The sequence below is a fragment of the Dyadobacter sp. HNCC25DJ184 genome (genome assembly GCF_056895215.1).
The window spans coordinates 57,672-115,342 of record NZ_JBXHAQ010000008.1; the positions used below are offsets into that span (position 1 = coordinate 57,672).

The window sequence follows — 57,671 nt, forward strand, 5'->3', positions numbered from 1 at the left end:
TTACCTACTTTCAATTCATTAATGATCCGCTCTGTGATCATCTCCGAAATATGAAGGCGTATATCCGGATATTTTTTGATAAAAGGCTGAACAAAATGAGGTAGCAGATATGGCGCGATAGTAGGAATGACACCGATACGCAACTCGCCCGACAAATCCCCGTTATAATGCCGCGCGATTTCATTCATCTTGCCCGCTTCCTTCAATATCACCTTGGCCTGATCAATGATTTGTCTGCCAATTCCGGTAGGTACGATCGGCTGCTTGGTACGATCAAATATCTTTATACCCAGCTCTTCCTCCAACTTCCTGATCATCATCGACAAAGTGGGTTGGGTAACATTACAATGTTCGGCGGCCTGAACAAAATGCCGGTGGTTATCAACGGCCACGATATATTCCAGTTGCTGGATATTCATTTCTTTTTTATAGATATACTTTATGCAAAGGTAAAAACTATAAGTGTTAATTATAAGCCGATTGCTTTCGGAGACGTAATTTTTGGCTTGAAGTGTAGTGATTTGTTAGTAATATTTTGTCAGAAAATGGTTGGGGACGCCCAGTCGGGGACGCCTAGTCGGGGGCGCCCAGTCATTAGTTGTTTATTGAGTTACAAAAGCGCAATATGCAAAGGAAGGTCTTTGTTCATCCTCAATCTTCACGTCTTCGTGGCAAAAAAATCAGCAAGTAGGTGTTGATAAAAATATTTAACAAAAAATTCGGCGAAATTTAGGGTAAGTGTTATTTCAGTTGTCATATACACGAAACAGGCAGTCATTAAAGTATAAAATAGCTATGAATATAGCCGATTCGCAGGTCCACGATATCAGCAAGGGCAGGGAAAAGGACTTTGAAATGGTGTTTAAAGCTCATTTCAAGGGTTTGCAAGCCTATGCGGCGACGATAGTCCGGGACGTTGTTATGGCGGAAGAAATGGTACAAAATGTATTTGTGCGTCTTTGGGAAAAAAGCGAGCAAATTGAGATCAGGGAGAGTGTGAGCGGATATTTGTATCGATCGGTATACCATGAGTGCCTGAATTATTTGAAACATTTGAAGGTGAGGGAAGCATATGAATCATATGCCGTGTACAGTATGGAAACAACAAGTAGTAGCAATGGAGCCCAGCATACGGAGCACAAGGAGTTGCAGCAGCGTTTGGAGGTGGCGTTGAATGAGCTGCCCGAAAAGTGCAGAACGATTTTTCAAATGAGTCGTTTTGAGGAACTCAAATATCAGGAAATAGCGGATCGGCTGAGTATTCCAGTCAAAATGGTTGAAAATCAGATGGGCAAAGCGTTGAAGTTGCTGAGGGTTCAACTTATTGATTATTTGCCAATTACGCTCATTTTATTTCTCATTCATTAACAACGAAGATCATGGCAACAGAACCTAGCATACATATAGATGGTCTTTTGGTGAAATTAATTTTGCAGGAGGCGACGGCAGACGAGAAGGTACAGGTAAACCAGTGGCTGTCAGAAAGTGAAGAGAATGTGAGGTATTTTTCCCATTTCAAACTGATCTGGGCAGAAAGCAAAAAACTGGAAGCAAAAAGCACAGTAGATGAAGAACTGGCCTGGCAGCGTTTTAAAAACCGCACCAATGAAACTAAAGAAGAGCCCAAAATAATCGAGTTTCGCCCTGCATGGTGGCAACGAACCTCCGGAATTGCGGCGATGGTTATTATGGCATTGGGAATTGGCTGGCTTATTTATTTGAATATGAATAGGTTTTCGGGAACAGGGCAGCGCCTGGTTCGTGCGGATAATCAGACTGTTTCGGATACGTTGCCCGACGGCTCGGTCGTGGTCCTAAACAAACATTCGTCTATATCATATAATGATCCATTCACGGCTGGTGACGAGCGGCATATTACGTTGACCGGCGAAGCGTTTTTTACCGTCACACCGGATAAAAAGAAGCCGTTCGTGATATCAGTGAAAGATGTGACAGTGAAGGTGGTAGGGACATCTTTCAATATCAAAGACAGCAAAACGGCAACGGAGGTGGTCGTGGAAACCGGAATCGTTGAAGTTTCAAAAAAGGCGGAAAGCGTGCGTCTTCATCCACAACAAAAAGTCAATGTGACTACACAAAGCGTTGAATTACAGCCTGAGAAGGTTCGTAATGGTTTTTATTCCTACTATCGAACCGGAAAACTGGTATGTCAGGATACACCACTGCCGGACCTGGTATCGACTTTAAATGACTATTACCATGCTGATATCGTCATTGAGAGCGATGAGGTTCGTAAACTCATGATCAATACCACATTTGATCAACAAACTTTACCAGAAATCTTGTCCGTTATTAGCAAAACATTCGACATCGCCATTCAACATAAAGGTGATCAGATCATTTTAAAATAGTGGTTATTTTTGTCGAATGATCCAATTTTACAACGCGTGCACAAGACTGATCGTTTTGGTGGTGGCTCTGCTGGCGACCACCAAAACCTATGGGCAAAGCTTTTTGAACAAGACAGTTTCCGTTTCAGCAAACCAGCAGACGATCGCCCAGGTGCTCAACACGGTCAGTGCTCAAGGCGGCTTCTACTTTTCTTACAGCAGCACAATTCTTCCGGGCGACAGCGTCGTCAGCATAGCGTACAGGGCCATTACCGTTCGGAATGTTTTGGACAAATTGCTGGGCGATGGATATCAATATAAAGAAACAGGAGCTTATCTTATTATTCAGCGGAAATCTCAGGAGAAATACCTGATTGTCAGTGGGTATATCTCGGATCAAGAAACCGGAGCTCCTGCGGATTTTGTGAGTGTATATTCCAAAACAAAGCTCGTTTCCGACCTCACCAATGAAAATGGATTTTTCAAATTGAAGTTTAAGGACGGAAGTTTTCCGCTTTCCATTTCAGTGAGTAAGGTGGGATATGCCGATACTACGGTCATCGTAAACGCTGCGTCAGAGCTTCGTATTAGCATGATTTTAAAACCTGTGGAACTGGATCCGGTCTGGGTAAGGTATTCAGAAGCAGAGCGTACCTGGCTGGGTCGTTTGTTTGTTTCCGATAAGTTAAGATTACAAAGCCGCAACATCGGGAAGTTTTTTGTCTCTCTTCCGTATCAGGCATCACTGACGCCTGGATTGAGTACCCACGGCATGATGAATTCTCAAATTGAAAATAAAATATCACTTAACCTGATCGGTGGATATAGCGGCGGCGTCAACGGCGTCGAACTTGCGGGTATGTTTAATATCACTAAACGAAGCATGCGATATGTGCAGGTGGCGGGTTGGTTTAATGTTACTTCCGGGGATGTTCGAGGTGTGCAGGCAGCAGGGATTTACAATCACGTCCTTGATTCACTTCAGGGTGTGCAAGTTGCTGGTACTGCGAATCTGCTTCTGAAAAACATGCATGGCGCACAAATTGGGGGCATCCTCAATATTGCCGGTGGAAGTATCGATGGCGTTCAGGTTGCGGGCGCGGCCAATGTTGCGAAAGGGCGGGGAAGGGGTGCGCAGATCTCCGGCATATTCAACCATATCGACAGTTCATTCAACGGAGTTCAGGTCGCAGCCGCCGTGAATAGCACTTTTAGTACAGTACACGGTGCGCAAATATCCAGTCTTTTTAATACAGCCCGTAAAACAGAAGGTCTGCAACTGAGCTTTTTTAACTATACCCGAAAACTGAAAGGGGCACAAATCGGTCTCATTAACTACGCAGACAGCTCGTCCGGTGTCAGTATTGGTATTATCAATATTGTGAAACATGGCACATCCAATATCTCGCTATATGCCAATGAAATTGCACCATTCAATTTGGCATGGAAAATGGGAAATCGAAAGATGTATACAATGATCATGGGTGGTGTTGGGATAAGCAGCGGCAATAAAGTATATACTCTTGGGTTAGGGATTGGGAAAGAATTTAAAATGAGCAAGTTGCTTGGATTGCAGGCAGAAATTTCATCTCAAAGTATTATTCAGAATTCGTGGGAAAACCCCGGAGGATTGGTACGAAGCCAAATGTCGCTGGCCTTCTGGTTGAGTGAAAGGGTTTCCTTATATGTTGGTCCGGCTTTTTCCATATACTATAATGAAAATGCGGAGGTCGTACCCGGATACAAAACATTTCCACCGGGCTATTTGAATGCAGTTCCAATCGGCGACAAAGCGACGGGATGGATTGGTGCGCAGGCTGGGTTAAGCTGGCGGTATGGTCGGAAGTAAGGTTCTAACGTACAGGCCGTTGCAAGACTTACCAGGTTTTGAAAACCCGGTAAGTCTTGTCTATTATTCTGGTATATGATCAGACTTAGCGCCCCATCGCGAAACCCATCGCGTCTATTGCGTTTAAAACCTCTTTAAAAATAATTTCCAACAAAATTTAGGGTAAACGTCGGGTCAGGTGTCGATATATCGCACACAGCAAATGAGCGATACGACCGAAGGCCTGCGGTCATGACTTGGAAAATGAGCTGTTGTGCTTCCATTATTCAGCATCATTTAAAGTATAAGATCATGAGCCATAATTTTAAAATAATCAGCACAATCGTTTTTCTGATGATATCACTTTCTGGCCTTGCGCAGGAAACCAGAAAAACGCATATCGGATTTGTATATCCGGTCAGCACGAACGGACTTGACGCACCCAAAATATCAAATGACTTTTCCCTGCATTTAATCGGAGGTGTTTCCAGATCTGAAAAAGGCTTTGCGATGGCAGGTATTGGTAATTTGACTGAGGCGAGTCATGGGGTAATGATCGCCGGAGTTTCTAATGTCGTCAAAGATACGGCGGAGGGCTTTCATCTGGCAGGTTTGGTGAATGTTACAGGAAAAGATTCCAAAGCGGTCGAAGTGGCTGGACTAGCTAATATTTCAGGAGGTAATTCTATCACACAGATATCAGGTCTGAGCAGTGTGGCTAAAGGTGAAGTAAAAGGCATCCAGCTTTCGGGCTTTAGCAATTATGCACAGGATGCGAAAACGCAGATTGCGGGATTTAGCAGTACGGCAAAAGGACAAGTGAAAGGCGTTCAGCTTTCCGGATTTGTGAACTATGCGAACGAAGTCAATACCCAGGTTGCGGGATTTATAAATGTTGCAAAAAAAGTTAAAGGCGTGCAGATTGCCGGATTTATCAATATTGCCGACAGCAGCGACTATCCGATTGGCCTCGTCAATATCATAAGGAATGGTGAAAAGAGCTTTTCTGTAAGCGTTGATGAAACCGTGACGACTATGGCCACTTTTCGCTCCGGTGGTAAAAAGTTATATGGAATAGTGGGCGGCGGCTATAATCTCAAATTTGCGGACGAGGCGATTTATGGTTTTGAGGCTGGTTTCGGGATGAATATTCGTGTCAGTCAGCGTTTCAAAATAACACCGGAACTGGTCTCGCAAAATCTGTTTCAATCTGGAGATAGCGACTATTTCAAATCCTCTGTTCGGGCGCTGGCCGTGTTTCAATTTTCAAAACACTTCGCAATCTTCGGCGGGCCGACTTTCAACTATGTAAACTATCCAAAGAGTGAAACGAATGCCTTTATGAACGATTTTCTTTGGGAAAATACGAGATCAAATGGCGATTTTGAGGGGTTGTATTTGGGCGTAAACGGCGGAATCAGATTAATATTGTAGGTGGAAACAAGAAGTATACCTTTGTAAAATATTATGCTTTCGTGGTATGGTTATATATGACGGCTGGTTTTGTGGCGTTTTGGGGCAATAAGTTTAGTTACTTCCCCAAACCACACAATCACCGCTCAAAAGCTAAGATGCTCACAGTAAGTGCTATATCTCTTTTGGTAAGCAATGGTTTCAGTTTTGCCCGTATCCGGTCAGTACCTGTTCCATTTATTAACTTAAAAATTAAATTATGAGAAAACTGGCGTTTATAGGAGCAATACTTTTTGCAACTGCCATGGGATGTAGCGACGATGATGACGACAGCACAATACCAGCGATTCCACAGCCTGAATTGAAAGTGACCACTACTCTAAATGGTGGTAATGAAGTTCCGTTGAATGCATCAACCGCTACCGGAGATGTAGAGGGAACTCTTGATCAGGAAAAACGGATTCTAAAATTAAACATTACTTACAGTGATTCTGCCGCAGCTGACACCACAGTAAGCGATTCACTTAAACCGTTTATTCCGACCGCCTGGCATATTCACAAAGCACCAGCAGACAGCGCGGGAGCTGTTGTAATTGATTTGGGATCGACATTTACTTCCCCATTCGTATTTACCGATACATTGACAGCTGAACAGATGACAGATTTGAAAAATGGCAAATACTATCTGAATATCCACACGGCTAACCATCCGATGGGAGAGATCAGAGGCCAATTGAAAGCTGAAGAGGCGAATTAAATGGATTGAAAACCATATAAGTTAAATCAAAAATAGCTGCTCGAAAGGCAGCTATTTTTGATTTGGTATGCTAAGTGTTTGCAAAATCCCCAAGGATCATTTTAGATTTCAAACTTGCTCCAGGATGTTTGTAAGCCTACGACCGCCGAAAGCTGAGGGCCGTTAGCCACCTTAAAATAGCGTTTTCGCTTTTTCAAGCGCGGAATCCAAGCCGGAAGCATCCGAACCGCCCGCGGTTGCAAAGAAAGGCTGGCCACCGCCACCACCTTTGATCTCCCTGGCCAGTTCTTTCACAATTTTTCCTGCATTCAGATTTGCGTCTCCAACCAGGTGTTCAGCAATATATACCGACAGTTGTGGTTTTCCATTAATTTCCGTTCCAAAAACTGCGATCAGATTTTCAACCTGATCTTTTAATTCATATGAAAGTTGTTTCAACGAATCTACAGACGGAACTTCGACTTTTTCGACCAATAAATTGAAAGACTGATATTTCTTCACCTTATCAAGCAAAGCAGTTTTTATACCCTGCACTTTTTCATTTTCCAGTGAGGCAACTTTCTTTTGAAGAAGCGCTCTTTCTTCCAACAACGCTTCAAGCGATTTGACGATATCAGACGGGCTTTTCAGTAATTCTTTTACTTTACTCAGCGTGTCTTCCTGGCTTCTCATTAATTCCAGCGCCCGCTCGCCAGTCACTGCTTCCACACGGCGAACACCGGCTGACACCGAGCCTTCTGAAATAAATTTGAATATCCCGATTTTGCCTGTAGAGTCAATATGGGTTCCGCCGCAAAGCTCAAACGAGAACTTCGGGTCGAATATGATCAGACGAACGAAATCGCCGTATTTTTCACCGAAAGTAGCCGTTGCCCCTGCGTCAAGTGCCTGCTGGATAGGTACGTTACGTCGTTCATCAAGTTTGATATTCTCTCGGATTTTCTCATTAACGATGTCCTCAATTTTGAGCAATTCTTCATCCGTCACTTTCGCGAAGTGAGAAAAGTCAAATCTCAAGACTTCATCATTCAGATAAGAGCCTTTCTGGCCGATATGGTTACCCAAAACCTCTCGCATCGACGACAACATCAAGTGGGTAGCGGAGTGGTTTGCCTTTATTTTCTCTCTTCTCTCAATATTGATTTTCGCCTTAACGATACCGGCAGAAGTCAACGCCTCGTCCAGATTTTTATCTTCAGATATATGTACAAAAAGATCGTTTTCCTTTTTTGTGTCAACGATATTAACCTTGATCAATTGGCCATCTTTATCCCACTCCAAAGTTCCGGTATCGCCAACCTGTCCGCCCATTTCGGCGTAGAAAGGAGTTTTATCAAGCACAATATGATATTGCTCGCCTGTTTTGGTTTTTACTTTTCTGAACTTGGTAATATGGCTATGCGTTTCCTCAAAATCATATCCCAAAAACTCCACGCCATCCGACTCACGAATTTCGATCCAGTCTGTCGCTTCTTTGGCGGCATCCTGGCGGGAACGTTTTTTCTGCTCAGCCAATGCATCCTGAAAACCCACCTCATCTATCTCGAGGCCTTTCTCACGTGCGATCAGGGCTGTAAGGTCAACAGGGAACCCGAAGGTATCGCTCAATTCAAAAACTTCATTGCCAGCAATGACGTGTATTTCGCTCGCTTTCAGGTTGTTGGTAATATTGTCCAATCTCTTCAAGCCGGATTCTAGCGTGCGAAGGAAACTGCGTTCTTCTTCCAATATCACTTTCGTAACAAACTCTTCCTGAGCTTTCAATTCCGTGAAAACGTCCTTGAACTGTTCAGCCAACACTGGTACCAGTTTATGGAAAAATGGCTCTTGTAAGCCAAGATACGAATATCCGTAACGAACCGCACGACGCAAAATCCTGCGGATTACATATCCCGCTTTCACATTTGATGGGAGCTGCCCGTCGGTTATAGCAAAAGCAACGGCACGGATATGGTCAGAAATCACCCGCATCGCTATGTCCGCATATGTTTCTGACCCGTAGGCTTTACCTGAAAATTGTTCTAAAACCTGAATGGTATTCTGAAATACGTCGGTGTCGTAGTTGGATGTTTTATTCTGAACAGCCATACAAAGCCTCTCAAAGCCCATCCCGGTATCGACGTGCGTCGCAGGGAGCGGTATTAAAGAGCTGTCTGCTTTACGCTCAAACTGCATAAATACAAGATTCCAGATTTCGACAACCTGAGGGTGGTCGTTATTTACCAGACTTTTTCCAGATATTAAATCGACCTCAGATTGAGGACGAAGATCGACGTGGATTTCGGAACAGGGCCCGCATGGACCCGTGTCGCCCATTTCCCAGAAATTGTCTTTTTTATTGCCTAATATGATCCGGTCTTCTCCCACGATAGGTTTCCACAGATCCCAGGCTTCTTGGTCGAAAGGTACGTTGTCTTTGCTATCTCCCTCAAAAACAGACACATATAGTCTGTCTTTTGGGAGTTTATATACTTCTGTCAGTAACTCCCAAGCCCATGTAATCGCTTCTTTTTTGAAATAATCACCAAATGACCAGTTGCCGAGCATTTCGAACATGGTATGGTGGTAAGTATCAAAACCAACATCTTCAAGGTCATTGTGCTTGCCCGAAACTCGAAGGCATTTTTGAGTATCCGCAATACGTTTTGAAGGCGGTGTTCCATTTCCAAGGAAGAAGTCCTTAAACTGCGCCATCCCTGAGTTGTTAAACATCAGCGTTGGGTCGTTTTTTGCTACTAGTGGAGCAGATGGAACAATAAGGTGCTCTTTGCTTTTGAAAAATTCCAGAAATGCCTGACGTATTTGATGCGAAGTCATAAAAATATATGCGATTTTAATTCAGCGACCGGAAAAACTCCGTTTGATATCCTATCTAAAATTCCGGCAAAGGTAGGGAAAAAAAGGGGAAAGGTGGAAGGGGAAATAGGGAGGAATGGAGGAGGGGTTAAAGGTTAAAGGAACCGCGCTCCGACGTGACTGGAACCTATTTACAATCGGTTCCCCATGTTTCTGCGTTTGCAACGCAACTTTTTAGGGAGTTATTCTACAAAAATAGGACTATACATTGAATCTTGTTGCGTATATTATGATTATTCCTTGTTTCTGGTGGTTTTTTGTCAACTTTGCCTACTGATATTTATTTTAATTCTGAATATTTCATATTAAGAGTATAATCAATAGCTGCCTTTCTTTTTTTAGAAATTCAGAAACATTAACAAACCATTCATTTTGAGATTAAACAGAGTCCACTCGAAGTGAATTGCACCAATTAAATTGACCATTTAAAATGTTATTGATGAAACCCTATTCCGAGTTTTCGGCTGAGGAGCTAGCAATGGAAAAGTTGTTTATAAGATGGGTTCGATTTCCGGAAGACCCTTCGATGAGCAACTATTGGGAAGGGTTGATAGCCGAAAATCCTTTTATGAAGGAAACCGTACAAACAGCCAAAGAGCTTGTTAAACAGGCATCTGACTGGAAACTTGAGTCGATTTCGGGACAGGAAGCCAACTCTCTTTGGGAACGAATTCGTAATTCTTTGGATATCATCACCGACAAAGAAGCCAATAAGTCTGGCGGTGGACTTTTGTCCATGAAAGCGTCCAAAAATGCACTTCTTATCGGGCTCGTTTCCCTCGGGCTAATCTTAATTCTCTTCTATCTTTCTTTGGTGAGGTAGTTCTACATTCCCTTTTTTAACAAGATACCTCCATTTTCTCAGCATGAAGCTCTGAGCGAACTAGTGCTTGAATATGCTCTTCCCATTTATATGCATCCTCGCACTAGCAAATGGAGTTGCCTAACACTTCCGTGACAGTGATGTTGTCTTGTTGATTTATTGGAATAATTCAATTTTATCTACTATCCAGCTTATTGCAGAATCTCGATAAAGTGTCGAATATATTGATATATTTCAAAAAAATATTTGATACCGGCAATAATGGCAACGTTCCCGATAACGATTGCACAAATAAAAAACACGATTTTCTTCCATTTTTGTTGCCGAATTTCTATTCTCACCACATCATTGTCCATTGTACTATACACACAAAAAATAGAATAATATGTTTTGTGCAATAGTTCTGCATTTCGGTCGGCAGCGCGGATAGTCCACCCTCAGATCAGCGTCAATTTTTCACCCATTTTTTCGATAACTGTTTTAGTATGAAGAGCAACGGGATTGTGAGGAAGCAGAACAGGATATTTTTGATATTTGACAATTTTTATAAAAAAATAAATTATTCAAATAGGGGTGAATGAAAACAATGTCGTCAAATAAGCACCGTATCTTTTAAATTAAACCAATCCATAAAATGAAAAGAACCTTTACCAATGTAAGGATGATTTTATGTGGCGGAACGATCGTAGGCCTCCTGGGCCTCCAGACGTTCACGCATGCTTCTCCTCACTTGAAAACTTTAACAGCAAATGTGTCTTCAGTAGGCATCGACAAATCGGTGTCTGGTCAGGTAATTTCATCTGAAGATAATACGGGTATCCCTGGTGTGTCGGTAGTGTTGAAAGGATCCAGAACAGGTACAAATACCGACGTTGATGGTAAGTTCAAGATTGAAGTAACGGATGACAACTCGGTGCTGGTATTCTCGGCGGTGGGCTTTGTAACGCAAGAAATCGTGGTTGGGAATAAAAGTAGTGTTTCAGTCACTTTGGTAGCAGACCTTAAAACTTTGACTGAGATAGTAGTGGTGGGTTATGGAACTCAAAAGAAGAGTCAGGTAACTGGTGCAATTTCTTCGGTAAGTTCCAAAGAAATCAACGAAATGCCGCTTACAAACCTTGGTCAGGCGCTGCAAGGACGTGCTGCCGGAGTAGATGTTACCCAATCGGGTTCAAAACCAGGTACTGCTCCAAAAATCCTGATTCGGGGTCGCAGGTCATTTAACGCAGGTAACGATCCGCTTTATGTAGTTGACGGAATTCCACTTTCCGCTGGTTATGAGGATCTTAACCCAAGTGATATTCAATCAATGGAGGTTTTGAAGGATGCAACTGCGACTGCAATTTATGGAGCGAGAGGTGCGAACGGGGTTGTTATTGTTTCGACAAAAAGAGGTGCGATAAAAGGAAAAACTACGGTAAGTTATGATGCTTATGTGGGAGTTTCCAAGCCACTCGATAAAATTGAGCTATTTAATGGACCGGAATTCGCTGAGTTTGTCAGAGAATCATATCGTGCTACAGGAGGATATACCGACGCAAATGGCAATCCGGTTGCATCAGGCGTGATAGATCCGGTAGCAGATAAAAAAGTGGCGGTGTTAGGTGGTGACCCGAATGTTGCAAAAGGAATTGCTAACGGAACGAGTACTGACTGGCAGGATCTGATCCTGAAAAATGGAGTAATGCAAAACCATTCCATAGGTGTTCAGGGCGGAAATGAGAGAACTCAGTTCTATATTTCAGGTGGTTTTTTCCGTGATAAGGGTATCGTTGAGGGACTTGATTTTACAAGAACTTCGCTTCGTGCAAACATCGATCACAGCGTAAACTCCTGGTTCAAAGTTGGTTTGGCTTCCTATTCGATGTATAGCATCAGAAACGGAGAGAACCTTAATACCTATGGTTTTACAATTCAACAAAATCCGCTTGCCGTGCCATACGATGAAAATGGCAAGATGATCTTCTCACCTACCAATGATGCACTACTGACCAACCCGTTGGCGGAAATTGTGCCCGGTGCACAAGTCGACAACCTGAAAAGATATCGGATATTCAATAGTCTTTACGCAGAATTTAAAATCATCGATGGTTTAAAATACCGTGTTAATTTCGGTCCTGACTTCACAATTTCCAGATATGGACGCTTCATCGGCTCTCAAACAAACGCACGGAAAGGTGGTGATGCGCAGGCTACTGCTGGTAACAACATTACCTTTAACTGGACGCTGGAAAACGTAGTAACCTATAACAAAACCTTTGGTGGAAAGCACAACTTGGGTGTTACTTTACTTCACTCCATTCAACGCGACAATTCTGAGACCTACATCACCAATACACAAGGGGTACCCGCTGAATCAATGCAGTTCTATAACCTCGGTGCATCTTCTACAATCCTTGGAGTTGGAAGTAACTTGTCGCAGTGGACGATCAACTCGTACATGGCTCGTGTGAACTATGACTTCAATGATAAATATCTGGTTACCTTGACGTTACGTCGCGATGGATCAAGCCGGTTCGGTGAAAATTCTAAATATGGTAATTTCCCGGGAGTAGCTGTGGGCTGGAATTTGAGCAACGAATCATTCATGAGAGGAATTTCCTGGTTAGATCTTTTGAAAGTTAGAGCGGGCTGGGGTAAAGTGGGTAACCAAGGGGTTGCTCCATACCAAACTCAGGGTTTGTTGGGCAGAACTGCCTATGCATGGGGAGCAGTTGGAGCGTACGGATATCGTCCAAACACAATTGGAAACCCGGATTTGAGATGGGAATCTTCAGCTACATCCAATATCGGTCTAGACTTCTCTTTCTGGAGAGGAAGACTTCAGGGATCACTTGAATTCTACCAGACAAATACCACAGATTTGCTATTGTCAGATCAGTTGCCAGGTTCTACAGGATTTAACGCTGTGACCAGAAACGTGGGGGAAACTCGTAACCGCGGTATTGAGTTAAGTTTCTCAACCATTAACATAAACAGAGAATCTAGCTTTAAATGGTCAACAGACTTTACTTTTACCAAAAACACCGAAGCCATTCTTTCCCTATATAATGGAAAAGTGGATGACGTAGGTAACGGCTGGTTTATCGGTCACCCGTTGAGTACCGTGTTTAATTACCGCAAGGATGGTATCTGGCAGGCAAATGAAGCGGATGCTGCAAAATCCTATGCAAGTGAGGTAGGGCAGATTAAGATCAGAGATCTCAATAACGATGGTATTATTAATGCGGATGACCGTGAAATTATTGGATCTGATGTTCCGAAATTCAATGCGGGTATAACGAACAGGTTCTCCTTCAAAGGGTTTGACTTGTCATTCTTTTTCTTCGCTCGTGTTGGAAACTTGATTCGTAGTGAATTCCACAATAGCAACAACGCACTTGCCGGTCGTTATCAGCAAATTAAAGTGGATTACTGGACACCAAACAACCCTACCAATGAGTTTCCTCGCCCGAAAAGCAACCAGGAATTCCCTGTATATGGTAGCACGCTTACTTACTACGATGGAACGTTCGTGAAACTGCGTAATATCAACTTCGGATATTCATTCAATGAAAAAGTAGCGAAGAAATTGGGTATGGAACAGTTCAGGTTATATACCAGCATCCAGCAGCCGGTAATTTGGTCGAAATACAGATCCAAATACAACGGAATTGACCCTGAAACTACTGGTTTGGCAGCGGGTGGAACAGGTGTGACGCCTGCGACAACGGTAATTACTTTTGGTTTGAACGCCAAATTTTAATAGAGATTATTAAACAAACAGACGGTTAAACCTGAAGTATATACATAAGAAATCATGAGATTAAAAAAGACAATAATGATCATGGGTATGACGGCGCTCCTGTTGGGTGGGCAGTCATGTAAGGATATTTTGGATGAGGAGATTGTATCTGGGATCGGCAACGACTACATGAACACTCCAAAAGGGTTCGAGGATGCAGTGCGTGCTGCATATTCATCTCTTCGGTTTTATTACGGAACCCAGCAAGGGCTGACTATGAGCGAATTTGGTACTGACATTTACGCGACCGGTGCCGATGGCGGATATAAAGGTTTCCATTTTTATGACGGTCAGTTGAACCCGACGGTAGACTACCTTGCCACAACCTGGGACGAACTCTACAAAGGGATCAATACCTGCAACGCGGTAATAGACAGAGTTGCAAACGTAACCGGTGTTGCAGATAATATTAAAGCGTTGCGAATCGCGGAAGTGAAATTTCTGAGAGCTCATTTCTATTATATCCTGCATCAGCAATATGGTGGTGTAGACCTTCGCTTGACGGAAACTGTGTTGCCAACAAAGGAGACAAAAAGAGCAACCGATTCCGAGATGTATACCCAGATAATTGCTGATTTGAACGATGCAATTGCCGGGCTTGAAGCAAAAGCGCAGTCTACCGACTATGGCCGGGCAACCAAACCTGCAGCGGAAGCGCTTTTGGCGAAAGTATACCTCGCAAAAGGTTATTCTGCCTCAAAATCTCCGGACGACTTTACAAAGGCGGCAGCTTTATGTGAAAGTGTGGTTAGTAACTATGGCTACAAACTCCTTGATGACTTTGCAAGCGTTTTTGATCAAAACAATCAGGTAAATAGCGAAGTAGTATTTGCGATTCAGTATACGGCAGATCCATTGACTAACAATCTTGGAAATAGTTTGCACTTGTATTTTGGTATGCAATATGACGTGCAGCCGGGTATGGAGCGTGATGTTTTCTACGGTCGTCCATTCAAGCGTCTGCGTCCGACCAGCTACCTGATCAACACAGTCTTCAAAGATCGCACGAACGACTCGAGGTATAAGAAGACATTCCGTGACACATGGAAGTCTAACAAGCCTGGTACGTATAATTCGGCGTCGTTCGATGACTCCAAAACATCAGTTACTTTTGCGTCTGGCGATACTGCAATCTTCATCCCGGGTTATGAAATGACGAAGGAAGAAAGGGCTACGAAAAAGTATCAGGTTTTGGTTCCAAGTAAATATAGCGAGGCATTATTCCCAACTTTACAGAAGTTTTTTGATACGCAACGCCCGGACAAAACTTACGAAGCTGGAAGCCGTGACTATTTTGCAATTCGTTTGGCAGATGTTTATCTGATGCTTGCTGAAGCTCAATTAAAAGCAGGGAATACAGCAAGAGCAACAGAGGCAATCAACGCGGTTCGATACAGAGCAGGATGGCCAGGTAAAAAGGATGCGATGCTTATCAAAGAAGCAGATATGACTATGGAAATGGTTATTGAGGAAAGAGCGAGAGAGTTGGCTGGCGAGCAGACAAGGTGGCTGGATTTGAAAAGATGGGGGCTATTGCTGGAACGTGTTAAATTGTACAATCCACAAGCAGCGGTCAACATCAAGGATTTCCACGTTCTTCGACCGATCCCTCAGACCCAGATCGACAGAAGCGCAAAAACAACTGATGGAAAGTCAGTTTTCCCGCAGAATCCTGGATATTGAGATATCATTAATTGAAGTGAACCGGAGGGTGTCTGTATAGACATCCTCTTTCTTGTTCTCAGCATCCTGCCGTTCAATAAACATCTCTCCAACTTGTGGTATTAAGTAAATACCTTTATATCCTCCAGCTATCACCTGATATGAATTATAAATCCATTCTTGCCCAACTGTCGGAAAGGGAGATCATTACATCCGAACTTGCCGCGCAAATAGAAACCTACGAACGCGAAAAGCCTTTTTCAATTCATTGGGAATTAAGGTCGTTATTGTACATCGGCATTCTTCTTTTCTCTGCTGGTATTGGCGTGCTGGTGTATCAGAATATAGATACCATTGGACATCAGGCGATTATCGGATTCATAACCTTACTTACTCTGGTCTGTTTCGCATTCGTATATAGAAATCGTCAACCGTTTAGCTGGCTGGAGGTGGATGATTCGTCTTCCCTGGCTTCTTATATATTATTATTAGGCTGCATGGCATTTTTGACTTTGGAGGGATACCTGCAATTTCAATATGCGGTTTTCGGTGAGAAATATGGCCTGGCCGTTTTCATTCCTACCATTATCTTTTTCTTTTGTGCCTATTTTTTTGACCACCGCGGGGTACTTTCGATGGCCATCACCGGCCTGGCATCCTGGGCTGGGTTGACGATCGCTCCAATTTCAATACTGCAGAAGAATGACTTTTCAGACGCGCGAATTGTACATACGGCCATAATTTTAGGTATTGTATTGGTTGTAGTTGGCATTGCTACATCTGAAAGAGATTGGAAGAAGCACTTTGGATTTACATATATTTTTTTAGGGGGAAATCTGGCAGTGGTAGCTGCGATGATCGGACTTTTTTCATTCGATATCAAAATACTTTACTTTTTTATCGCAGCCGGCCTGTCGGTTTATTTCATCTATTTCGCCCGCAAAACCCATACTTTACTCTTCCTGTTGATGGGGGTGATATATGGTTATATCATAGTGACGTATGCCTTGTTTCAAATTATGCCCGACTTCTTTGCCAGAGGTATGGGATTTTTCTATTTCATCGCCTCCAGCGCGGGAGTGATCGTCTTTCTTCTAAATGTGAAAAAAATATTGGGAGTAAATAAAAATGATGAAGGCATATAATATAGAATGGGTCAGGAATTTGCGAATAAAGCAAACCGCTCAATCGTGGCTAGAGAAGAAAATGATATCCGACGCTCAATTTGCCGCAGTCCAAACCGAATTTCCGGAACACTTCTACCGGCCGGGTATTTTTGTGAAAATTGGGTTGTTCATTTTCGGGCTCATTGCTTGCGTGTTTTTCTCCGCGTTTTTGAGTTTGTTTCTGGTAGGAAATAATGGAGATGGAGCTATATCTATCATGAGTTTTATTTCAGCGATCTGTTTCGTCGCGGCACTCGAATTTCTGATAAAGGATCGAAAGTTATATCATTCAGGAGTTGATAATGCGTTGCTCTATGCTGCGTTGGTAGCCATACTTGTTCCATTTTTTTTGCTAATACAAAATCCTCCCGTCTGGCTTAGTTGCTGTGTGGCTTTGCTTGTTCTGATTCCAGCAATAATTCGATACGCAGATCTGGCGACAGTGGCTGCCGCTTTTGCCGCCGGTTTGATACTCTTCTCTAATATAATGATGCAGTTCAAATTCGGCGCGGCATTACTACCATTTGGAATCATGATTCTGTCGTGTACCTTTTTCTTTATCAATAGAAAACGTGAGTTTGATTATTATGCCGATTGCCAGACATTACTCGAATTGCTTTGTTTGATCGCATTTTATGCTGGAGGCAACTATTATGTGGTACGGGAGGGTAATGCATTGATCAATGAGCTTGATACTACATCCGCCCCTCAGATCCCTTTTGCATTACTATTTTACATCCTGACTTTTTTCATTCCCTTTCTATATATAGTATCAGGCCTTCGGACTAAAAACAGAATGAAGTTAATCACCGGGATGTTTGCCGTAGCTTTTTCCGGATTTACATATAAGTACTATTTCGGTCTTCTTTCGCTGGAAATGGCATCTTTGTTGGTGGGAGGGGCATTGATACTTTTTGCTGTTTGGGCAATACGCTTCTTCACGAATACGAAATGGGGGATATCAGATCAAAAAGACGGAAAACGGAAACTTGCCAATCTGGAGGCGTTTTTGGTCGCTCAGCAATTAGGACAGACGCCAACGGAAAAGGGTTTTGAGTTTGGAGGTGGTGAGTTCGGTGGCGGCGGAGCTCAAAATGAATATTGAAGTCTGGTTTTGTCGTTTTGGTTAAAATGTTTGAGCCCTTGGAATAGGGCTTTTTATTTGAAGTTATAGCAGTATAAAATTCAATGATGATGACTTTGCTAATCTTAGCACGGCGGCGTTTTGTGCGCGTTGTGAGTCAACTTTTAAAAATTTGTTGCCTCATTTTGAGGGTGACAATAGTGAATTCACGTCTTGTAGGAGTATTAGTATATATCAAATAGCATCAGAATCAATGACTAAAAGGCTTGTTACAATTTTTGCATGTTTATCAGTATTGCTGGTCACTCCCGGGTTTGCGCAGAAGGGAGCTGGCGGATGGGTGTCCCTTTTTAATGGAAAAGACTTGACGGGTTGGAAGCAGCTAAATGGAAACGCAAAATATGAAGTTGTAAATGGCGCCATCGTGGGCACTTCTGCCATGGATACACCAAATTCTTTTCTAACGACCGAGAAGGATTACGGCGATTTTATATTCGAATGTGACCTTATGGTTGACAATAAATTGAACTCCGGTATCCAATTTCGTAGTCTGTCCAAATCTGATTTTATGAATGGACGGGTACACGGTTATCAAATGGAGATCGACCCCTCTGATCGCAAATGGTCGGGTGGTATATACGACGAAGCCCGTCGTGGCTGGCTATATCCCGGCGACTTGAACCCTGGAGCGCAGGGCGCATTTAAGAAAAATGAATGGAATCATTACCGGATTGAGGCCATAGGCAGTGATATCAAAACTTTTGTGAACGGAGTGCCGGTCGCTCATATCATTGATGATCTGACATTGAGTGGCTTCATATGCCTGCAGGTTCACGGAATAGGGAAAGACAAGTCCAAAGACGGTACTCAGGTAAAATGGAAAAATATCAAAATTAAAACCACCGGTCTTAAAACTTCACTGGCTACTGATATCCGGATAGTTAATTTCGTTCCTAATAATCTTGCGCCGGATGAAAAAAACAATGGATGGTCGTTGCTATTTGATGGGGCAAGTATGGATCAATGGACTGGCTACAATTCAAACAGTATTCCTGCCGGGAGATGGAAGGTTGATAACGGGACCATTGCAGTTCAAAAAGCAGTGGATGACAAGGGAAGCGTAGATTTAGTAACGAAGTCGAAATACGGTCCTGCGTTTGAATTTCAGTTTGATTTTAAATTGACCGAAGGAGCAAACAGCGGCGTTAAATATTTTGTGCCAGAAGCACATGACGCAAATACGCATTCCGGCGTTAGTCTGGAGTATCAGGTGCTGGACGATGAGCTTCATCCCGATGCAAAAATGGGAGCTGTTGGAAACAGAAAGCTCGCTTCATTGTATGATTTGATTCCTTCCGACAAGCCGGCCAATTCGGTTCAGAAAATAGGAGAGTGGAATAAAGGGCGCATCGTGGCATATCCCGACGGAACAGTTCAGCATTTCCTGAACGGACAAAAAGTGGTAGAATTTAAAAGAGGATCGGCCATTTATAAAGCGCTGGTAGCGAGGTCGAAATATGAGAAGTACGAAAACTTTGGGATGGCCAAAGAGGGATATCTCCTCCTTCAGGACCATCATGACAATGTAATGTTCAGAAGTTTGAAGATCAAAAGTCTAAACTAACCAAGTATCTGTAAACTATAATTTCTAATCAATTCATTAAAAATGGCTAACAGAAGAGAATTTATAAAAAATGCGGCGTTGGCAGCCGCTGGCATGGCAGTGGGCTCAAATGCCTTCAGTGCGGCCAGTTACCGTAAAATTATTGGAGCAAACGACAGGGTAAGAGTAGGAATTATAGGGTTTTCTGACCGTTTCAGAAGTTCACTGGCGCCGAGTTTTGCAGAACATTCCAAGGATCTTAATTTTGAATTCATGGGGGTTTCCGATCTTTGGAATCGTCGCAGAGATGAAGCAGAGAAATTCTTCAAAGGCAAAGAATATGCATCCAAAGACTTTGTAAAAGCAAGAAATAACGAGGAGCTTTTCGCAAGAAAAGACGTAGATGCGGTGATTATCAGTACCGCCGATTTTCAGCATGCTTTAATATGTGCAGAAGCTGTGAAGTCGGGTAGGGATGTATATGTTGAAAAACCGTTCGCGGAATCACTTGAAGATGCGAAAATTGCGGTAAAAGCCGTGGATGCTTCGAAACAGATTGTTCAGGTTGGATCGCAACGTCGCAGTGCACCCAATTATTGGGCTGCATATGAGTATATCAAATCTGGTAAATTTGGAGATATCACCACCGTTGAAATGACCTGGAATGTAAATCAGCCCGGTCGTTGGAGACGGAAAGAATTGGTTGATCAAATACGTCAGGAAGATACTGATTGGGATCGCTTCCTGATGAATCGTCCAAAAGTGGCCTGGAACCCACGTTTTTATCTTGAGTTCCGTCTTTTCTATCCTTATTCTTCGGGTATCCCCGGCCAATGGATGGCTCACCAGATCGACACAGTACACTGGTTCTCAGGACTGGATGCTCCAAGAAACGTAGTGGCGAATGGTGGTATATATACATGGAAAGATGGTCGTACCAACGTCGATACATTTAGCGCAACATTTGATTATGGTCCGTTTGATGACAAATCGAAAGGATTCCAGGTGATCTATTCGTCACGTTTTAATAATGAAGCGGGTGGTGTGAAAGAATATTATTTCTCTAATGGAGGGATGATTAACCTGGATACCAACAAAGTGACACCAACCGGTGGCTTGCAGGAAAGAGACGCGAAAGGTATGGGGCTAAAAGCAAATCTGCTTCCAGAGCTATCGTTGGAAGCAGGTGCGAAAATCGCGACAGATGCCAACACAGGTTCAGATCCGATGACTTCACTACATATGCTGAACTGGATGGAATGTATCCGCAGCAGAAAGGAAACCAATGCGCCGGCAAGAGTAGGTTTTAATCACTCAGTGGCTAATATAATGGCTACCAAGGCGTTACATACCGGTAAACGTGTGAGCTGGGATCCTGTGAAAAAGGATATCGTTCTAAGTTAGAAGGGTTGAAAAGGCAATCGCCTTTGAGCAGTCGGCTGTCGATGGATCGGTTAAAACCTCGATTTTATCAACGACTCAATTACTCCGACTTTGATTAATTGAAACAAAGTCGGAGTAACGCAAACGAATGCCAACCGCCCAAAGCTTTTCAATTAGGTCTGAGTACAGGCAATCGAAAGCTTACTGCCAAAAGCCAATTAAACAATTAACCAACGCAATTATTGTGAATCTTACGTACAAAAGTTTGGTTTTCTCGGCCATTTCGATGGTCGCTTTTTGTGGCCTTGCCGAGGCTCAGAAAGTTGAATTGATCAATAAAGAGAAGGAGCATATGGTGGAAGTGGTTATCGACGGGAAGCCTTTCACAAATTATTATTATCCGGGAACGGATGTGTTAAAAAAGGCAGTTTTATATCCTGTCAGAACCCCAAAAGGAACGCTTATTACCCGTGGTTGGCCATTGGATCCGCGTGCAGGCGAACGGGTGGACCATCCGCACCATGTGGGTATATGGCTTAACTATGAGGACGTTAACGGCAATGACTACTGGAATAATTCCAATGCAGTTGACCATGCCAAACGCGCTTACGGAACGATTATTCATACGGGAATTACTTCAATGAAATCCGGAAAGGACAAGGGAGTGCTTGTCGTGACGGCAGATTGGAAAGATAAGGACGGCAAAGTCACGTTACAGGAAACAACGACTTATACTTTCGCTGGAAAAGGCAATATCCGTACAATTGACAGAGCCACAACTTTGAAGGCGGCAAACGGAAACGTAGCGATGCCTGATATTAAAGACGGGATGTTTGCGATTCGCGTCGCACGTGAGCTGGAGCTACCTTCTGACAAGCCAGAAATTTTTACCGATGCCAGTGGAATCGCCACTAAAGTGCCTAAGATGAATAACGAGGGAATTACGGGTAACTACCGCAATAGCAATGGTATTACCGGCGAGGATGTGTGGGCTAAAAGGGCTATATGGTGTAACCTGACAGGGAAAATTAATGACGAAAATATCAGCATTGCGATCATAGATCATCCTAAAAATGTGGGCTATCCTGCTTATTGGCACGCGAGAGGATATGGGTTGTTTGCTGTGAATCCATTAGGGCAGAAGGCATTTAGTGATGGGAAAGATATCCTCGATTTCAAACTTAAACATGCCGAATCCACTACTTTCAGATATCGTGTCGTCATTGCTTCCGAGCATTTAAGTGATGAAGCGTTGAATAAAGAGGCAGCTGATTTCGCGAAAGTAAAATAAAAATGGATTTCGGAAAATCAACAGCATGGTTATTCCAATATATACCCTTTTGACTTTCTCCAACCACGCAGTGGTGACATTATTATAGAAAAGTATAGCTCAGGCATAAGCGCAACCCGGAAAGGCTGACATATGGAAAACAGCTTGTCAGATGCGTATGTTCGAATAAGATGATAACTTAGTCCCGGTTAAATCCAAGCGGCCTTTCCAGCTTTGGGAAGGTCGCTTGATTTTTACATATGGCTTATTTGGATGTCATTGTTCCGGGTGAATGCCAGCTAAAGACATGATAGGTGGCTGGGGTTGTTCCCACATTCCGAATGGCATGCATTTGATTGGATGCCTGAAATATCACAGACCCCGGTCCGACTTGTTTCGTTTGTCCGTTAACCAACGCTTCCACCGTACCTTCTTTGATGATCAGAATTTCTTCTTCCGGATGTTTGTGCGGAGGGTGCGATGCTTCTCCTGGATTAAGAGTCGTAATATGACATTCGAGCTCATCAAGCGTCGCCGTTTTTGAGCGAAAGACCGTTCGAACAGCTCCGGTTTTTGTTTCCTTGATTGGAATATCTTTCCAGTCGAATACTGCTGATTGTAAATTATCTACCTGATTTGCCGCTTGAAGGACAGTCAAAGTGGTTAAGACTGAAACCACTGCAACTGCAATATCCCTTTTTTTGACTAATAGCATGACATGCAAAAGTTAAATTTCATATATCAAAGGACAGTATTCAAAAGGTTTACCGCTTCTTTTAGAAGGAAGATGTTTTAACTGCCTGACCTTTGCCTACAAAAATGACAACATATATAGCAATACTGAGAGGAGTGAATGTTAGCGGAAAGACGATGATAAAAATTGCAGAGCTGACAAAATCCTTGGAAGCCGCTGGTTATCAGTCTGTCAAGACCTATATTCAGAGCGGTAATGTGGTTTTTAAGTCTGACGGCACGAACGTAAAAAGTATTGCGCAAGCTATTTCCGAAATCATCCTAAGGGATTTTGAAGCTACCGTTCCGACGCTTGTAATCACTGCCGGCTACCTTAAATCTGTGATTGCAAACAATCCTTTCTCAGCTTATCAGGATATAGATTTCGCCAAATTGCATGTTACGTTTCTCGCAGATATTCCTTCAGAAGACAGAGTTAACGCTATTGATTCTCAAAAATACATCCCCGACGAATTTGAAATATCTGGAAACGCTATCTATCTCCACTGCCCAAACGGCTATGGGAACACGAAGCTGAGTAACAACTTTTTTGAGTCAAAGTTAAAGCTGGTGGCGACCACCAGAAACTGGGCAACTGTAAACAAGCTTGCAAATATGGCAGACGAATTAGAAAATGGCGATTAGAAATAGGTTGACTTCATGTAGTTTTAGCAATTGAATCGCTGGAACAACTATTTTATGAGCAACCCATCAAGAAGGAAATTTTTCAAAAAGGCAGGACTCGCTTCTCTTGCCGTTACGACATTACCCATCGCAGAGCCGGAAAGGACCAAGGAGCTCTTCATTCATCATGTGTTTTTCTATCTGAAAAACCCCAACAATGCGCAGGATGAAGCCAAGTTGCTGGAAGGTCTTCACAAGTTGTCCAAGGTTCCATCCATTCAATATGCCCATATCGGCAAGCCTGCGAATACAAGCCGCGAGGTGATTGTGAAGGATTACGCGATATCGTGGATGTGTTTTTTTAAGAATATCATTGAAGAGGAGATCTATCAAACCGACCCGATTCATCTTGAATTTATAAAAGACTACTCCCATCTATGGGAAAAGGTGGTCATATACGATTCGGTTGGCCCTAAAAAGGTAAATTAGAATTCGATTGCCGCCAAGGTATGCGACACATATATAACTTGGCGTCCCCTGACAATTCCTGACCACTACCGGACTAAATATCAGGTAGATAAAAAAGCCGCCTTGAAATTACGTTCTGTTAATCAGACATAATATCAAGACGGCTTATTCCTAGTCTTCAATCAGGACGCCCATTTTGCCCATACGATAGTCGCGGTAAGCTTCCATTACTTCTATTTCTTTATTCAAAACAAAGGGACCGCGGGCGAAAATCTCTTCGCCGATTGGTTCACCGCTCATGAACAAAGCTTTCATATCTGCCGTAACTTCTACGTCAATCGTTTCGCCTGAAGTTGAGAAAACGATCTGATGGAACCGGGTGATATCCTTCCCGTTTATTTTAACCGCTCCATCAAGGATATATAAAAATGAATGGTGTCCTTCCGGGATGCTAATCTCAAATTTACCACCTTCTTTGCCCCGAATCATCGCGGAATTGATGGGACTCAAAGTTGGAATCGGACCTTTAATCCCGAATAATTCTCCGCTTACGACGCCCGCTTCAACCAGCCCGTCGCCCGATATATATTTTGGTGTTTCTTCATTTGTCAGTGGATAATAACTTGGCTGATCTTTCTTGTTTTTCGCCGGCATATTGACCCACATTTGGATAATCTCCTGATTACCAGCTATCGCAGGCCTTTCGCTATGAATAATTCCCATCCCTGCATTCATCCACTGAACGCCGCCTTTCAAGACAGTTCCCTTGTTGCCACGGCTGTCCTGATGATGCACACCACCTTCAAAAACGAATGTTACAGGTGCAAACCCACGGTGTGGATGCGGGCCTACGCCTTCCCGGTTTTGATGAAAATCCTCGGGGATCTCATTAATACCATGGTGTAGCAGCACAAACGGATCCAAATATTCGAGCTGACTAGAAGGTAAAGATTGGCGTACAGTCATATCGCCCATTGCATGCTCGGGCGCAAAAACTATTTTCTCTATTAGTTTGGTTTCCATGATCTGATTTCTTTTTCCGATTTTTAGAATCTTGCACAAAGATAACACATTGCACTATATTTTAGTTAGTAATATAATAAAGTATAGTACTATCGTTTGGTATAGTGGGAGGAGATTTAGGATGTTTTTGGATAGAAAGAGGAGTTGGTTTGCTTTTGGGAAGAAGGGGGAAACGGAGGAAGGGATAAGAGGGGAGTTCCTGGGTCTGGGTGTCAAGTCAGTCGGATATTGGCACTGTTTCAAATTTTAAAATTGCTCTATTATGAGAATTGGAAAGGTTTTGATTTTGTGGTCGTTGGTTTTTGTGGGTTTCGATTTATTTGCACAGGGGGTTTCTGATCAGATTCGGTTGAATCAGGTTGGGTTTTATCCTGGGCAGGGGAAGCTGGCGGTTGTGATGGCAGAGGGGAGCACAGTTTTTGTGGTGCGTGATATAACTTCAGGCAAAACTGTTTTCTCTGGGAAATTGGGCGACGTAAAATCCAGTCCATATTCAGGCAAAAAGGGCCGGATCGCCGATTTTAGTACTTTTACTAAAAGTGGCAAATATGAGATTTTCGTCGAAGGTGTTGGGAAGTCAGCACCTTTTGAAATCGGTAAAAATGTTCACTGGGCAGTTGCCGCCGGAGCTTTAAAAGGGTTTTACTTTCAACGCGCTTCAACAGCCCTACCAGAAAAGTATGCAGGGAAATGGGCAAGAAAGTCGGGCCACCCGGACGATCAGGTCCTGATGCATACTTCAGCAGTTTCTGATTCAAGAAAAGAGAATTTTGTTATTAGTTCTTCCAAAGGCTGGTACGATGCGGGCGATTATAATAAGTACATCGTCAATTCCGGAATCACAATGGGCACACTCATGTCTTTATATGAGGATTTTCCGGATATGTGCAAGAGCTTGAAAACCAATATTCCTGAAAGCAATAACACTTTACCGGATATTTTAGATGAAGTACTCTGGAATCTGAGATGGATGGCGACGATGCAGGATCCAGCTGACGGTGGGGTATATCACAAATTGACCAATGCCAAATTTGACGGCATGATTATGCCTGATGAATGCAAGCAACCAAGATATGTGGTTCAAAAAGGAACAGCCGCGACGCTGGATTTTGCGGCTGTTATGGCTCAGGCAAGTAGGGTATTTGGGAAATATGAGAAGCAGCTTCCCGGCTTGGCAGACAGTTGTAGAAATGCAGCGGAGACGGCTTGGTCGTGGGCGGTTAAAAATCCGGATATTAAATATAATCAGGATAAACTAAATATGTCTTTCGATCCGGATATTGTAACAGGCGCTTATGGAGACGGTCAGTTGTCGGATGAATGGTTTTGGGCAGCGGCAGAATTGTACCAGACCACGGGCGAGGAAGCATATCAGCAAACATTGAGGAAGGGCGAAATCATGATTCAAGTTCCTACATGGAGTCAGGTAAAAACATTGGGATATTATACGATTTTAAGATTTCAACACAAAAGTTCATTGGGACAATTAATTGCTCCAAAACTGACCGCATATGCTGATCAGCTTCTGAAAGGTTCTGAAAGTCAACTGTATAAGACAGTGATGGGTGGAAATATCAGAGACTATTCCTGGGGAAGCAGTTCAGTAGCCGCCAACCAGGGAATATTGTTGATCAATGTTTATAAATTCACTGGTCAAAAGAAATACCTTGATGCGGCATTGGGGAATCTTGACTATTTACTCGGCAGAAATGCGACGGGATATTGTTTTTTAACGGGTTTTGGTTCAAAAAGAGTGATGCATCCACACCATCGTCCATCCGTGGCGGATAAGATTATAGATCCAGTTCCGGGACTTTTATCGGGAGGGCCAAACCCAGGGCAGCAGGATAAATGCAAAAGTTATACAAGCACGTTTGCAGACGAATGCTTTACAGATGACGACTGCTCATATGCGTCCAACGAAATTGCCATCAACTGGAATGCACCGATGGTTTACCTGGCAGCCGCCATAGAGGCGGTTGTTGGTAAGTAGCGTATTGCAGGACTTATTTCGAGGTTGAGGACTTCACCGGTACGTTGGCTGGTGTTTCGTTGTAACCTTTCTGACTATTCATATTCCCCTTTTCAGACTTTTTAATAGCGTCCTTTTTGATAACTGAAGAAGGTTTTACAGAATCGTCTTTATATTTTTCCTCGTTAGCCTTGGTTGGAGTAGACGGGCTTCCTCCTTCTACATTTTCTGATGTTGCGTTCTTTTTCATGATAATAAGATTTAAATGAAAATCTGTTGCAATATTTATGCCTGATCAATTTGAATTCCAGAATTTCTTTCTGAAATTCACTCCTAAATTTAACCAATGCAGACATCGCTCATGGCGTTTTCTGAATTTCAACACTGGCTCACACGTTTAAAAATAGCAGTACCCTTCGTTATCAGTTACAAAAGGTTCAGCGTGAAAGTTTTATTAATAGTTTAAAAACACCAGCATTAGGATGAGCTTTGATGACGAAAATTTCGATTGGCAGGATGCAGACGATGATTTGCAACACGGGCAGATTAGGATAGAGCAGCTTCCTGTTATGCGCAAAGGGAAAGAGATTTTTAGAATCGTGCGTTCCATAGTTGATACAATTCCTGAGGATGCGGATTTGCAATACCTTCGAGAGGCCATGCTAACCGATGCGGCTACTATTCCTGCTAAAATCGCTGGTGCTGAGGGAGGAAATATGTATACCTTGCGCATGGAAAATGCCGTTTTGATAAAATTATCCGCGCGCGCGCTGATTGTTCACACCTATACCTGCGAGTTATTTTCAATTTCTGACAAGCGTTATATGGACTTACTTCGCAACACCATAGACGAATTCAGAATCGTTTTTGCGGAATGGATTGCAACCTTTGACAAAGACAATGATATGGAAGATGGCTGGGGAGCGATGTTCCGTTAGCCACTTCAAATCAAAGCCTACTCATTAACAATATCGTATACAAATCATCGCGATTCTCAAATCTCCGTTGCCATTGCCGGGTCGCTAATTCCTGGTTTGCCAGTTTCCATCCTTCCGGCAAAACGGAAAAGAAATTCGGGATGTGTTTCCAGCCGGACTGAGAAATCATACCAGTTGCCGCTTTTGTTAAGTAACCATTCTTTGTTTACAGATTTTCCTGGTGCAACATTCAACTCCCAAGGACCTTCAAATTCATAGGCGTTTGATGTCAAAATTGATTTCAAAGTAGCTTTGGTTTTATTGGTGGTTTGAAGTCTGAGTTTTCCGGAGGCCGGTATATACGACAAGAGGAACTCAGGTTGGGGTTTTGACACAACGCCCGAAAAACTTCGGAAGAAACCGTTTGGCCCATATACTTCCAATTGATATTCGCCTTTGTCCGATTTAGTATCCCATATATCTTCCAGATTCTTCCCAGCTTCGACGGTGTATCTTCTTGGAATTCTATCCAAATGTTTGAGATCGTAAACATGAAAGACGACACCAGCTTTTCCTGGATTATCGAACGTTAGCTTAATGCTGCTGTTGTTCGACATAACTGATTGCCGAACATGCAATTGATAAGGCAGCGCACGCGATTTCCGCATCCCCTTCTCCTGGTAAAGTGGGGTAGGAGAAGCAGGAGCAGATGCTTTGGGTAGTTTTTTGGAGGCTTCTTCAATGGCCTCATAATTGGAAGTCACTGGTAGTGAAGGTAGAACCGGATCATTAGGTGTAACAAAATCGAACGCAGAACTCAGGTCGCTGCTTACTGCACGATGCCAGGGACTGATTGCCGGCACTGTTACCCCAAATCTTTTTTCCAAAAACTGCCCGACGGAGGTATGATCAGCCACTTGAGAGTCAACCCAGCCACCTTTGCTCCACGGTGAAATGATGTACATAGGCACCCGCGGCCCCATTCCCCATGGACGGATATTTCCGGAAATAGTATCCCGCTTGTCCTGATATACCCGCATACGAACCGAGCCATCTTTGTTTTTTTGAGATGCGTGAAAAGGATTCGGGAACGGCTCAGTGCCTTTGATATTGTTGAAATACATTCCTTTCAAATCGATTGTCGACTTACCAGCCAGCGTTCCGTCAAGGTTGTACGAAGGCACGGCCGGGGCTGGGATATGGTCAAATAATCCGTCGTTTTCATCAAATGTCAGGAAGAATACCGTTTTGCTCCACACTTCAGGATTGGAAGTAATTGCGCTTAAAACCTGATGTGTAAAATCTCCGCCTCGGTTGGGGCTCGAAGGCCCGCTTGGGTGTTCAGAATCGCGCTGGCTTGGCAATATCCAGCTTACCTGAGGCAGCTTTTTGGTTTTGACATCGTTTTTCAAATCTTCCAGCGTCCAGTGACGCATTCCGTTTTCATATATGGGCGAGCCCGGCTTAGCCTTTCGGAAGCTTTCAAATGCCAGGCAACCGTGCATGGCGCCTTCCCAGTTATCGTTCGGATCCTGATATATTCGCCAGCTTACTCCGGCTTTTTCGAGCACGTCAGGAATCGTATCCCATTTAAAGTCAGAGCCCTGATATTGATATCCAGGCTCAGGCATTAGGCCCGGTTTTCCGGTTTTGGGATCAAATTCCGGCCAGCACCGCAAATTGGAAGGTTCCGAATCTGCATCCGTGCAGTTGATCCCCTGTTTCCTTTTTTCCGGGTCGAAATTCGAGCCCGACCAAAATACAATTCGATTAGGATCTGTTCCAGTCGCGATGGAGCAGTGATATGCATCCGAAATCGTGAAGGATTCTGCTAATGCATATTGAAACGGTATTTCGTCACGCGTATAGTAGGCCATGGAATAAGGCGTCTTGAACAATGGCCAGTAGCCATATTTTCCCTGATTCCACGCTGCCTGCGTGTCTGGGAAATCGTGAGGTGTGCCGTTGACGAGGGCTGCATTCATTGTCTTTTTATCAGCACGGTAGGGCGGAACTTCCTTCTTTCCATCTGATTGGAAAAATGCCCTTTTGCCACTTTCCAATGGTATCGGGAAGCGGTCGCCAAACCCACGAACCCCTTTGAGCGTACCGAAATAATGATCAAACGACCGATTTTCCTGCATCAAAATCACAATATGCTCGACATCCTGAATAGATTTTGTGGCATTGTGGGCTTCGACAGCCAAGGCTTTTTGAATCAAAGGAGGAAGCATATTCAGGAATGTGCCTGTTGCTGCGGCTCCTGCTGAAAGTTTGATGAATTTCCGGCGGTTTAATTTGCTCATTGTTTTTTGATATATCTGGCTGAGTAAATAAGTCAATTTGCCGCGATTTTACTTATTGAACAATATTAGCAGTTTATTAAAAATGCCATTTCAGTGAGTAGCAATAATTTGATCCAAAAGGCGATCATTTGGACAATTTCTTCTCGAAATTGTAGGTTATTTATTTGTAAGTTTAAGTGTGTTTAAATTCTAAACTTTTTACAATTATGTCTAAAAAGATTTTATTGCTAGCCGGAGACTATGTTGAAGATTATGAAGCCATGGTTCCTTTTCAGGCGATGCTTTCAGTAGGGTTGGAGGTCGATACACTTGCTCCAGATCGTAAAAAGGGAGATACGGTGCCAACGGCGGTTCACGATTTCGTGGGCGATCAGACCTACAAAGAGACTCCCGGTCACCGGTTTATGATTACTGCGGATTTCGAGACTGTCAATCCCGCTGATTATGACGGCTTATACATAGCAGGAGGCCGCGCACCTGAGTATACCCGTCTGAATAAGAAGGTTTTGGAAATCACACAATACTTTTTTGAGGCTAATAAACCGGTTGCTGCCATATGTCACGGCATCCAGATATTGACAGCGGCCAGAGTATTGGAAGGTCGGACACTGACGGCGTATGTAGCTATCGGCCCTGATATCGAACTGGCTGGCGGAACCTGGAAGAATATTCCGGCTGATAAGGCCATAGTCGACGGTAATTTGGTCACTTCTCCAGCCTGGCCTGGCCATCCGGCGATATTAAAGGAATTTTATAAATTATTGGGAATGGTGATTTCGGGGGTTTAGTAATAAGGGATGAAAAGGGAGGAGGGGTGAAAAGAAGGAAGGGGTTTGGGGTTAAAGAGGGGGAGGGTTAAGGATGAAAAGTTGGGAAAGATTAACGTTGTGTTAACTTGCGAGACCGTGCGAAATTCTGCTTGGGATGATGCCTTAACTTGATTATGGATTTGTTTGTGATGATATTACTCTTACCTTTGCACCCACAATCACAAATAGAGAGGTGTCCGAGTGGTTGAAGGAGCTACCCTGGAAAGGTAGTATGTGGGTAACTGCATCGAGAGTTCGAATCTCTTCCTCTCTGCGAGAATAAATTGTAAATCAGTGAGTTGTGAAAACTTCACACTTTTTTAAACCGCAATAAAGCATCAGGCGCAAGTCTGGTGCTTTTTTAATTTTAGATTTCGCAACCCTGATTTTACACTTGCTAAAATCTGTTTCACGGCCACATACACGGCCAAGGTTAGCAGTCTGCCCGGTATGCGTCAATGTAATATCATCTTCGTAGTCGTCTGCTGAAAGGAAACCATTATAGTAAACCGCGCCTTTCCCTTTGACTCCCTGGGTAATTAGTGACAAACCGGCCTTTTGCTCAAAGGTATCTTTGAAAGCAAGCATTCCCCCGGTAAAGGACGCCGAAACCGTTTAGAATGGTAATCTGGCTTGTAAGGCGTTGCTGCAAATTTTTTATGGCTGTAAAGCTCATAGAATTGATCGAAGAGTGAAAAGTAAAGTTGTAAACCAAAGGTTACTTTTGGGGCCAATTGACACCAGCACGGGAATCGGTGATCTTGTTTCAATTCTTATGTATGTTTGTTAAAGGGGCTGCAGGCCAAAGTTGCCATACTTGGAACGATGTGAAAATACGCTCAGAGAGCGCAAGCGTAGTAGGGACGAGCTCTTCGATTTTACTTCCTTTGTTCCTAGTGGCAATGGAGAGATAATCATTCGGCAGCAGCAAGGCTGGGCTATTGTGCATCCATAATTTTTAATTGTATCCTTAATTAATCAGTCAGCTCCATTAGGTTGACTGATTTTTTGCTTTTGAATCATAAACATATGGCAAACTTTCCATCGTTGTATTGATAGAAGTAACAAATGCTACCGACCATATTCTTTTAACAAGCGAGGTTTAAGACGGTTGATCCACGTTTGAAATTGATGTGTTTGCCACGAAAATCCAGTAATTATATTCAAATGGAGTAACTGAGAAAGTAGATTTTTATGCCGCAAATTGGCGATCTTCCAAATTAGCGGAAACTGCTAGATTTAATTTAACCAATATTCAATTAAAGTTAAATCCTCATGATATACAATTTTATGAAAATAGCTCTGAGGTCTCTCTTGAAGAACCGGCTTCTCAGCTTGATTAATATTCTTGGATTGGTCACCGGTCTGAGCGGTTCGATATTCATCGGGCTATACATCATTGACGAACTGCAATTTGATCGCCACTATAGATTTAAGGATCGCATGTTCCGCCTGACTACGTCGCTCGACCTTGATGGCACAAAATATCATTCCGCTACAACCAGCGGGAACCTCGGTTCGGTTTTAACCCAAAAGCTTCCCGAGGTAGAGTCAATGGCAAGGCTGCTTGCAAAAGACGAAGTATTTCTTTTCTCTGAAAAGAAAGCCTTCAAAGAAGAAATCATCTATACCGATGCAGGCTTCTCCAGAGTCTTTAATCCTGTGATTCTTCTTGGAAACAAAGAACAATGTTTGGCAAATCCATCATCCATTATCATCAGTAGGGGTATCGCCAGAAAGATATTCGGTGAAAATTGGAGAAAAAGCATAGTTCTCGGGAAGCCCCTGTTAATTGATGGGCGAATTCCGCTAACCATTACCGGTGTCTTTGATGATTTCCCAAAGCAGTCCCACTTTACATCCCAGTTATTTGCCACAGTTCCGACCGAGCACAAGGAATGGATGAACGATGAAAGTAAAGTATATACATACGTACTTCTAAGACCTAATACCAATGTTGGAAATTTTGCAAGCAAACTCAATTCCAAATCTGGTACTATTGATCAAAATCCGTCTTCCGAAAGGGGAAGGATTAACTTGGAACCTATCACAAGTATACATTTTTCGCCATTGTTGAATGACGACAATGCGTTGAAAGGGAATATCGAAAACATCTACGCTCTTTTGCTCGTATGCGCAGCGCTAATATTGATTACTGTAACAAATTTTGTCAATCTGTACACGGCGGGTTCCTTTAATAGACTGAGAGAAGTAGGTGTGCGAAAGGCATTGGGCGCCATGCGAATACAGCTACGCTTTCAGTTTCTGCTTGAAACTTTTTTAATCACGGTGGTTTCACTGTTGATTTCTCTGATTCTTGTGGCCGTCGGTTTAAAGGAATTTAACGAGCTGACTTCAAAAAACCTGTCTCTTAATGATATCATACAGGGAAATACCTTGCTCTTTTTGGGCGGACTGATGCTTAGTATCCCTTTACTGGCGGGCTTTTATCCTTCTTTCTATCTATCAGGATTGCATACGATCGATGCACTGAAGGGGAAAAAGGGGCAGCACGACTCGGTCCTGAACTGGCGAAAAGGACTTATTATCCTTCAATTTTCTATTTCTGCAATTATGATCACTTTGAGCATAGTGGCATACCGGCAGGTAGGCCTGATCAATGACATGTCCCTGGGATTCAATAAGGAAAATACAGTGGCACTTTCAAATCCTTACATGCTGGGTTCATTGGAAAAAATTGGTGGATTCAAAAATGAACTACTCGCACTACCTGGAGTCGAACAAGTCTCCGTGACTGGTTACACACCATCTCAAAAGAGGTGGGTAAAAACTAACATTACCTTTCCTGACAGAGATGAAAATAGCAGACTGGCCCGGGCCGTCAATTGGTTAACAGTTGATGAAGGCTTTATCGAAACGATGGGGCTTAGCCTCGTACAAGGGCGTAATTTCTCCGATAACCATGAGAATGAAAAAGAGTCAATAATTATAAATGAAACCGCAGCCGACCAATTCAAGCTGAATACAAAAGGATCAGAATCAATAGGATCAGAGCTTTCCTACAGGGACGAACGTGATTCGGTGTATTTGAACTACAAAGTAATTGGTGTTGTCAAAGATTTCAACTTTGGCTCACTTCACGAAAAAATTCAGCCAATGGTCATGAAAGTTGGATATCATCGGTTTGAAATGGTAATAAGACTTTCACCAGATCTGCCAAAACTTCAAACCTTAAATCAGGTAAATGCTCTATGGAGACAACATCTCCCCGAAATCCCCTTCCAGTATTCCTTTATCAAAGACCGGTTCAATTTGCTACATAAAACCGACATGATCACAAGCAAAATATTTGCTTTGTTCTGCGCGATTACCATTGCTTTGTCAGGATTTGGTCTGTTTAGTATTGTGGCCTTTTCGATTGTTAACAGAACGAAGGAAATCGGAATTCGGAAAGTTCTTGGAGCCTCAGAATTTAATTTGACCTTTTTGCTGATAAAAGATTTTCAAAAATTGGTGTTTATATCGTTCTGGATTTCTCTGCCGGTGGCGGCATTTTTTTCTCAAAAATGGATCAGCAATTTTGCTTATAAAATAGAAGTAGACTGGTGGATCTACGCCTTGACTGGGGTTGTTTTAGTAATTATTACGGCTGGGACGCTCGGGATTCAATCGATCAAAGCAGCGTTAAGAAATCCTGTTAAAAATTTGAGGCACGACTAGATAACCCAAAATCGAAATTTTCTGATCTTTCAAAAACCGAAAGTGTTTCAAATAATCAAAGATATTTTTGTGTGGCTAAGTTCGAAGAATAAGTAAATCTGCTGACCTCGCTTCATCTTCCGTATTGGTAAATTGGCTATTGGTGATGCTGAGAAAGGCGGAGGGGAAGACACCAGGGAATTCAGGCCGATTTTACGCAAACTTGGCTTCAGCCTCGAGCTGAAATCAAGCCTCCAAATGAACTTCATTACCAGTTCTGCTCGACAGTCATATTTATCTTCAACTGTCTATTTCCATCATAATACCTCGAAAAAAACGCAAATATATTTGCGCAACTAAAAAGTTGCATATATATTTGCAACCTGAGAGTTGCAGATTAAACAATAAAGAATGAAACAAGATATATTCCAGGCCATATCAGACCCAACACGCAGGGCTATTTTGACGTTAATCGCTATCCAGGCATTGACACCAAATGCAATGGCTGAAAAATTTGATATGAGCCGCCAGGCAGTATCAAAACATATTAAGGTATTGCACGAATGCGAATTGATTAAACCTGAGCAGAAAGGCAGGGAGATCTATTATCACTTTAATCCAAAAAAAATGCAGGAGTTTGACAATTGGTTAGCCCAATTCAGGCAAAGCTGGGAAATTCAATTTAATCAACTTGACGAACTATTATCAACAATTAAAGAACAGAGAAAATGAACAACGATTTGCTATTTGATTTTAACGTTGACAAAGCCGCGAAAACGGTATTTATAACCAGGGAGTTTAATGCAGGACTTTCTTTGGTATGGGATGCTTTTACCAAGCCGGAACTATTGGACCAATGGGGAGCACCGGCTCCAATGCGCGCCAAAACTAAATATATGGATTTTAAAGTCGGAGGAAGGAGATTTTATGCGATGATAAGTCCCGACGGGCAAGAGCGTTGGTCAATTCAGGAGTATACGTCCATTACTCCCAAAACAAATTTTAAAATGTATAATTCCTTTGCAGACAAAGACGAAAACCGCGAATTGCCGGGTTCTGAATGGGATTATATTTTCAGCGAACAAAATGGAAGAACAAAAGTGAGCATCACAATTTTTAATGAATCGTTTGAACGAATGGAGAAATTACTGGAGGGCTTTAAGATTGGGTTTACCATGACATTAGAAAACCTGGAAAATCTGTTGACAGCTATATCGGAAAAATTATAAGGAAATCAGAAACTCAAATAGAAATCATGAGAACAATCAATCCCTGGATCAACTTCAATGGAAATGCTGAAGAAGCATTCACTTTTTACAAATCGGTTTTTGGCGGAGACTTCGCAAAGATCATCCGTTTCAAAGACCTGTCAAGCCCTGAATTTCCTGTGCCAGAGAACGAGGCAAATAAAATAATGACCATTGCCTTGCCTGTAGGAAAACACAATCTTTTAATCGCCAATGATGTTCCCGAATTTATGGGGCGGGTAAACGAAAACGAAAACAGGTCTAAAATATCAATTAGTGCAGAAAGTCGTGAAGAGGCAGACAAAATTTTCAACGGATTATCAGCAGGTGGAGACATTGAGGGGCCAATTGGCGATAGTCCTTGGCGTACGTACGCCGGAATGTTCAGAGACAAATTTGGTATTGAATGGATCGTGGAATTTGATCCTAATTATAACGAGCAAATTTAACCGAAAAAAAGCGCCCTGCTTCTTGTCGGGCCCAGTGTTGTAAAGTTAAAATCAACCATTCCAGCATCGACAGCCTGAAAAGTGCTAACCTAACCTTGATCAAATCATAAATTTTAATTTAAGATGGTCAAAGGTTAAACGGACTGGAACTCAGGCAAAACTTTCACACAGACTCTGAGTTAAGTCTGAAATGTATCCCTTATGTGTTTTTTACCACGGCCATCGATCAGAAGGCAGTTGTTGATGCTTACAGCACTTCCGCCCAAGGCTTTTTTGTCAAACCAGGCTCATTTGAGAAATTTAAAAATAACAATCAGAGTAATGATTGAATATTGGCAGGAATGCGCGGCTCCGAACAATTTTTGATCGGGCCAAGTAGTCTGACAGGCTGAAACATTTTCTACGCTCTGTTTTTCCCGCGCGAGCCACCTTGCTAGCCGAGAGCATATATCGGTCAGCTCAATTTCAATCTTTTTTCTTGCTACTCGAATCTTGTCAATTTGTGCTTCGAACCGTAGTCGGAGCGGTTAACTATTGGTAAGCAACTGGAAAAGATGTTTGCCTGAGACTATCGGAGTAAGCTTTCGGAAATGATCTAATCCGTCATATATGACTATTGTCCTAAATATACGGCGCAAAAAACTCCTCAAAGAGGGAACCGTTTGGTTTAACGGATTTTAAAAAAGACAAGAATATTTTACTTGGGACCAATATATTTTCAAATACCGCAGGACGTCCGCGGGGACAGTCGTCGTCGTTCGGCCAAAAATAGATATGCTTGACAGCATTGATGCTTAATTGAAGAAATTAGTATTGGTAACTCAAGGCACCATATGGTCGACAATGATCCCCGAAATCATGCAATTCTTTACGAGTAGCCTCTTTGAAGGGCGGCAAAAACGCTCTTTGGCTGTGATAAACAGACTGCCGTGTAACCAGCGCTCTGCTGTCGGTAATAGGCAACCTTCAAGATTATGCCCGAATTTCCCAGAATGATATATCAATCCGTTTGAAAAAATAATGAGACTGATAATGAGCTAGTCGCGCACTTCACTGGTACGTTTATTTAATGTAGTAGTGTCAACAAATAATCCAACACACTTATCAAGACCATTTATCATGAGAGCTGCAGTATTTCACAAACCAGGCGATATCAGAGTGGACAATGTTCCAGATCCACAAATTCTTGATGCGCGGGACATCATTTTACGTGTTACTTCAACCGCTATTTGCGGATCGGACTTGCATATACTGAGTGGAGCTGTTCCACAAAAAGATCCTATGGTAATGGGTCATGAATTCATGGGTATTGTGGAAGAAGTAGGTATGGGCATTAACAACTTAAAAAAGGGCGACAGGGTAGTAGTTCCGTTCCCAATCGCTTGCGGTCATTGCTACTTTTGTGATCACGGCGCTTCGCCTGCGTGCGAGAATTCCAATTTCAAGCATTATGGACCTAATGGTAATCTGCTAGACCAGAAAGGAGCTGGCCTGTTTGGCTACACAGATTTATATGGAGGTTATTCAGGTGGGCAGGCAGAATACGTCAGAGTTCCGTATGCCGACGTCAGTCCAAGGATAGTTCCTGATAATATGACCGATGAACAGGTATTGTTTCTTACAGACATATTCCCGACCGGCTGGTCGGCAATAGACTGGGCTCAACTGAAAGGTGGCGAAGTGGTTGCAATTTTCGGTTCCGGGCCCGTTGGTTTAATGGCTCAAAAGGCTGCATGGATTAACGGAGCAAGTCGTGTGATTGCAATTGACCCAGTAAACTACAGACTTGAAAGGGCTCGAAAGGTAAATAAAGTGGACACTTTAAATCCGCACGAGGTGGATGTCGTAGCGGCAATTCGGGATATGACCGGAGGCCGAGGAGCGGACGTCTGCGTGGATGCGGTGGGCTTTGAACCCGAACGTAACTTGCTGGACAAAGCAAGGGCTGCAATCAATTTTGAGAAAGGTTCGATGAAAGTCCTGGACATGTGTTTTGAAGCAGTAAGGCGCATGGGCACAGTATCGATTGTGGGCGTATATGGTTCTCCGTACGATAATTTTCCTCTGCACAGAATTTTTGACAAGGGTATTACCATCAAACAGGGGCAAGCACCGGTATTAAATTATATTGATCAATTGATCGGACTTGTGAACGACGAAAAAGTCGTTTTGGATGATATCATTTCTCACTCTCTCCCTTTGATCGAAGCGACTTACGCCTATAAAATCTTCGATGAAAAGCAGGAAGATTGTGTGAAAGTAGTCCTGAAACCGTAAATGGCGTGGTTATGGAAGCTAATAATAATTCGGGTATCATCCCTGAGGGGACAAAAGGAAAAGATATTACGGTAGAGAGTGAAAGGATCGAAGTCAATACTGAGGCTGCAAAACTGTCTTACCGAAACGCAAAGGAACTCCTTCTAGACGTAAATCACTGGGAAGATCTGGCTGGAAAGCATTTCGCAGGTTTTAAGCTAGTGAACAAAGAAGGATCGGCACTTGACACCGTCGTAAAAAAGGGAGATTATATTAAAATTGATATTATCGGCCCAGGAACGGAATCCGGGGACGGCGCCGATTGGGTAATTGTCGAAGAAGTTGCCGAACAATCAGAAGAAGATCAAGAAAGTATCGGTATTAGGGTAAAACCAGTTTCCAATCCTACTCAACCGGAAGACGATTCTATTGCTCATTTCTACCAGCAAGGTTCGTCGAGCTCTTTTACAGTATCCAGAAAACTGGAAAAGGTTGTTGTCGGAATTTATGACAAGAATATAGAGATCAACACGCAATCTGATAATGGTTTGGATAAAGTTAGAAACGCTGTTTACGGTGCAATCGCCAAAACCTTCTTCTCTAAAGTTCAGTGGAAGTTACTTGCAGAAGGAATACTTGGAGAATAATCATCAAAAAGCTTTTAAGGATTAATCAACATCAAAATGAAAGATAAAAATTTAGTCATAATGATAGATGATGATCACGACGATCACGAGATCTTTGATATTGCGCTTGCTCAATTGGAAAAGCCATTGAAGTTGCTGACTTTTTCGGATTGCGAGCATGCCATATCGCATTTCCAAAACTCCGATGTCGACTCACCGGCTTTCGTTTTCATGGACCTTACCTTACCCAGAATAAACGGCGGAGAATGTCTGGTCAAATTGAAGAAGTTGAGTGAATTCGACCATTCATGTATTGTAATTTATTCAAGTGCAGTATCTCCCGAGTGGCACGCCAGGTTAGATGAGATCGGCGTTGACAAATACCTTGAGAAGTCGGGATCACTACAATTTCTAGTAGAGCAATTGAGAGATTTGATGATTGCATAACGGAAGTTCTAAGAATTGGTATGATCGTTAAATACACAGAAAAAGGATGGTCGATAATTATGCAGAGGTCTCATGGACTACTTGCTGCGCAGATCTGCGCTCACTGGAAGAAGGACAATCAACCGAAGCGTTGGGTGGAAACGTTGATTGCGACCGCAGAACATGATGATGGAAAAGACGAACTCGACAAGCCAGGATTGATCCATGAAAATGGAGGGCCGAAAAACTTCAAAACGAGTCGTTTCAACAGCGAATATTGCGATGAACTATTGGATCGTGCTCTGAGCAAAGGGCGATACATCGGTATACTGACTTCCATGCATATTCGCTTTCTCTATGACGATGAGCCGGGTGCTAAAAAATACTGTAACGGGCTAATTGAGAATGAGAAATCCTGGATCAAGGAGACTAATACCAGCCAAAAAGAGGCGTCGGCCAGCTACGATCTTCTTGAATTTTGCGATGCGTTTTCCTTACTATTATGTCAGGGACTGGTTCAGCCGGAAAATCGTAAAATGGAAATTAGCGACGGTCCGGATGGAGTGGCTTATCAGCTTAGTCTGGCTGATAATGGAGAGATGATTGTTGAACCCTGGCCGTTTGAAGAAAATTCCTTTGAAGTGAATTATGAAAGCTGGTGTATCTCGCAACTTGTCTTTTCAAGTGACCATGATTTCAAAATGAAACTACATTCCGCAACGGTAAATTTTCATAGGCTGACAATCGCTAAGAGTATACGTTAATTTTCTAACTATCAGCATTATATGGAGGCAAAGATTGGTCAGGATTAGCATGTTTCATAGTTAAGGGGAAAACACTCCCCATCCATATATTTTCGCTGAGAAGGTAATTTTTAATCGATAATCTATCGAACGCGGTGACGCAATTAATTGAACATTTCAATTTTAAAGGGCGGGAATGGGATTTGCCTATATCGGTTCAAACATAATAATCAACAATATGAAAAACGAAACAGGTTCTGAACCAAAATTTAAAACTAAGACTTCCGCCGGTGCCGAGCCAGCCTTAATGGAATTATTTCTTGACAGTCTTCGCGATATATACTGGGCTGAGAACCATTTGGTAAAGTCGCTTCCTAAAATGATCGAGGCCGCTACTTCCGAAAAGCTGAGCAGCGCAATTGAAGACCATCTGGAGCAAACCGTGCAACATGTGAGTCGCCTCGAAGTAATTTTTGATCTGTTAGGAGTTGAAGCAATTGCAAAGAAATGCGATGCGATGGAGGGACTTTCCAAGGAAGGGGAGGGGATTGTTGAGAGCACTGATGAAGGGACAGCCACGCGTGATGTGGGCATTATACTGGCAGCTCAAAAAGTGGAGCACTACGAAATAGCTACTTATGGAGGCCTTGTTCAACTGGCAATGACCCTAAGTCTGGAAGATGTTGCCGAAATACTATCAGAAACTTTGGATGAGGAAAAGCTGGCGGATCAGCTGCTGACCGAAGTGGCTGAAAATGATGTAAACTATAAAGCTTCTGAGGAAGCCTGATCACAATTTGAATACTATGGCGACGAAAAAGGATTCGGAGAATTTGGCTCCACAACAGGAAAATGAAAAAACAGCCGGTCTGGCTGCGCATAAGTCGGATAGCTCCGGAGAGTTTATGACCACCAATCACGGGGTACGCATCAACGATGATCAGAATTCGTTGAAATCAGGTGAGAGGGGCTCCACTTTGCTCGAGGATTTTATTCTTCGCGAAAAGATCACCCATTTCGATCATGAACGTATACCAGAGCGCGTTGTACACGCGAGGGGATCCGCAGCACATGGTGTGTTTAAACTATATGAGCCGCTGGCTTCTGTTACAAAGGCAGGATTTCTTAATGACGCTTCAATTGAGACACCGGTGTTTGTAAGATTTTCAACGGTTGCAGGATCCAGAGGATCAACAGATCTGGCACGCGACGTACGTGGGTTCGCCGTCAAATTTTACACACAGGAAGGCAATTTTGATCTGGTAGGTAACAATATGCCTGTATTTTTTATTCAGGATGCCATCAAATTTCCCGATTTGGTTCACGCTGTAAAGCCTGAACCTGATAATGAAATGCCACAGGCGGCCTCAGCCCATGATACCTTCTGGGATTTTATTTCGCTGATGCCGGAGTCGGCACATATGATTATGTGGGTAATGAGCGACCGCGCTTTACCGCGAAGCTATAGGATGATGGAAGGATTTGGCGTGCACACATTCCGCTTTGTTAATGCGGAAGGCGTCTCAAACTTTGTGAAATTTCATTGGAAACCACTACTGGGTGTTCACTCCGTTGCGTGGGACGAAGCACAAAATATATCTGGCAAAGATCCCGATTTCCACAGACGCGATTTATGGGATGCGATTGAGAGTGGCAATTTCCCCGAATGGGAACTTGGGGTTCAAATAATTCCAGAAGAAGATGAGTTCAAATATGAGTTCGACCTTTTGGATCCGACTAAACTGATCCCGGAGGAGCTTGTGCCGGTTCAACTTATTGGAAAGATGACGTTAAATCGGAATCCGGATAACTTCTTCGCTGAAACAGAGCAAGTTGCGTTTCACGTCGGTCACGTTGTGCCGGGTATTGATTTTACAAACGATCCACTTTTGCAAGGAAGGTTGTTTTCATATACTGATACGCAACTAATCAGATTAGGAGGTCCTAATTTTCAGGAAATCCCAATTAACCGTCCAATCAATCCGGTTAGTAATAACCAGAGAGATGGGTATATGCGTCAGACGATTAATAAAGGAAAGTCGAGTTACAATCCGAATACACTTGGAAACGGATACCCGGCGCAGGCAAAAGCGGCAGAGGGCGGTTTTACCTCCTATCCTGAAAGAATTGATGCGCGAAAAGTGCGCGCTCGAAGCAAGAGCTTTTTCGATCATTTCAGCCAGGCCAAACTTTTCTTTAACAGCCAGTCTGACCCCGAGAAAAACCATATAGTAGATGCATTAAGTTTCGAACTAGGAAAAGTGAAAACCGTTGACATCCGGCGCAGAATGCTGGGAATTTTGTCGATGATTGACAAAGGACTTGCCTCTCAGGTAGCATTCAACTTGAGAATTCACGTTCCACAGGATCCCGAACTTCCGGTTAATCACAGCATCCCTGCTGACGGAGACCCTGCCGATTACGATTCATATTCTTTTGAGGCAACGGTGACTATATCCGACGCATTGAGTATGGCGGGTACGATCAAAGACGGTATTAAAACGCGTAAAGTAGCTTTTCTGGCTGCGGATGGAGTGGATGAATTGTCCGTAACTACCGTGAAGGACGCGCTTGAAGCGGCTGGTGCTACCGTAGAGATCATTGCCCCGCGGCTCAATTATATTGTGGCGGAGAATGATGCTCAGATTGCAGTTGATCATAGTTTCCTTACTGCCGCTTCGGTGTTGTATGACGCGGTTTACGTGCCATCCGGAACAAACAGTGTGGCTACTGTTGAGGCAGATGCGGACGCGGTTCATTTTCTGAACGAAGCGTTCAAACACTGTAAAGCCATCGCGGCCGACTCAGGGGCGCTGCAGGTTTTGGAAGCGACTTATTTCAGCAAAAAATTGCCAGCGGAATATTCGGACGAAACTGTAAAAAAAGAGGGATTAATTGTTTCAGACGACCCTGAAACACTTGCTGATAAGTTCATACTGGCCATATCACAGCATAGGTTCTGGGAGAGGGAAAAACCAAGGAAAATCCCCGCATGATCTTCCAAAAAAATGCCGTCCGGTGATAGAACCTGACGGCTATTTTCCAAAGAGCAGTGTTCAATGCGAAAATTGGTATACTTTTTTAATAGTATCACGCAGTAACAAATTCAAAACCAAATAATTAGACAAGAAAAATGAAGACGATTAAAAATAAAAAGGCAGCGGCTAATAAAATCACAGAACAAGACAGCGAAAAATTAAAAGAGCTGTTTGTGGATGGCCTGAAAGATATCTATTGGGCTGAAAAGCACCTCGCGAAAGCCTTGACTAAGATGTCAAAAAATACAACTTCTGAAGAATTGAAGTCGGCTTTTGAATTGCATACCACCCAAACTGAACAACATGCGGCAACCCTTGAACAGGTTTTTGAAATGGTTGGGGAAAAAGCGCAGGCCAAAAAATGCGCAGCCATGGAAGGGTTGCTGGAAGAAGCGACCGAAATAATTGATAGCACTGAAAAAGGTACGATGGTGCGCGACTGCGGCTTGATTATGGCCGCTCAAAAGGTGGAACATTATGAAATCGCTTCGTATGGCACGCTTAGGAATATAGCCAGAACTCTGGGTTACGAGGACGCTGCCACGTTGCTCCAACAGACTTTGGATCAGGAAGGAGAGACAGATCATTTGTTGACCGAGCTCGCAGAAACGTATGTGAATGAGGAAGCTAGTGCCGAGTGAGAGTGAATAGTAGCGTGAAAAGGAAAAGGAGCCATTGGGGGCTCCTTTTTTATGGTATAGGAATATGAAATTTAACCAAAAACCTTCGCCATATACTCGCTGTGTACCGATGACTCAACCTGCAGACCTGCGATGATACCCGACGCAGTCACATCTACAGCCTGAAGCATTATTGCTTCCGGGTTTCCATCAAAAACTTTCCTGATGGCAAATGAGCGGCCCGAGATTATCAGGTGAATAAAAATAGTTCCTACCGGTTTGTCTTCGTTCTCGCTGCCGCCAGGAGAAATTAATCCGGTTACCGCCACCTGAATATCAGATTTAATCAATTTCCGAAGATGACAAGCCATGGCTTTTGTGACCTGTTCTGATTCAGGGGTATATTGTTCTATCAAGGTATGGTTTACTCCCAAAATTTCTTCTTTCAGGCACGCGTCATAGCACACCAGACCACCCTTAAGTATATTACCCGAATTTTCCGTCAGCGAAAACTCGGCTGCCATTCTCCCGGCAGTAGCACTTTCTGCGAACGCGACCGTCATTCCATAATCGCTAATCACCTGACTGCATAATTCAACAATTTTGGAAGGCATATTATTATGAGAAAAAGTTTAGAAAACTGTAATTAACGTTGTAATCAAAATAACGTAAGGGCTGCGTTCCGGTGCTAATCGTTAAATAGGGTAGTTGGATACCATTATGGCCACTAACAAAAACCATTCCATAAATTCCAATCTGACGAGATATGATTTTGCTGGTATGCAAGTTGCAATGCAGCTATCTTGCAATTATGGGAGACTGTTGAGATAGGTAAATTGATCAGGAAAAATTATTTAATGATGCAGGTAAAGGGAAGCCGTACTGGCCATAAAAAGTGGTAGTCAAAATAATAACTGAAGACCTGTGAGTGCAATATCGTCGGAATATAAAGTTAAAATCTATGATACGATTTCGGGTGGGCCGAACAGCAAAATTTTAACGGGTCAATTAAGATATATCAAATGTTATAAAATGGAGAATTCTTCTTTTTCTGCACTTCCGATCGGAACTGTTTCCGCAGTCTTTTTTTCAAAAGAAGACGCAAAAAAAACCCATGATTATTTAATTTATCTTGGTCATACTGATGAAGAGATTTCAATGCTAATGTCCGATGAAACTTTAAATAAATTTCAGAGGCCGGATGCTGAGAATTCAGTTCAAGTGCAGGAACCATCACCCACTTATCAAAATTTTTTGAGATCGTACGCCGATAAATTTCTTTCCTGGTTGAGAGTCAAAAAACACAGTAATCAAAACACTCAATCCGCACAATTATCAGAACAGGCGTCCGGTAGGTCGAATAGATTGCAGGACGGATCAAACGTAATGGATGAAAAGCAAGCTGGCTCGCTGCCAATTCTTGAAGGTGGAATAATTATTAGTGTCGATCCAAAAAATATAATCGAATTGAACGCCATTATAGATGTATTCAAAAAAAACAATGGCAAAGATATTTTAGGAAATGATGGGTATGCTAAACTGGATTAAAGTTACTTTTACAACTACACATTAAGCAGCGGAATTATTTAGTGCCCTAGATCAAAAGGATCAATTAGGTTTCGTTAGTTATACCTCGCGCGGAGGCCATAATACATGACGATGTGGGATAAATAAGTATGGATAAAATACCCCATTATTAGCTTCTGAACTTGTCCAATCATCACAGGCTCTAGGCAATTTTAATCTTATTTACCTGTACTACGTCTGGGCCATCGAACAGCCAATCTTTGCAGATATGGCACTTTAATATTTATAAATTAAAGTTGGTAGAAATTTAGTGCTACTTTGCGAACTTTCCACCCTTTCAATAAGACGTCATGTTTACTACGGAACCGCACCATGTCATTGCAATTGGCGCGTCGGCTGGCGGCCTTGATGACCTCACTACGTTTTTCGATCAAAGTGCATCGGATGGCGTATCCTATATCATCGTTCAACATCTGTCGGCAGAATTTAAAAGCCATATGGTCTCACTGCTGTCCAGTCATAGCAAGCTTACAGTGCAGCAGGCCGAAGATGGGATGACTATTCGGGCAAATCAGGTTTACATCATTCCCAATAATAAAGTAATGACCGTCAGAGGTCAGAGTTTGTATTTAACAGATAAGAGAGAGGATCATGGCCCGCATTTGACGATCAATATTTTCTTCAACTCGCTGGCAGCTGAATATGGCCCGAAAGCCATCGGTATTGTACTTTCGGGACTTGGATCTGACGGAACGGATGGTGCCAAGGCTATCAAAAAAGCCGGCGGCCTCGTGATTGCCAGAGAGCCTGACGGTACGGAATTTCATAGTATGCCTGCCAACCTGATATTAACCGGGATGGTAGATTTTATTTTGGAGCCCGATGCAATGCCCGTAGTGATTGATGATTACATAAAACGTGAACTGGATTTATTAGCCGCCAATATCCATGATGAGCAATATGTAGGAGAGATTATCGGCCTTATCAGTAAAGAGTTGCCCCTTGATTTTGCTGAATACAAACAGTCAACCATTTTAAGAAGGATAAAAAGAAGGGTGGCCGCCAATAACCTTGGTGAGCTGGGGAGCTACATTCATTTTGTCAAAGCCAATCCAGGCGAGTTAGAAATTTTAGCAAAGGATTTTTTGATCAGTGTGACCGGTTTTTTTCGGGATACCGAGTCTTTTGCTTTCCTGGAAAGCCACGTAATACCCGCTATCATCGCCGCGCTGACACCGCAAGAGGAAATAAGGATGTGGGTTACCGGATGCGCCACAGGAGAAGAAGCCTACTCGATGGCCATGCTTGTCAGTGAACGGCTGGGGGATAGGATAAAAGACCATCCAGTAAAAATCTTTGCAACAGACATTGATAGTGCGGCGCTGACCCAGGCTAGTAAAGGTCTTTACAAGGCTAATGTCCTGGCCAACTTATCAGAACAACGACTTAAAAGTTTTTTTCAAGTGGCCGGAGAGGATTACAGAGTTACACAGGCACTTCGAAAAATGGTCATTTTCGCCCAGCACGACCTGGTCAAAAATCCACCGTATTGTAACATGCATTTTATAAGCTGCCGCAATGTGTTGATCTATATGGCACCAGCCCTGCAAAAGAAAATCTACCTGATGCTGCTTTTCGGCCTTAGAGCAGACGGCTATCTTTTTTTGGGGTCGAGCGAAAACCCGCTTCCGATTATGCAGAGCCTGAATGTGATCAGTAAAAAATTTAAAGTCTACAAAAACCAGGGAACCAACCGCCCGGTACGCTTTGAGTCATTTTCGTTGCCGGAAGTATCTTATAAGAAGCCAGCCGACGCAACATATTCAAAAGATCAAATATTCAAGTTGCCGGATCGAACCGTGGGCGATGCTGTCAATGAGACAGTCATGAAAGACCTGGGCCAGCTGGTGATCTGCATTGATCAAAATGAAAAAATACTGAAACTCTACGGAGATACCAGCAAATTCCTGCTGCAGAAAATCATGCCTGCCGATTTTACAGAGTTACTCCCAGGTCCTCTGGCAATTGCTTACAATGCGATTATCAATAATGTTGTGGATAATGACAAAGTGGCTACGGTCACAGGCATTAACATAAAACAAGAAGACAAAATCGTCAGGGTGACATTATCTATAAGCCCGATGATATACAAAGGTCGCAGCAATGGTTTCCTGGTTGTCCGAATCAGCGAAGAAACTCCAACCGAGACTTCAGGGGGTGAAAAGTTGGTTTTTAATGAGGAAATGTATTTTGACCAATATACACAGAGCCTTGAACAGGAAGTGCGGGACTTGAAAGAAGAGCGTATCGCTTCGAATGAGAAGTTATATTCCCAGGAAGAAAATATGCAGTCTTTTAATGAAGAGTTGCTTTCCGCCAACGAGGAAATGCAGAGCACCAGTGAAGAAATGCAATCCATCAATGAAGAGCTGCATACCATCAACTCTGACTATCAGCTCAAAAACAAAGAACTTGCCGAGCTTAACGATGATCTCAATAATTACTTCCGGAGTAACATTAACGGGCAACTGTTTTTGGATGACCAGCTGCGCCTGATCAAATTTTCTCCGGGTGCGGCTAAATTGATTAACCTCCTTGAAACGGATGTCGGGAGGCCTTTGGCCAATATCTCGACAAATTTTAAAGTGGAGACAATAATCGAAGATGTCGGTGTGGTGCTAGCCGGCGATGCAGTGATCACCAAAGAAATTGAGACAAAAGAAGGCAGGTGGTTTCAGGTTATGACGATGCCTTATATCAAGCAAGTCAATAACAAAACCTCCGGGGCCATCATTACATTCAACGACATCACCGAGCTTAAAACTATCCAGCACCAACTTGATAAGAAAAATGAAGCATTGATGCGTATCAATCAAGATCTGGATAATTTCGTCCATACCGCCTCGCACGATTTGCTCGATCCGTTAAATACCATCGAGGGGAGTATTTCGCTGATGACTTCTATTAACACCAGTGATAGCGAGATCAGAGAAGTTCTTCCGATAGTAAGCGCTTCGGTAAAAAAATTCCGCTCACTGATCAGTGAGATTGCAGAGGTAGCTAAAATTGAAAATAATGCCCTGGAAACAGAGCCAGTTGATATGGATGAGCTTCTGGATAACATTGATTGGAGCTTGACTGAGCGGATCAGATCCAGCGGAGCTTTAATTAAAAGGGACGTGCGGGTGAAACAAGTTGTATTTTCTAAAAAGAACCTGCGCAGTATATTATATAACCTTATCGCTAACGGTATTAAGTACAGATCCGAGAAGCCTCCGGTCATCATTGTTCGGATAATGGCGGAAAGTAATCAAATCATTCTTTCTGTTGAGGACAATGGAATAGGGATGGATAAACGTCACCAGGATGCCGTTTTTGATAAATATACTAGGTTGCACACAGACGGAGACGGGTATGGGATCGGGCTGTATCTGGCCAGTAAAATAGTCAACGCCGCCGGTGGCAGGATTATAGTGGAAAGTGAGCTGGGTGCCGGAAGTAAGTTTACGATATATTTAAATAAATAACATGGCTGGTCAACCGAAGTTTATCGTGGTAATTGGGGCGTCGGCGGGCGGACTTAATGCGCTGGCAGAGTTGGTTCAGACACTTCCCGTGGGACTGGACGCTGGCTTCATGATTGTGCTCCACCTATCTCGTAAAGGGATTGGTGACTTCGTGGTCCACCGGCTCGGCAAGGTAACTTCCATGCCGTGCAGTATCGCCAGCAATGGTTCGCTGATCGAAGCGGCGCATATTTATGTTGCTCCTCCAAACCAGCATTTACTTGTGAAGGATGGAAGGATTTTGCTCGGATCAGGTCCGCAGGAGAACCGTTTCAGGCCGTCTATTGATGTGCTGTTCCGTTCGGCTGCGGTAGCGTATACATCTTGTGCAATCGGGATCATATTAAGTGGGATGCTTGACGACGGAACATCGGGCATGTGGGCCATTAAAAGAAGTGGCGGAGCTTGCATAGTACAGGATCCAAACCAGGCCGAATACCCGGACATGCCTCTATCGGTGATCAACAATATGGATGTGGATTATGTGAGTGAGCTGGGTTCGATAGGAAAGCTGTTAACAGAATTGACAAGCCGTGAACGCAGTTTAAAGGTTCAGGCGCCAGAGCAAGTAGTACTCGAATCGCAGATCGCTGAAAAGACGGCAGTAGGTATCGATGCTGTTGAGCAAATTGCGGATAAAAGTGTATTCGCCTGTCCTGACTGTGGCGGAAATCTGTGGGCGGTGAAGGGGGATATAATCAATCGCTATCGGTGCCACATTGGTCATGCGTATACCGAACAGGATTTGGTAGTCAAGCAGGCGGAAACAGCGAGCTCGACGTTATGGGTAGCGCTCAGGATGATGGAAGAACGTAAACACCTCCTGCGAAAACTTGAAGTCGATTATGCCCAAAAGGGTTATAGCTCTATGTCAACCGATTATCTTGAAAAAAAGGATGAAATGCAGCGACATATTGATACGCTAAAGATCATTCTCGCTGATTTACAAAGCCATGAAACTGCTACTGCTTATTGATTTTTGCAACTGGCTCAGTGTTAATTGATCTCTAAATGGCTGATTTGGAAATAGGTAGACAATATGTGATCCATAATATAAATAGGGTCTGGAAACTAACGTAAACGGAATGATTAAAACGTTTTTGAAGAACAAAATCAACACCATACGGAGCTTTGCGCTGAAATAAGGTGGCAAGTTGTCAAAGCAATATAAAGGCAGATTTCATACGCAATGTGGTTAATAAGAAAATTGAAACCTTATTGATTGCCGGGTTAATCGGACCAAATTCACGAAGATGAATCGCCCGACCCAAGCTGCAATCAGGCCTAAGAAAAAAATGATCCAGAATTGACTTTTAATAAACTGAAAGGTAAACAGATCCCATTCCAGTGATTTGCGGGATGTTGTATATAACCTGTTTAACTCCCATAAATATATTTCATGACTTAGTACTCTAAGATACCTTTAGCAAAGATGGGCGAGACACTACATAGGTGTTAGTCGATAATTATCTCCTTCAAATGGCGACAATTGGATATGCTACGGTGGTGGTATCTGCGAAAAAAGCAGCCAGTCAGAAGGGCATTTAGGAATGAAGCCTTCGTTTTTTAGAAATGTATTCGTTCGGCAGCATATTAAACTTGGCCTTAAATGACTTTGCAAAATAATTAGGAGCGGTAAAGCCGGTCATGTATGAAATTTGCGAAATAGTCAAATCACTGTTTTCTAATAATAGGGCAGCTTTCTCTAGTTTGATGGAGCGGATAAATTCAATGGGCGTTTGACCGCTCATTTCGAGTACTTTGCTATATAGCGTTCCCCGGCTCATACCGACCTGTTTACTTAGATTTTCCACACTAAGTTGCGATGAATGAAGGTTTTCTTCGATATAAGATAACATATCCTTTAGTAATTTTTCCTGGCTGGATTCAATCTGCGGCTCCATTCCCGAGACTTTGAAATGCCTGGAATAGACGCCTTTCAGAAGTCGGTTTAACAATATCAGATTATTGATTTTCGCATTAAGAATATCAAAGTTGAATGGTTTTGTCAGGTAATCATTTGCCCCGGAATTCAGCCCTTCCAGTTGCTGCTGCTCTCCTGTGGAAGCTGTGAGAAGTATAATCGGAATATGTTTTGTCCGTTTGTCTGACTTAATTTTCTGACTTAAAGAAATACCGTCCATTTCGGGCATTGCAATATCACTTACGATCAGTTCCGGGTGATGGCTCAGCGTTTTCTGCCAACCTTCCCTTCCATTACTGGCTTCGATAACATTGTAGAAGGGCATAAGGCTTTCTTTAAGATAATGTTTGAACTCCTCGTTGTCTTCTATGATCAGAACATTGGATCGAGTCTCTGTGTTTGATTTCTCCTGCCAACTACCGTTTGTTTCCACTCCGACTGTATCCTTGTCAGGATATGGATTGGTCGGTATCGTCTCCGAAAGCTGCTGGGAATCAGCATTAACAGGAAGCTCAACGACAAAGATACTTCCAGAACCAAACTTGCTTTTAACCGATATTGTGCCATGGTGCAGTTGAACGAATTCCCGGACAATCGACAGGCCTATGCCACTTCCTTGATTGAGTACGGCAGGATTGGTATCGTTTTGGAAGAACCGATCAAAGATCTTGTCGATTTTATCTTCAGGAATTCCAATGCCAGTGTCGGCAATTTCTATGCGAAGCCAGTTTTTATCTTCCGAAGCAGTTTGCAGACTGATTTTCAATGCTACATTTCCTCCCTTTTCAGTGAATTTGAAAGCATTAGACAGCAGATTGAATAGAATCCGTTCCAATTTGTCCGCATCAAATTCCATGATGAGCATTGTCAGATCGCTCTCAATTTTGAAGTCAACCGCTTTTCGGATTGAAAGGTCGTTGAACTGATCGCATGTGTCTCTAATAAACGAAATAATATCCTTACGGGTCAGATCCAGTTTAACTTCCTGTTGCTGCATATTTCTGAAATCAAGTAACTGGTCTACAAGATTCAGCAAGCGCTTTGCATTTCGTTTTATTGCAATCACGGGAGGATGTAATTCGGTCGATTTGGTCTTCACCAGCAGGTTCTCGACCGGAGCCAGGATCAACGATATAGGTGTTCTGAACTCATGACTTAAATTAGTAAGAAACTTGATTTTTAACCGGTCGAATTCCTGAGCTTGTTCGATCTCCGCACGCTCTTGCTGCTCTCTGAACTGCTTCCGAAGCTTTTGAATTCCACGGCGTCTCATGATATATACGATCACAAATGGTGTTAGCAGGTAGAATATATATGCGTAAATGGTAAGATAGAACGGGGGCTTTACATTGATAGCAATAGAGGTTGTCTGAGGGCTCCAGTGGATACCATCATTACTTGCCTGAACTTCAAAGAGGTACTCGCCCGGACTGAGATTGGTATAACTTGCAAAATTATTCAGTCCGGTTTCATTCCATGCTGATTGCATTCCGAGAAGCCGATGCCGGTAATGCACCTGTTTAGGATTTGCATAATCAAGGGCAGCGTAGCCCAATGAGAAATTTTGTTTATAATCAAGGTTGATTTTCTTTGCAATGGAAATATCTGCATCGATAAAACCTGAATCTGCTGGCATGATACTGCGATTACCTACCCGGAGATCTTTTAAAATAATAGGTGGAATACTTTTGCTGGTGGGGAGGCTCCGGGTATCGATAATATTAAATCCGGCTATGCCACCGAAGAACAGCGTGTGATCGGAAGCGCGTAAGCCCGAACCTAGTACAAAGGTTTTATTCTGAATACCATTGTAAGACGTATAATTGGTAAACTTCTTGTTTTTGGGATCGAAAGAGCTGATACCTTGGTTGGTGCTTACCCATATACGCCCTTGGGCGTCTTCAAGAATTTTATTCACCACGTTGCTTGCCAGGCCTTCTTTTTCACCAAATGGAATAAATCTTTTAACGCGCGGGTCGTAAAGTGCCATCCCTTCTCCTGCTGTGCCAACCCAAATATTGCCCTTCGTATCTTCCAGGATGGAATACACAACATTGCTTGGAAGATCACTCGTCTCCTTATTTAAAAGAAGCGATTTATTAGTGAGGGGATCGAAAACCGCGATGCCGCTTCCGTGCGAAGCTATCCACATCTTTCCGTTCCTGTCTTGAACGATATCCCTGATATATCCATTCAGGGGAATTTCCTGGTTGGGAAGCTGCGCATCAAGACCGAAATATCGTCGAAAGCGTTTCGTCACCGGATCGAATGTATGCACACCTCCTCCGTTGGTTCCTACCCATATCTTGCCAGCTCTGTCTTTTTCTAAAGCGAAGATATCATTGTTATTGAGGCTCTGCGGGTCTTTTTCTCGCGTATATTGAGTATAGGCACCTGTTTTGGGATTTAAATGAAAAAGCCCGTCCTGAAAGGTACCTATCCAAAGGTCGTGGCTTGAAGCTAATTCTAAAGTCAGTATTGCCAGGCCGGAAGAGGCATTCTTGTTTTTTGGGTTAATTGGAAATTTCTTAAAGAGATTCGAGTGACGGTCATACAAATTCAGACCACCGCCGTCTGTCCCCACAAATATCTGGCCTGATTCGGTTTGGGCAAATGACGTAACAAATGGTGCACTAAGGCCATATGGGTCGTTTACTTCGGATCTCTTTAATCCGAATATGGCCATATTTTTATCATATTTATTAACGCCGCCTTTGTAGGTTCCCAGCCAGCAAACACCTTGATCATCAATTAGTATACAGCGAACGGATTTGTTGCTTAGACTGAATTGTGTTCTCGGATCTGGGCCATAACGGGTAAAGGTGCCATTTTCTGTATCTAATATATTCAGACCAGCATCTGTGCCTATCCAGATGTAACGTTCGCTATCTTGTTTGACCGCGAAAATCATATTGCTACTAAGAGAGTTTTTATTGCCCGATTCATACCGGAACCTTCTTATTATCTGGCCATTTTGATTTAGCTCGAATAAGCCGCCAAAGGTACCGATCCAAAGGTTCCCTCTATGGTCTTCGGTGATTGACTTCACTGCACGCGAAACGACGTCTTCGGGAAGAGGTTGTAAATAATTAATATGTCCACCACTCTGAACAGAGCGATCGAAGTTGAAAAGTCCTTCGCTGGTACCAATCCAGATCCGCTGCTTTTTGTCGATTGCTACACTTAGTATTAATCCTTTGGAGATTTGATCAGAAATGTTGGATCCTGAAAAAAAGGTGCTGACTTTATAAGTTATCGGGTCTACTGTAACAAGGCCGGTGGTAGTCCCGACCCAGAGTTTTCCCGAAGCGTCACTATCTATACTTGTTACGCTGCTTTGAGAGAGTATGTTTACAAACGAGTCTTTTCGTCTATCATAAAGCTGCAGTCCGCCTACGATGGTCCCAACCCAGATCCGCCCAGCTTTATCCTGATGTAAACTAGACACGTCATTGGAACTCAGCGAGGCCGGATCCTTTTTATTATGGCGATAAACCAAGACATCTGTGCCATCAAACCTGTTTAAACCATCATCAGTTGCGAACCACATCAGACCCAGTTTATCTTTTAAAATAGCCGTCACAGTATTCGAAGATAGGCCGTCCATCGAACTCAAAGAAGTAAACCTGGGTTGCGCCGGTTGCGCTTTACAAATAAGTGACACTCCACTGACGATCACAGTTAAGCATACAATCCGGAACATGGGAAGAATTTTAAAGCGCATTGGTTTGAAAAGTTGATCAAAAAACCATTCTGTATCACTACTGAATACAAATTTTACTGTCGGGAAAAACGACCTCGGAATGACCACATGTCATCCTTAGAAATCCTCATTCCTGACGACAAAAAATCTTAATAATGCAAATTTGTCACCGAATTCGCCATTTTTCTATCGAAATTGAACAATAGTAGCGGTAAAATGAACAAAACTGCTCACAGATTTCGGCAACCTTGATTTAATTTTGATAACAATTAATTGAACAATAACTGGGAAAGTTGTCGCTCCTATATCAAAGCTCAGTTTTGTATCACTTGCTGGTGCTCAAATAAAATTGCTGTTCTTAACCTATAATTATAATGACACAAACATCAGAAAAATACGCCGTTTTTAAGTATTGTCAAATTGACACTAAAAGTTTGCGGGAAAATCTGACCTGAATTTCCTGATCATAATGTTTTAATAAATATCCGAAAATTCATAATCATTTATCTTACTTAAATTTTTTATCTGACACCATATGATCTGCAGGTTGATTTACATCCTTAGAAAACCTGATGCACAGGAGGGCATTGCAGTAGTGATCAGGCATGGTCAATTCAGTTCAGAGATATTCCAAAGGGCTTTTTGAATGTGCTTGGCTTGATTGCTCCGGAAGGGGCATTTTATGTTGTTCAACAGATTTCATTTCAAGAATTAAAACTAATGTGTATGAAGAATCGATTACAAATCTTTCCCCTTCTACGGGTAAATTTCATAAGCGGGACTATATTCTTGCTGCTGCTCATGGTGCAGTTGGTTTATGGAGGCAAAGTTGCCGACCAGCAAATTTCCGGCAAAGTAACGAGCGACAATGGTGAGGGCCTGCCGGGTGTAAATGTTACGCTGAAAGGAAGTAGTATAGGAACAATCACGGACACAAAAGGAGAGTACTCTGTGAGTGTGCCTTCCGAGAGCAGTGTGCTGGTTTTTAGCTTCATAGGGTATAAAATGCAGGAGGTACCAGTCGGATCCAAAACTCGGATCGACATTCGCCTGCTTGCCGATGAACAGGCATTGGAAGAAATAGTTGTGATTGGATATGGTACTCAAAAGAAATCCTCGCTTACCGGCGCGGTTTCTTCCGTATCATCCAAAGAGCTGACTGCATTGCCCGTGATCAGCGCAGAACAAGCATTGCAGGGGCGTGTGCCAGGGGTGAGGGTGGTCAATAACGGTAGCCCGGGACAAACACCTGTGGTTCGCATCAGAGGTATCGGATCTATCAACTACGCCTCCGGTCCGCTTTATGTTATTGACGGAATTCCCGCGGGCGATTTGAACAACCTGGATCCAAAGGATATTGAATCTTTGGAAGTGCTAAAGGATGCGAGCTCGGCAGCCATTTACGGATCAAGAGCTTCAAATGGTGTGATTATCATTACGACAAAAAAAGGATCGAAAGACGGCAAATTGCATGTTAATCTGGATACTTATTTCGGAACCCAGGCTGCATGGAAGAAGCTGGATGTGCTGAATACTGACCAATATATCCAATATGCTACCGCATTGCTCGGAAATGCCGGTATAGCAATGCCGGGCAGACTCTCGGAATTGAACCAGCCTGTATATCAGGGTGCTACTCAAACTTTTGCCCAGACGCACACCAACTGGCAGGACGTAATGTTCCGTAGTGCACCGATTCAGCAACACCAGTTGTCTGTTTCAGGGGGAAATAGCATATCCCGCTTTTTTACATCAGTTGGTTATTTTGATCAGGAGGGGATTTTGATTGGTACAAACTACAAGCGTGCGAATGTTCGCCTTAACTCGGATCATCAGGTTGCCAAATTTCTGAGTATCGGTCAAACCTTGACCATATCTTACGATAAATCCCGTGGTGAGCAAGGTTTTGGGGGAGGCCGAACCGCTGTAATGCAAATGATCAGGAACCTTCCTTACTGGCCGGTTACGGATCCTACAAAGCTGGGTGGATACAGCTCTCCTACAGCAGCTGATGGAAGTGACCCCGACAACCCCGTTCGAATTGCCCTCATGGACGTCACCCGCAATCAACGTTTGAAATTGCTGGGTTCCATTTTTGCGGAGGTAAAAATTGCCAGCTTTCTTAAATACCGTTTTAGTTTCGGAGCAGATGTTGTGTCAGCAATTACGACCAATCAGTTTCCTATTTATAACGATGGTTTCAAATCTCGCACGCAATATGAGATCAGAGACAGCCGAACCAACTACTTCTCGCCTGTTATTACCAATCAGCTCACTTTTGAGAAGACTTTTGGTAAACACCTGCTAAACGTTACCGCAATTTTGGACAAGCAAAATTTCCGGGCTAATACGCTGAACGGTTCAGGATACAGACCAAACAACGATATCAATGAATTACAGGGCGTTTCCAATCCAACTGCTACAAGCTCGTTGGATGAAAGCTCATTAATTTCCTATGTGGGACGTTTGAACTATGAATATGCTGGGAAATACCTGTTAAGCGGTTCTATACGGCGCGACGGTTCGTCACGTTTTGCACCGGGAAATAAATGGGGGACTTTCCCTTCACTTTCAGTGGGATGGCGCATCAGCGAAGAGGAATTCCTGAAATCGGTTCCGCAGATATCTGAACTTAAGATCCGCGCAAGCTATGGCCAAACCGGGTTTAACGGAATTGGAAGCTACGCATGGCAGGCACTTGTTTCTGCAGATAATAGTAACTATGTTTTTGGAGGTAATAAAGTACTTGGATCTTATTTCAGCTCCCTCGCCAACACTGAACTTAAATGGGAAAGCACTACAATGACGAATCTCGGGATTGACCTTGCTTTATTTAATAATAGTGTAACTTTTACAGCGGAAACATATCAGAGAAATACTGACGGATTATTGCTCCAGGTACCGATCCCCAATTCTGTAGGTTACTCAAGTTCGCCTTTATCCAACATCGGCAGTATGAAAAACTGGGGATATGAATTTCAGTTAGGGTATAGTAAAAATGATGGCGACTTCAAGTGGAACACTTCTGTCAATCTGGATATTACCAGAAACAAAG

At 43.0% G+C, this 57,671-nt stretch carries 42 protein-coding genes and 1 tRNA gene (2 of these 43 cut by a window edge); 34 read left to right on the forward strand and 9 right to left on the reverse strand.

The window, feature by feature from the left end:
- Positions 1–419: the 5' end (the start) of a LysR substrate-binding domain-containing protein gene (locus AC1XUD_RS13670; RefSeq protein ID WP_483361576.1), read on the reverse strand. The gene continues 505 nt to the left of window position 1, outside the view; the window shows 419 of its 924 coding nt (coding positions 1–419); it begins with the start codon at positions 417–419; its stop codon lies beyond the left edge, outside the window.
- A 376-nt stretch (positions 420–795) separates the two neighbouring features.
- On the opposite strand from AC1XUD_RS13670, the gene AC1XUD_RS13675 reads away from it, so the two are divergent.
- The 5 genes from AC1XUD_RS13675 to AC1XUD_RS13695 all read left to right on the forward strand — a co-directional run bounded on the left by AC1XUD_RS13675 (position 796) and on the right by AC1XUD_RS13695 (position 6,349).
- Positions 796–1,368 (forward strand): RNA polymerase sigma-70 factor, encoded by a 573-nt coding sequence (locus AC1XUD_RS13675; protein ID WP_483361577.1) that lies wholly within the window; start codon positions 796–798, stop codon positions 1,366–1,368.
- An 11-nt stretch (positions 1,369–1,379) separates the two neighbouring features.
- Complete coding sequence (locus AC1XUD_RS13680; RefSeq protein WP_483361578.1) at positions 1,380–2,372, forward strand: FecR family protein; 993 nt, start codon at positions 1,380–1,382, stop codon at positions 2,370–2,372.
- A gap of 16 nt (positions 2,373–2,388) precedes the next feature.
- Positions 2,389–4,200, forward strand: a complete 1,812-nt coding sequence (locus AC1XUD_RS13685; protein WP_483361579.1) for an LA_2272 family surface repeat-containing protein — start codon at positions 2,389–2,391, stop codon at positions 4,198–4,200.
- 291 nt (positions 4,201–4,491) lie between these two features.
- Positions 4,492–5,613 carry a hypothetical protein gene (locus AC1XUD_RS13690; RefSeq protein ID WP_483361580.1) on the forward strand — a complete coding sequence of 374 codons (1,122 nt, stop codon included), beginning with the start codon at positions 4,492–4,494 and terminating at the stop codon, positions 5,611–5,613.
- Between the two features lie 238 nt (positions 5,614–5,851).
- Positions 5,852–6,349 (forward strand): CHRD domain-containing protein, encoded by a 498-nt coding sequence (locus AC1XUD_RS13695; protein ID WP_483361581.1) that lies wholly within the window; start codon positions 5,852–5,854, stop codon positions 6,347–6,349.
- 171 nt (positions 6,350–6,520) lie between these two features.
- Here AC1XUD_RS13695 and alaS read toward each other — a convergent pair whose 3' ends face one another.
- Positions 6,521–9,166 (reverse strand): alanine--tRNA ligase, encoded by a 2,646-nt coding sequence (gene alaS, locus AC1XUD_RS13700; RefSeq protein ID WP_483361582.1) that lies wholly within the window; start codon positions 9,164–9,166, stop codon positions 6,521–6,523.
- Between the two features lie 478 nt (positions 9,167–9,644).
- Here alaS and AC1XUD_RS13705 point away from each other — a divergent pair, with 478 nt between their 5' ends.
- The 8 genes from AC1XUD_RS13705 to AC1XUD_RS13740 all read left to right on the forward strand — a co-directional run bounded on the left by AC1XUD_RS13705 (position 9,645) and on the right by AC1XUD_RS13740 (position 22,001).
- Entirely contained in the window at positions 9,645–10,028 is a 384-nt protein-coding gene (locus AC1XUD_RS13705) for a hypothetical protein (protein WP_483361583.1), read from the forward strand.
- A 634-nt stretch (positions 10,029–10,662) separates the two neighbouring features.
- Positions 10,663–13,773 carry a SusC/RagA family TonB-linked outer membrane protein gene (locus tag AC1XUD_RS13710; RefSeq protein WP_483361584.1) on the forward strand — a complete coding sequence of 1,037 codons (3,111 nt, stop codon included), beginning with the start codon at positions 10,663–10,665 and terminating at the stop codon, positions 13,771–13,773.
- Between the two features lie 54 nt (positions 13,774–13,827).
- Positions 13,828–15,495 carry a RagB/SusD family nutrient uptake outer membrane protein gene (locus AC1XUD_RS13715; protein WP_483361585.1) on the forward strand — a complete coding sequence of 556 codons (1,668 nt, stop codon included), beginning with the start codon at positions 13,828–13,830 and terminating at the stop codon, positions 15,493–15,495.
- A 140-nt stretch (positions 15,496–15,635) separates the two neighbouring features.
- Entirely contained in the window at positions 15,636–16,619 is a 984-nt protein-coding gene (locus AC1XUD_RS13720) for a DUF2157 domain-containing protein (protein ID WP_483361586.1), read from the forward strand.
- Positions 16,603–17,745 carry a hypothetical protein gene (locus AC1XUD_RS13725; RefSeq protein WP_483361587.1) on the forward strand — a complete coding sequence of 381 codons (1,143 nt, stop codon included), beginning with the start codon at positions 16,603–16,605 and terminating at the stop codon, positions 17,743–17,745. The genes AC1XUD_RS13720 and AC1XUD_RS13725 overlap by 17 nt, the downstream gene beginning before the upstream one ends.
- Positions 17,746–17,977: 232 nt before the next feature.
- Positions 17,978–19,348 (forward strand): 3-keto-disaccharide hydrolase, encoded by a 1,371-nt coding sequence (locus AC1XUD_RS13730; RefSeq protein ID WP_483361588.1) that lies wholly within the window; start codon positions 17,978–17,980, stop codon positions 19,346–19,348.
- Positions 19,349–19,390: 42 nt separating this feature from the next.
- The gene (locus tag AC1XUD_RS13735; protein WP_483361589.1) at positions 19,391–20,731 is read left to right on the forward strand and encodes a Gfo/Idh/MocA family protein; all 1,341 of its coding nucleotides are present in this window, start codon (positions 19,391–19,393) and stop codon (positions 20,729–20,731) included.
- A gap of 265 nt (positions 20,732–20,996) precedes the next feature.
- Positions 20,997–22,001 carry a DUF6807 domain-containing protein gene (locus AC1XUD_RS13740; RefSeq protein ID WP_483361782.1) on the forward strand — a complete coding sequence of 335 codons (1,005 nt, stop codon included), beginning with the start codon at positions 20,997–20,999 and terminating at the stop codon, positions 21,999–22,001.
- Positions 22,002–22,245: 244 nt separating this feature from the next.
- On the opposite strand, the gene AC1XUD_RS13745 is transcribed toward AC1XUD_RS13740, so the two are convergent.
- Positions 22,246–22,695 carry a cupin domain-containing protein gene (locus AC1XUD_RS13745; protein WP_483361590.1) on the reverse strand — a complete coding sequence of 150 codons (450 nt, stop codon included), beginning with the start codon at positions 22,693–22,695 and terminating at the stop codon, positions 22,246–22,248.
- 104 nt (positions 22,696–22,799) lie between these two features.
- Here AC1XUD_RS13745 and AC1XUD_RS13750 point away from each other — a divergent pair, with 104 nt between their 5' ends.
- Together AC1XUD_RS13750 and AC1XUD_RS13755 are read left to right on the forward strand one after the other, a co-directional pair.
- Positions 22,800–23,357, forward strand: coding sequence for a DUF1697 domain-containing protein (locus AC1XUD_RS13750; RefSeq protein WP_483361591.1), 558 nt, complete (start codon positions 22,800–22,802; stop codon positions 23,355–23,357).
- A 54-nt stretch (positions 23,358–23,411) separates the two neighbouring features.
- Entirely contained in the window at positions 23,412–23,825 is a 414-nt protein-coding gene (locus AC1XUD_RS13755) for a Dabb family protein (RefSeq protein WP_483361592.1), read from the forward strand.
- 150 nt (positions 23,826–23,975) lie between these two features.
- Here the strand turns inward: AC1XUD_RS13755 and AC1XUD_RS13760 are convergent, their stop codons facing one another.
- Positions 23,976–24,827: a pirin family protein gene (locus tag AC1XUD_RS13760; RefSeq protein ID WP_483361593.1), complete on the reverse strand. Its 852-nt coding sequence runs from the start codon at positions 24,825–24,827 to the stop codon at positions 23,976–23,978.
- A gap of 262 nt (positions 24,828–25,089) precedes the next feature.
- Here AC1XUD_RS13760 and AC1XUD_RS13765 point away from each other — a divergent pair, with 262 nt between their 5' ends.
- Complete coding sequence (locus AC1XUD_RS13765; RefSeq protein ID WP_483361594.1) at positions 25,090–26,820, forward strand: glycoside hydrolase family 9 protein; 1,731 nt, start codon at positions 25,090–25,092, stop codon at positions 26,818–26,820.
- A 13-nt stretch (positions 26,821–26,833) separates the two neighbouring features.
- On the opposite strand, the gene AC1XUD_RS13770 is transcribed toward AC1XUD_RS13765, so the two are convergent.
- Positions 26,834–27,049: a hypothetical protein gene (locus tag AC1XUD_RS13770; RefSeq protein WP_483361595.1), complete on the reverse strand. Its 216-nt coding sequence runs from the start codon at positions 27,047–27,049 to the stop codon at positions 26,834–26,836.
- A gap of 232 nt (positions 27,050–27,281) precedes the next feature.
- Between AC1XUD_RS13770 and AC1XUD_RS13775 the strand changes: the two genes are divergently transcribed.
- Positions 27,282–27,737, forward strand: coding sequence for a hypothetical protein (locus AC1XUD_RS13775; protein WP_483361596.1), 456 nt, complete (start codon positions 27,282–27,284; stop codon positions 27,735–27,737).
- A gap of 56 nt (positions 27,738–27,793) precedes the next feature.
- Here the strand turns inward: AC1XUD_RS13775 and AC1XUD_RS13780 are convergent, their stop codons facing one another.
- Positions 27,794–30,022 (reverse strand): phosphocholine-specific phospholipase C, encoded by a 2,229-nt coding sequence (locus AC1XUD_RS13780; protein ID WP_483361597.1) that lies wholly within the window; start codon positions 30,020–30,022, stop codon positions 27,794–27,796.
- Between the two features lie 206 nt (positions 30,023–30,228).
- Here AC1XUD_RS13780 and AC1XUD_RS13785 point away from each other — a divergent pair, with 206 nt between their 5' ends.
- The gene (locus AC1XUD_RS13785) at positions 30,229–30,810 is read left to right on the forward strand and encodes a DJ-1/PfpI family protein (protein WP_483361598.1); all 582 of its coding nucleotides are present in this window, start codon (positions 30,229–30,231) and stop codon (positions 30,808–30,810) included.
- A gap of 208 nt (positions 30,811–31,018) precedes the next feature.
- Positions 31,019–31,105: transfer RNA gene (locus tag AC1XUD_RS13790), tRNA-Ser, on the forward strand.
- A gap of 17 nt (positions 31,106–31,122) precedes the next feature.
- Here the strand turns inward: AC1XUD_RS13790 and AC1XUD_RS13795 are convergent.
- Complete coding sequence (locus AC1XUD_RS13795) at positions 31,123–31,419, reverse strand: hypothetical protein (protein ID WP_483361599.1); 297 nt, start codon at positions 31,417–31,419, stop codon at positions 31,123–31,125.
- 687 nt (positions 31,420–32,106) lie between these two features.
- Here AC1XUD_RS13795 and AC1XUD_RS13800 point away from each other — a divergent pair.
- The 11 genes from AC1XUD_RS13800 (at position 32,107) to AC1XUD_RS13850 (ending at position 43,917) form a co-directional block, all read left to right on the forward strand.
- On the forward strand, positions 32,107–34,512 hold the full coding sequence (locus AC1XUD_RS13800) for an ABC transporter permease (RefSeq protein WP_483361600.1): 2,406 nt from the start codon (positions 32,107–32,109) through the stop codon (positions 34,510–34,512).
- A gap of 390 nt (positions 34,513–34,902) precedes the next feature.
- Entirely contained in the window at positions 34,903–35,223 is a 321-nt protein-coding gene (locus AC1XUD_RS13805) for an ArsR/SmtB family transcription factor (RefSeq protein WP_483361601.1), read from the forward strand.
- Entirely contained in the window at positions 35,220–35,720 is a 501-nt protein-coding gene (locus AC1XUD_RS13810) for an SRPBCC family protein (protein WP_483361602.1), read from the forward strand. The genes AC1XUD_RS13805 and AC1XUD_RS13810 overlap by 4 nt, the downstream gene beginning before the upstream one ends.
- Before the next feature lie 26 nt (positions 35,721–35,746).
- Positions 35,747–36,187, forward strand: coding sequence for a VOC family protein (locus AC1XUD_RS13815; RefSeq protein WP_483361603.1), 441 nt, complete (start codon positions 35,747–35,749; stop codon positions 36,185–36,187).
- 1,119 nt (positions 36,188–37,306) lie between these two features.
- Positions 37,307–38,464 (forward strand): zinc-dependent alcohol dehydrogenase, encoded by a 1,158-nt coding sequence (locus AC1XUD_RS13820; protein ID WP_483361604.1) that lies wholly within the window; start codon positions 37,307–37,309, stop codon positions 38,462–38,464.
- A gap of 11 nt (positions 38,465–38,475) precedes the next feature.
- Positions 38,476–39,090 carry a hypothetical protein gene (locus tag AC1XUD_RS13825; protein WP_483361605.1) on the forward strand — a complete coding sequence of 205 codons (615 nt, stop codon included), beginning with the start codon at positions 38,476–38,478 and terminating at the stop codon, positions 39,088–39,090.
- A gap of 36 nt (positions 39,091–39,126) precedes the next feature.
- Positions 39,127–39,516 carry a response regulator gene (locus AC1XUD_RS13830; RefSeq protein ID WP_483361606.1) on the forward strand — a complete coding sequence of 130 codons (390 nt, stop codon included), beginning with the start codon at positions 39,127–39,129 and terminating at the stop codon, positions 39,514–39,516.
- A 20-nt stretch (positions 39,517–39,536) separates the two neighbouring features.
- The gene (locus AC1XUD_RS13835) at positions 39,537–40,259 is read left to right on the forward strand and encodes a DUF3891 family protein (RefSeq protein WP_483361607.1); all 723 of its coding nucleotides are present in this window, start codon (positions 39,537–39,539) and stop codon (positions 40,257–40,259) included.
- A gap of 217 nt (positions 40,260–40,476) precedes the next feature.
- Complete coding sequence (locus tag AC1XUD_RS13840; protein ID WP_483361608.1) at positions 40,477–41,028, forward strand: YciE/YciF ferroxidase family protein; 552 nt, start codon at positions 40,477–40,479, stop codon at positions 41,026–41,028.
- Between the two features lie 16 nt (positions 41,029–41,044).
- Positions 41,045–43,234: a catalase gene (locus tag AC1XUD_RS13845; RefSeq protein WP_483361609.1), complete on the forward strand. Its 2,190-nt coding sequence runs from the start codon at positions 41,045–41,047 to the stop codon at positions 43,232–43,234.
- Between the two features lie 137 nt (positions 43,235–43,371).
- A complete protein-coding gene (locus tag AC1XUD_RS13850) occupies positions 43,372–43,917 on the forward strand; it encodes a YciE/YciF ferroxidase family protein (protein WP_483361610.1) in 546 nt (181 codons plus the stop codon).
- Positions 43,918–43,988: 71 nt separating this feature from the next.
- On the opposite strand, the gene AC1XUD_RS13855 is transcribed toward AC1XUD_RS13850, so the two are convergent.
- Positions 43,989–44,510, reverse strand: a complete 522-nt coding sequence (locus tag AC1XUD_RS13855; RefSeq protein ID WP_483361611.1) for a CinA family protein — start codon at positions 44,508–44,510, stop codon at positions 43,989–43,991.
- Positions 44,511–44,928: 418 nt separating this feature from the next.
- On the opposite strand from AC1XUD_RS13855, the gene AC1XUD_RS13860 reads away from it, so the two are divergent.
- The 3 genes from AC1XUD_RS13860 to AC1XUD_RS13870 all read left to right on the forward strand — a co-directional run bounded on the left by AC1XUD_RS13860 (position 44,929) and on the right by AC1XUD_RS13870 (position 49,965).
- Positions 44,929–45,444: a hypothetical protein gene (locus tag AC1XUD_RS13860; protein WP_483361612.1), complete on the forward strand. Its 516-nt coding sequence runs from the start codon at positions 44,929–44,931 to the stop codon at positions 45,442–45,444.
- A gap of 329 nt (positions 45,445–45,773) precedes the next feature.
- Complete coding sequence (locus AC1XUD_RS13865; RefSeq protein ID WP_483361613.1) at positions 45,774–48,950, forward strand: chemotaxis protein CheB; 3,177 nt, start codon at positions 45,774–45,776, stop codon at positions 48,948–48,950.
- A gap of 1 nt (position 48,951) precedes the next feature.
- On the forward strand, positions 48,952–49,965 hold the full coding sequence (locus AC1XUD_RS13870) for a chemotaxis protein CheB (RefSeq protein WP_483361614.1): 1,014 nt from the start codon (positions 48,952–48,954) through the stop codon (positions 49,963–49,965).
- Between the two features lie 568 nt (positions 49,966–50,533).
- On the opposite strand, the gene AC1XUD_RS13875 is transcribed toward AC1XUD_RS13870, so the two are convergent.
- Positions 50,534–54,637 carry a hybrid sensor histidine kinase/response regulator transcription factor gene (locus AC1XUD_RS13875; RefSeq protein WP_483361615.1) on the reverse strand — a complete coding sequence of 1,368 codons (4,104 nt, stop codon included), beginning with the start codon at positions 54,635–54,637 and terminating at the stop codon, positions 50,534–50,536.
- A gap of 705 nt (positions 54,638–55,342) precedes the next feature.
- Between AC1XUD_RS13875 and AC1XUD_RS13880 the strand changes: the two genes are divergently transcribed.
- Positions 55,343–57,671, forward strand: the 5' portion of a protein-coding gene (locus tag AC1XUD_RS13880) for a SusC/RagA family TonB-linked outer membrane protein (RefSeq protein ID WP_483361616.1). Its footprint extends 815 nt past the window's final position; 2,329 of the gene's 3,144 nt are visible here — the first part of the coding sequence; the start codon lies at positions 55,343–55,345; the stop codon falls past the right edge of the window.

What these genes read in the sequence shown, in the direction of transcription:
- AC1XUD_RS13675 (WP_483361577.1), top strand. Translation starts at nt 796, where the DNA reads ATGAATATAGCCGATTCGCAGGTCCACGATATCAGCAAGGGCAGGGAA.
- AC1XUD_RS13680 (WP_483361578.1), top strand. Translation starts at nt 1,380, where the DNA reads ATGGCAACAGAACCTAGCATACATATAGATGGTCTTTTGGTGAAATTA.
- AC1XUD_RS13685 (WP_483361579.1), top strand. Translation starts at nt 2,389, where the DNA reads ATGATCCAATTTTACAACGCGTGCACAAGACTGATCGTTTTGGTGGTG.
- AC1XUD_RS13690 (WP_483361580.1), top strand. Translation starts at nt 4,492, where the DNA reads ATGAGCCATAATTTTAAAATAATCAGCACAATCGTTTTTCTGATGATA.
- AC1XUD_RS13695 (WP_483361581.1), top strand. Translation starts at nt 5,852, where the DNA reads ATGAGAAAACTGGCGTTTATAGGAGCAATACTTTTTGCAACTGCCATG.
- alaS (WP_483361582.1), bottom strand. Translation starts at nt 9,166, where the DNA reads ATGACTTCGCATCAAATACGTCAGGCATTTCTGGAATTTTTCAAAAGC.
- AC1XUD_RS13705 (WP_483361583.1), top strand. Translation starts at nt 9,645, where the DNA reads ATGAAACCCTATTCCGAGTTTTCGGCTGAGGAGCTAGCAATGGAAAAG.
- AC1XUD_RS13710 (WP_483361584.1), top strand. Translation starts at nt 10,663, where the DNA reads ATGAAAAGAACCTTTACCAATGTAAGGATGATTTTATGTGGCGGAACG.
- AC1XUD_RS13715 (WP_483361585.1), top strand. Translation starts at nt 13,828, where the DNA reads ATGAGATTAAAAAAGACAATAATGATCATGGGTATGACGGCGCTCCTG.
- AC1XUD_RS13720 (WP_483361586.1), top strand. Translation starts at nt 15,636, where the DNA reads ATGAATTATAAATCCATTCTTGCCCAACTGTCGGAAAGGGAGATCATT.
- AC1XUD_RS13725 (WP_483361587.1), top strand. Translation starts at nt 16,603, where the DNA reads ATGATGAAGGCATATAATATAGAATGGGTCAGGAATTTGCGAATAAAG.
- AC1XUD_RS13730 (WP_483361588.1), top strand. Translation starts at nt 17,978, where the DNA reads ATGACTAAAAGGCTTGTTACAATTTTTGCATGTTTATCAGTATTGCTG.
- AC1XUD_RS13735 (WP_483361589.1), top strand. Translation starts at nt 19,391, where the DNA reads ATGGCTAACAGAAGAGAATTTATAAAAAATGCGGCGTTGGCAGCCGCT.
- AC1XUD_RS13740 (WP_483361782.1), top strand. Translation starts at nt 20,997, where the DNA reads ATGGTCGCTTTTTGTGGCCTTGCCGAGGCTCAGAAAGTTGAATTGATC.
- AC1XUD_RS13745 (WP_483361590.1), bottom strand. Translation starts at nt 22,695, where the DNA reads ATGCTATTAGTCAAAAAAAGGGATATTGCAGTTGCAGTGGTTTCAGTC.
- AC1XUD_RS13750 (WP_483361591.1), top strand. Translation starts at nt 22,800, where the DNA reads ATGACAACATATATAGCAATACTGAGAGGAGTGAATGTTAGCGGAAAG.
- AC1XUD_RS13755 (WP_483361592.1), top strand. Translation starts at nt 23,412, where the DNA reads ATGAGCAACCCATCAAGAAGGAAATTTTTCAAAAAGGCAGGACTCGCT.
- AC1XUD_RS13760 (WP_483361593.1), bottom strand. Translation starts at nt 24,827, where the DNA reads ATGGAAACCAAACTAATAGAGAAAATAGTTTTTGCGCCCGAGCATGCA.
- AC1XUD_RS13765 (WP_483361594.1), top strand. Translation starts at nt 25,090, where the DNA reads ATGAGAATTGGAAAGGTTTTGATTTTGTGGTCGTTGGTTTTTGTGGGT.
- AC1XUD_RS13770 (WP_483361595.1), bottom strand. Translation starts at nt 27,049, where the DNA reads ATGAAAAAGAACGCAACATCAGAAAATGTAGAAGGAGGAAGCCCGTCT.
- AC1XUD_RS13775 (WP_483361596.1), top strand. Translation starts at nt 27,282, where the DNA reads ATGAGCTTTGATGACGAAAATTTCGATTGGCAGGATGCAGACGATGAT.
- AC1XUD_RS13780 (WP_483361597.1), bottom strand. Translation starts at nt 30,022, where the DNA reads ATGAGCAAATTAAACCGCCGGAAATTCATCAAACTTTCAGCAGGAGCC.
- AC1XUD_RS13785 (WP_483361598.1), top strand. Translation starts at nt 30,229, where the DNA reads ATGTCTAAAAAGATTTTATTGCTAGCCGGAGACTATGTTGAAGATTAT.
- AC1XUD_RS13795 (WP_483361599.1), bottom strand. Translation starts at nt 31,419, where the DNA reads ATGCTTGCTTTCAAAGATACCTTTGAGCAAAAGGCCGGTTTGTCACTA.
- AC1XUD_RS13800 (WP_483361600.1), top strand. Translation starts at nt 32,107, where the DNA reads ATGATATACAATTTTATGAAAATAGCTCTGAGGTCTCTCTTGAAGAAC.
- AC1XUD_RS13805 (WP_483361601.1), top strand. Translation starts at nt 34,903, where the DNA reads ATGAAACAAGATATATTCCAGGCCATATCAGACCCAACACGCAGGGCT.
- AC1XUD_RS13810 (WP_483361602.1), top strand. Translation starts at nt 35,220, where the DNA reads ATGAACAACGATTTGCTATTTGATTTTAACGTTGACAAAGCCGCGAAA.
- AC1XUD_RS13815 (WP_483361603.1), top strand. Translation starts at nt 35,747, where the DNA reads ATGAGAACAATCAATCCCTGGATCAACTTCAATGGAAATGCTGAAGAA.
- AC1XUD_RS13820 (WP_483361604.1), top strand. Translation starts at nt 37,307, where the DNA reads ATGAGAGCTGCAGTATTTCACAAACCAGGCGATATCAGAGTGGACAAT.
- AC1XUD_RS13825 (WP_483361605.1), top strand. Translation starts at nt 38,476, where the DNA reads ATGGAAGCTAATAATAATTCGGGTATCATCCCTGAGGGGACAAAAGGA.
- AC1XUD_RS13830 (WP_483361606.1), top strand. Translation starts at nt 39,127, where the DNA reads ATGAAAGATAAAAATTTAGTCATAATGATAGATGATGATCACGACGAT.
- AC1XUD_RS13835 (WP_483361607.1), top strand. Translation starts at nt 39,537, where the DNA reads ATGATCGTTAAATACACAGAAAAAGGATGGTCGATAATTATGCAGAGG.
- AC1XUD_RS13840 (WP_483361608.1), top strand. Translation starts at nt 40,477, where the DNA reads ATGAAAAACGAAACAGGTTCTGAACCAAAATTTAAAACTAAGACTTCC.
- AC1XUD_RS13845 (WP_483361609.1), top strand. Translation starts at nt 41,045, where the DNA reads ATGGCGACGAAAAAGGATTCGGAGAATTTGGCTCCACAACAGGAAAAT.
- AC1XUD_RS13850 (WP_483361610.1), top strand. Translation starts at nt 43,372, where the DNA reads ATGAAGACGATTAAAAATAAAAAGGCAGCGGCTAATAAAATCACAGAA.
- AC1XUD_RS13855 (WP_483361611.1), bottom strand. Translation starts at nt 44,510, where the DNA reads ATGCCTTCCAAAATTGTTGAATTATGCAGTCAGGTGATTAGCGATTAT.
- AC1XUD_RS13860 (WP_483361612.1), top strand. Translation starts at nt 44,929, where the DNA reads ATGGAGAATTCTTCTTTTTCTGCACTTCCGATCGGAACTGTTTCCGCA.
- AC1XUD_RS13865 (WP_483361613.1), top strand. Translation starts at nt 45,774, where the DNA reads ATGTTTACTACGGAACCGCACCATGTCATTGCAATTGGCGCGTCGGCT.
- AC1XUD_RS13870 (WP_483361614.1), top strand. Translation starts at nt 48,952, where the DNA reads ATGGCTGGTCAACCGAAGTTTATCGTGGTAATTGGGGCGTCGGCGGGC.
- AC1XUD_RS13875 (WP_483361615.1), bottom strand. Translation starts at nt 54,637, where the DNA reads ATGCGCTTTAAAATTCTTCCCATGTTCCGGATTGTATGCTTAACTGTG.